The sequence below is a fragment of the Chitinophaga ginsengisoli genome, assembly GCF_003014595.1.
GTDB classification, from domain to species: domain Bacteria; phylum Bacteroidota; class Bacteroidia; order Chitinophagales; family Chitinophagaceae; genus Chitinophaga; species Chitinophaga ginsengisoli.
On sequence record NZ_PYGK01000011.1, the window covers coordinates 1 to 57,671 of the forward strand.

A 57,671-nucleotide genomic window follows, 5' to 3' on the forward strand; every position below is an offset into this window, starting at 1 on the left:
AGCGTTGCACTTGGCGCACTGACATTACCTACAGCATCGGTAGCAGTAGCGGTGAATGCATGCGTACCATCAGTCAGGGCTGTTGGCACGGTGAAAGTATAGTTACCACCAGCGTCAGCTGTGGTTGTACCTACTGCTGATCCATCTACATATATAGTAACGGTGCTGTTAGCTTCAGCTGTACCAGTTACAGTTGGTGTATTATCACTGGTCAGTGTCTGAGCAGTGGTGATAGTTGGTACTGTTGGTTTCTGGGTATCGATAGTGATATTCAGCGTAGCACTTGGCGCGCTAACATTACCTACAGCATCGGTAGCAGTAGCAGTGAATGCATGTGTACCATCAGCCAGGGCCGTTGGCACAGTGAAGGTATAGTTACCGCTAGCGTCAGCTGTGGTTGTACCCACTGCTGAACCATCTACATATATAGTAACGGTGCTGTTAGCTTCTGCAGTACCGGTTACAGTTGGTGTATTATCACTTGTCAGTGTCTGAGCAGTAGTGATAGTTGGTACTGTTGGTTTCTGTGTATCGATAGTGATATTCAGCGTAGCACTTGGTGCACTGACATTACCTACAGCATCGGTAGCAGTAGCGGTGAATGCATGCGTACCATCAGTCAGGGCTGTTGGCACAGTGAAGGTATAATTACCACCAGCATTAGCGGTCGTTGTACCTACTGCTGATCCATCTACATATATAGTAACAGTGCTGTTAGCTTCAGCTGTACCAGTTACAGTTGGTGTATTATCACTAGTCAGTGTCTGAGCAGTAGTGATAGTTGGTACTGTTGGTGCCTGGGTATCGATGGTGATATTCAGCGTTGCACTTGGTGCGCTAACATTACCTACAGCATCGGTAGCAGTAGCAGTGAATGCATGCGTACCATCAGTCAAGGCTGTTGGCACGGTGAAGGTGTAGTTACCTCCGGCATTAGCGGTAGTTGTACCCACTGCTGATCCATCCACATATATAGTTACAGTGCTGTTAGCTTCAGCTGTACCAGTTACGGTTGGTGTATTATCACTGGTCAGTGTCTGAGCAGTAGTGATAGTTGGTACTGTTGGTTTCTGGGTATCGATAGTGATATTCAGCGTTGCACTTGGTGCACTAACATTTCCTACAGCATCGGTAGCTGTAGCAGTGAATGCGTGCGTACCATCAGTTAATGCGGTTGGCACTGTGAAGGTATAGTTACCGCTAGCGTCAGCTGTGGTTGTACCCACTGCTGATCCATCCACATATATAGTTACAGTACTATTAGCTTCTGCGGTACCGGTTACAGTTGGAGTGTTATCACTAGTCAGCGTTTGAGCAGTGGTGATAGTTGGTACAGCCGGTTTCTGGGTATCGATCGTGATATTCAGTGTTGCACTTGGTGCACTGACATTACCTACAGCATCGGTAGCTGTAGCAGTGAATGCATGGGTACCATCAGCCAGGGCAGTTGGAACAGTGAAGGTATAGTTACCGCTAGCATTAGCGGTAGTTGTACCTACTGCTGATCCATCCACATAGATAGTAACAGTGCTGTTAGCTTCCGCAGTACCTGTTACAGTTGGTGTATTATCGCTTGTCAGTGTCTGAGCAGTAGTGATAGTTGGTACTGTTGGCTTCTGGGTATCGATAGTGATATTCAGCGTTGCACTTGGCGCGCTGATATTACCTACAGCGTCTGTAGCAGTTGCGGTGAATGCATGCGTACCATCACCCAGGGCAGTTGGCACAGTGAAAGTATAGTTACCACTCGCATCAGCTGTGGTTGTACCCACTGCTGATCCATCTACATATATAGTAACGGTGCTGTTAGCTTCAGCAGTACCAGTTACAGTTGGTGTATTATCACTTGTCAGTGTCTGAGCAGTAGTGATAGTTGGTACTGTTGGTTTCTGGGTATCGATAGTGATATTCAGCGTAGCACTTGGTGCGCTCACATTACCTACTGCATCTGTGGCAGTAGCGGTGAATGCATGCGTACCATCAGCCAGGGCTGTTGGCACGGTGAAGGTGTAATTACCACCAGCGTCAGCTGTGGTTGTACCTACTGCTGATCCATCTACATATATAGTTACGGTGCTATTAGCTTCAGCTGTACCAGTTACAGTTGGTGTATTATCACTAGTCAGTGTTTGAGCAGTAGTGATAGTCGGTACTGTTGGTGCCTGGGTATCGATCGTGATATTCAGCGTTGCACTTGGTGCACTAACATTTCCTACAGCGTCTGTAGCAGTTGCTGTGAATGCATGTGTACCATCCGGCAGGGCAGTTGGCACAGTGAAAGTATAATTACCACCAGCATTAGCGGTAGTTGTACCTACTGCTGAACCATCTACATATATAGTAACAGTGCTGTTAACTTCCGCAGTACCTGTTACAGTTGGTGTATTATCACTAGTCAGTGTTTGAGCAGTAGTGATAGTTGGTACTGTTGGTGCCTGTGTATCGATCGTGATATTCAGCGTAGCACTTGGCGCACTGACATTACCTACAGCATCGGTAGCAGTAGCAGTGAATGCGTGCGTACCATCAGTCAGGGCTGTTGGCACGGTGAAGGTGTAGTTACCGCTAGCATTAGCGGTAGTTGTACCTACTGCTGATCCATCCACATATATAGTAACGGTGCTGTTAGCTTCCGCAGTACCTGTTACAGTTGGTGTATTATCACTTGTCAGTGTCTGAGCAGTAGTGATAGTTGGTACTGTTGGTTTCTGCGTATCGATAGTGATATTCAGCGTTGCACTTGGTGCACTAACATTACCTACAGCATCGGTAGCTGTAGCAGTGAATGCGTGCGTGCCATCAGTTAATGCGGTTGGTACTGTGAAGGTATAGTTACCGCTAGCGTCAGCTGTGGTTGTACCCACTGCTGATCCATCTACATATATAGTTACAGTGCTGTTAGCTTCTGCAGTACCGGTTACAGTCGGTGTATTATCACTGGTCAGTGTCTGAGCAGTAGTGATAGTTGGTACTGTTGGTTTCTGTGTATCGATCGTGATATTCAGCGTTGCACTTGGCGCACTGACATTACCTACAGCATCGGTAGCAGTAGCAGTGAATGCGTGCGTACCATCAGTTAATGCGGTTGGCACAGTGAAGGTATAATTACCACCAGCATTAGCGGTAGTTGTACCTACTGCTGAACCATCCACATATATAGTAACGGTGCTGTTAGCTTCCGCAGTACCTGTTACAGTTGGTGTATTATCACTGGTCAGTGTCTGAGCAGTAGTGATAGTTGGTACTATTGGTTTCTGGGTATCGATAGTGATATTCAACGTTGCACTTGGTGCACTGACATTACCTACAGCATCGGTAGCCGTTGCGGTGAATGCATGCGTACCATCACCCAGGGCTGTTGGCACAGTGAAAGTATAGTTACCACTCGCGTCAGCTGTGGTTGTACCCACTGCTGATCCATCTACATATATAGTTACAGTGCTGTTAGCTTCCGCAGTACCAGTTACAGTTGGTGTATTATCACTTGTCAGTGTCTGAGCAGTAGTGATAGTTGGTACTGTTGGTTTCTGGGTATCGATAGTGATATTCAGCGTTGCACTTGGTGCACTAACATTTCCTACTGCATCTGTAGCAGTAGCAGTGAATGCATGTGTACCATCAGCCAGGGCCGTTGGCACAGTGAATGTATAGTTACCGCTAGCGTCAGCTGTGGTTGTACCCACTGCTGATCCATCTACATATATAGTAACGGTGCTGTTAGCTTCTGCAGTACCGGTTACAGTTGGTGTATTATCACTGGTCAGTGTCTGAGCAGTAGTGATAGTCGGTACTGTTGGTGCCTGGGTATCGATAGTGATATTCAGTGTTGCACTTGGTGCGCTCACATTTCCTACTGCATCGGTAGCAGTAGCAGTGAATGCGTGCGTACCATCAGTCAGGGCTGTTGGCACGGTGAAGGTGTAGTTACCACCAGCATTAGCGGTAGTTGTACCTACTGCTGATCCATCTACATATATAGTAACGGTGCTGTTAGCTTCCGCAGTACCTGTTACAGTTGGTGTATTATCACTGGTCAGTGTCTGAGCAGTAGTGATAGTTGGTACTGTTGGTTTCTGCGTATCGATAGTGATATTCAGCGTTGCACTTGGTGCGCTAACATTTCCTACAGCATCGGTAGCAGTTGCGGTGAATGCATGCGTACCGTCAGCTAAAACAGTTGGCACGGTGAAGGTGTAGTTACCACCAGCATTAGCGGTAGTTATACCTACTGCTGATCCATCTACATATATAGTTACGGTGCTGTTAGCTTCCGCAGTACCAGTTACAGTTGGTGTATTATCACTTGTCAGTGTCTGAGCAGTAGTGATAGTTGGTACTGTTGGCTTCTGGGTATCGATAGTGATATTCAGCGTAGCACTTGGTGCACTAACATTACCTACTGCATCTGTAGCAGTAGCGGTGAATGCATGCGTACCATCAGTCAGGGCTGTTGGCACAGTGAAGGTATAATTACCACCAGCATTAACGGTCGTTGTACCTACTGCTGATCCATCTACATATATAGTAACGGTGCTGTTAGCTTCCGCAGTACCAGTTACAGTTGGTGTATTATCACTGGTCAGTGTCTGAGCAGTAGTGATAGTTGGTACTGTTGGTTTCTGCGTATCGATAGTGATATTCAGTGTTGCACTTGGTGCACTAACATTACCTACAGCATCTGTGGCAGTGGCAGTCAGTGCGTAAGGACCGTCAGCAAGTGACGTAGTAAATGTGTAAGTATAATTACCACTGCCATCCGCAGATACAGTAGCTACAATGGCGCCGTCCTTATATACAGTGACCGTACTGTTGGCTTCTGCTGTACCAGTTACAGTTGGTGTATTATCACTTGTCAGTGTCTGAGCAGTAGTGATAGTCGGTGCCGGTGGCGCCTGCGTATCGATAGTGATATTCAGTGTTGCACTTGGCGCGCTAACATTACCTACTGCATCTGTAGCAGTTGCTGTGAATGCATGTGTACCATCAGCTAAAGCAGTTGGCACCGTGAAGGTGTAGTTACCACTCGCATTAGCAGTGGTTGTACCTACTGCTGATCCATCCACATATATAGTTACAGTACTATTAACTTCTGCTATACCAGTTACAGTTGGTGTATTGTCATTAGTCGGTGTCTGAGCGGTGGTAATAGTAGGTACCGGAGGTGCCTGCGTATCGATAGTGATATTCAGCGTAGCACTTGGCGCACTGGTATTACCTACTGCATCTGTAGCCGTCGATGTAAATGCATGTGTACCATCAGGCAATGCTGTTGGTACTGTGAAGGTGTAGTTACCACCCGCATTAGCAGTAGTTGTACCCGCCGCTGCGCCATCTACATATATAGTAACTGTGCTATTAGCTTCCGCGGTACCGGTTACGGTCGGTGTATTATCGCTGGTTAATGTCTGGGCAGTAGTGATAGTTGGTGCCGGTGGGGCTTGCGTATCGATAGTGATATTCAGCGTTGCACTTGGTGCACTGGTATTGCCTAATGCATCTGTGGCAGTTGCTGTGAACGCATGCGTACCGTCAGTCAGCGCTGTTGGCACCGTGAAGGTATAGTTACCGCTGGCATTAGCGATTGTTGTACCTACTGCTGCTCCATCTACATAGATCGTTACAGTGCTGTTGGCATCTGTTGTACCGGTTACAGTTGGCTTATTATTGGCCGTCAGCGTTTGTGTAGTAGTGATAGTCGGTACTGCAGGCGCCTGCGTATCGATGGTGATATTCAGGGTAGCACTTGATGCACTGGTATTACCTACAGCATCCGTAGCAGTAGCGGTGAATGCATGCGAACCATCAGACAATGGTGTTGGAACGGTGAACGTATAATTGCCGCTGCCATTAGCAGTAGTTGTACCTACTGCACTACCATCTACATATATTGTAACCGTGCTATTAGCTTCTGCTGTACCGGTTACAGTTGGCGTATTGTCATTAGTTGGCGTTTGAGCAGTAGTAATAGTCGGTACACCCGGCGCCTGGGTATCGATCAGGATATTCAGCGGCACGCTCTGCGGACCTGTATTACCTGCTGCATCTGTAGCAGTCGCTGTTATGCCACGCAGACCGTCAGCCAACGACGAAGTAAAGGTATAAGTATAGTTACCACTGGCATTAGCGGTTGTGGTACCAGCCAGCGCGCCATCATGATAAATGGTGACTGTGCTGTTAGGCTCTGCGGTGCCGGTGACAGTTGGGGTGTTGTCATTTGCTGGTGTAGCTACAGCTGACACTACCGGAGCCGGAGGCGCCTGTGTATCAATCGTGATATTCAATACATTACTCTGTGAACTGACATTGCCTGCTGCATCTTTGGCAGTGGCGGTTACAGCATATACGTTATCCGCTAATGCAGGACTGAACGTATAAGAGAAACTACCACTGGCATTGGCTGTAGTCGTTGCGACAGCCACCCCTCCCTTGTAAATGGTTACCGTGCTATTCGCTTCTGCAGTACCAGTTATGGTAGGTGTATTATTATTAGTGATTAATTTATTGGTGGTTATAACCGGTGCATTAGGAGCAGTAGCATCTATGGTAATGCTCAGCGGACTGCTTTGTGCACTGGTATTACCTATAGCGTCACTGGCAGTTGCGGTAATGCTATAAGTAGCGTCAGGCAATGCAGGACTAAAGGTGTAAGTATAATTACCGGAAGCATTCGCGGTAACGGTACCTACAGATACGCCATCTTTATAGATGGTCACGATGCTGTTAGGATCTGTTGCACCAGTTACAGTAGGTGTTTTATTATTCGTCGGCGTTTGGGCAGTAGTAACTGTTGGTACTGCAGGCGCCTGGGTATCTACCGTAAAGTTCAGCGCGGCACTTTGTCCGCTGGTATTACCTGCTGCATCGGTAGCCGTTACTTTTATGGTATACGGTCCGTCGGCAAGTACAGGGAAGGTAAAGATATAATCTCCGTTACCATCAGCCTTGGCAGTACCTGCACTTACACCTCCATTATAGATCGTTACCGTACTATTGGCTTCGGCCTTACCGATGATAGTGGGCGTGTTATCGTTGGTTACACCCGCAACACCTCCTACCAGCGTTGGTGCGGAAGGCGTAGCCGGTGCAGTAACATCTATGGTCAGCGGGAACGGATCACTGCTGACACTGACATTGCCCGCAACATCTGTTGCCGTCACCGTAATATTATGTAAGGTGGTACTCAGGGTAGGCGCAGTCAGTGTCCATTGGCCTGATGCGTTGGTAGTAGCGGTGCCTATCTGCGTAGCGCCATCGTATACTGTAACGAGAGAACCTGGTTCTGCAGAACCAGTCAGGTCAGGTGTAACATCATTTGATGCACTTCCACCCGATACCAGCGCTGGCTGTCCTGGTTTGAAAGGAGCCGTTCTGTCTACCGTGATGGTATAGGTCTGACTGGCAGCACTTGTCTGCGCACCGGTAGTAGCGGTTGCGGTAAATGCATAAGTACCATCTGCTAAAGAAGTAGCGGTGTAGTCAAATGTCCACTTGCCGTTAGCCTTGATGGTAGCCGTACCTATTGATCCTATATCTGCCCTATATACGGTAACAGTAGCAGAAGCCTGTCCTGTTCCGCTGAGGATCAGCGTATTATCATTCGTAATGTTATCTGTCGCACTAAGCCCGTTATCGGTAGAGAAAGCAGTAATAGCGGGAGCTGGTGGTGCATTTACCATCACCCTGCTATAGTCAATATTCAATACCGGGTCAGAAGCATATCCTCCATATTCTACCACATATCCCAGATTCGAAGTATTCGGAAGGTCATTCCATTTACCCTGATTCGTGGAATATAACTGCATATACTCCTCATCGGTACTCTGATAGTTATTCGGCTCACCCCCATTCCAGTTCATGTACGCGGTTCCCACTGCTGTAGGCGTGTTCAATCCTGTGGAAATAGCCGTTCCCTTCTCAGGACCCGATACCCAGTAATATTTACCATACGCCTGGCTCTGGTTAGTAAATACAGTACTACCTACGGCAGTATTCACCAGCGAATAGTTACAGGTACCACCTACCCAGCCATCACTGGAGAGTTTAGAAGTGATAAAGTCATTTTCTATCTGTGCGGTAATAGTAGCCAGGTACCCCTGAAGTCCATACAACGTACGGGCTTCCGCAGCCGCTTTGGCCGCGGTCCAACTCATAGGAGTGGTAATATATTCGTAGTAGTGAGGCTTGGTACCAACAGTATAAGTCACCGCATTACTCAATACAAAACGAATAGTTCTGTTGGCAGTAGTGCCGCTGGTGGTGTTAAACATGAGGGTGCGGTAAAATGTCTGCCAGTCGGTTGCTGAAGCAGTGCCCGTAAAAGTGGCCACCCCGGTAGTGGTATTATATGCGCCTGTTACTCCTGTAGGTAGAGTGCCCCAGGAGAGTACATCTCCCGAAACAAATCCTGATTCTATATACACCTTTCCATCTGTGATGCTGGCACTTCCCTTTACAAGTATCTGATCATCAACGACAGTCGCGGCGGTAAATAATGACTTCTGTTGAACACCTTCATTCGTTGAAGTGATCTCAGAAGCCGTGCTGGTTGCTGCCCTGGTGGCCAGTGTGAAGTAATCGCCCTTCGTGAGGCTCACCCCGGAAATACATACCCTGTTCACCAGGGTCGTAATACCGGTGTTAACAACGGTAGCGTTACTGAAATCGCCATCTTTATCGATCAGCAATGCGAAGTTGCCGGAGTTGGAAACGTCAATACCCAAACCAGTCAGTTCGAAGCAGACATCCACTGTACCAATATTCCCGTTCAGGTCCGCGCGCCATACCTGCTGTAACCTGGAGGTATAAGCGGAAGGCGTCTGTGAAGAGCTGCCATATCCTCCGCGGTCATCGCCAAAACTCAATACTACACCGGTGTTTGACGCGGAAGGGTTGGTAACTGACAGGATACTACTGAAAGAAGCACTGATATTATAGGTACCTCCACATGCCGAAGTACGTACGCCAACACCGTTGATATCATTATTATATGGAATACCAAGGGTGTAGTTAGACGCCATATCGGTAAAATCCGTTGCATATTTGGCGGCGAGGTATATATTGATCTTTTCTATTTCGCAGGCAGTCAGTTTCCTGTTGTATACAATCAGTTCACTGATATCACCATTGTAGTAATTATTGTCGCCATCTAAACCGATCTTAAAAGTAGAAAGACCAGAAGCACTGGCTGTCTGGTCCGTAAATGCAGAAATCAGCTTCCCGTTAAGGTAAGCTGCAGATGCATTAGTGCCATTACTATAGACGGCTGTGACAAGCCGGGTCTCCCCGGCTTTCGCTCCTCCGGGTATGACGACGGCAGTTCCCCCTGTAGCCAGGCTGGCATCTGTAGTACCGGTTGCTGCTTTATTATTGAAATAGCGTTGCTGACTTCCATTATCATTTCCCCATATTGCCTGCGCATTGCCATCGTTTGTACCCGGCCGGTACACTGCGAAGATCGTGACACTGGGGGAGGTTACCGCCCGTATGTCCAATCCCGATACCGTCATGCCGGAACCTACAGTTGCCGAGGTACGCGTAAAATTGACAACAGGGCGGTCATTTGCACCACCACTATTGTATATCACTGCGTTAGTACCTGCGCTGACTGCATTATGCCCACCACCTGACTTATCATACCAGGTAGACAATGTTGTACCATAAGCCGGTGCAGTTCCCCCTGCCAGCACATCCGAGGCGTCCAGCCATAACACAGCTCCGCTATTTACACCGGCTGGTCCTGTCTGGGCATATGAAGAACTACTGAGCAGGAAGCATAAAAATATGCAGCCCAGGCACTTAAGAAGAAATGATCTCATTCTGAAAATAATTGTGTATTGGTATTGGGACAGAAGACTGCGAAGCGCTTCCGAATCATTCATAGGTACGTTTTAGTTTAATCCCAGTTCACGGTTTTCATATGCAACAAATTTATATACTTGTTTGATTTAATTATTTAGAATAACTTGTATTAATATGTAGTAGTTTTACTACAAAAGTGCCAGGCACTATCTTCCATTCATTGTTTATTTAATCGTCGTAACGTACTTTTACACAATAAGTTGTGCTATGCCTAATATCTTAGTTGTCGATGATCAGGAGGTGGTCCGGTATGGAACTACACTCATTTTGCAGAAGTCCATCGAGGATGCGCATGTTAGTGAAGCAGCCAGTTTCGAGGATACCCTAAAAACATTGTCCACTAAAACGTTCGATCTGGTTATACTGGATATTGACATGCCCGGAGGGAATAATCATCAGATGCTGGATGTGATCCGCCTGAGGCATCCAGACATTAAGATCCTTATCTTCTCCAGTTACGATGAACAGATCTTCGGATGGCGTTACCTGGAGGCGGGCGCTGATGGCTTCCTGTCCAAAAAAACAGGTATTGAAGAGATCAAAAATGCCGTAAAGACCTTGCTACGGGATGAAAAATACCTCAGCCCCACCCTGAAACAAACATTACTGAACAATTTTACCAATAAAAAGGCTGCCACTAATCCCATTCAGCGTTTATCCAGCCGCGAGAACAATATCATGCAGCTGCTGATCAAAGGTTCCAGTGTAGCCGAAATAGCCGAAAGACTCAGCTTACAGATTTCGACTGTCAGCACCTATAAAAAGCGCATTTTTGAGAAACTGCAGGTATCTAACGTCATAGAAATGATAGAGAAAGTGCAGCTTTACTCATAATCCCAATTCTCCATTTATTAAATAATTATTATATTGATACCCCGAATCAACTAGAATCTTTAACGTAACATTATTCCAACAACCCTATGAAAAAATTAACGACTGTCGTTATGGGCATTCTTGTAACCTCTTTTTCCATCGCCCAGGAAAAACGCGGCCCCTTCCAGTTAGACGGCACTATCACGGGCAAAGACAACGGATACGTATATCTCCGCTATGGCAACGGCTTCTACATTGAAGATAGCAGCGCTATCAGGAACGGTACCTTTTCCTTTAAAGGGATACTCAGCGAACCGGTGTTAGCTACTATTAGTAGTACTAGTGGCGAAAGCGGGATCAACTTCTATCTCGATCCGGCGATCATAACTATCAATATTAAATCACCCACCTTCCAGGACGCTACGATAAAGGGCTCTGTTACACAAGACGAGTACCAGGAACTGGTAAATGACAGGACCAGTGTGCAGCAGGAAATGGCCCCCCTTTCCCAGGCTTTTGAAGACGCCAACAAGCAATATCTGAAGGCTATACAGGCCAGGAAAAGCGAAGCAGAATTGAGCACATTAAAGGCCAAAGCAGATGCCGCCAGGGAAAAGCTACAGCCCCTGCAGGAGAAAGCCAGAGAGGTTAGCTACAGCTTTTTCCGCTCTCATCCGGACTCCTATGTGACGGCTGCAGAACTGCGGTATTTTACCAGCTACATGAAAGCGGAAACGCTGAAATCTTATATCGCCAAACTATCGCCCTGGTTGCAGACCAGCATCTATGGTAAAGAACTATCTGAGGCCCTGGAAACGGTCCAGAACGGCTCACCGGGTAGTCGTGCACAGTTGTTCAGTCAGCGGGATATGAACGGCAACCCTGTCAGCCTGATGGACTTTAAAGGTAAATACCTCTTACTCGACTTCTGGGCCAGCTGGTGTCTCCCCTGCAGGAAAAATAGCAGCCATCTGAAAGAGTTATATGCCTTATATAAAGACAAAGGACTAACTATATTAGGTGTGGCCGATAACGATGATAAGCCCGAAGAATGGAAGAAAGCGATCACAAAAGATGGTGTGAGTATCTGGAATCATGTGCTCCGGGGACTGGACACCAACAAATTTAAAGAGGACGGTAAACCGCAACCCGGAGACATTTATAATATGTATGGGGTCCATGCCGTACCTACCGAGATATTAATCAATCCTGATGGCGTTATCATAGCCCGCTTTGGAAGCGGAGGTGATGGTTACGAACAGCTGGATACAAAGCTGGCGGAGATCTTCTAAGGAACAGGCTGCCTGGTAATTCCTATGGGAGACAGTTTACCAGGCAGCCTCACCAGATGACAGAATTTTCACATTTCTATATAGCGGCATCCGGGCTGAAAGTGGTAACTTTATCCCTAAGTTTTGTTAATAGCCTAAAAAGAAGTTGTGTGTTATGGAAATTAACTTTCACATATTGTTGCACCTCAAGACAATGGACGGACATGAAAGTTTCGGCAAATTCTGCATGGGGCATGACAGAGAAGCGGCAGATAACATGTTTCATCAACTGAAAGGAAATTCCAATGTAACGGATCAATGTGGCCTGTGTCTTGAATTCATCGAGATGCACGATAACCTCCCCTATAATATCAGATTGCTGAGCTGTACATTGGATCAACTGGCTGAAAACGTTAAGATCATTACCAAAGAGACCTTCAAACGATTTGCTGTATAACGGGAAACTATCAACCTCCATTCACTTGTTCCCGGAAATATGATGTGTGAAAAATTTCCTGCATACATCGGCATAATTCCGGGTTTCATCTATATTATCTTTTCACTCAGACATATTGTATTAGTTTAGCACCATATCACTGCGAGCACACATTTAACCCGCCATTTTCCTATAAGCTGCACCATTTACCCTACATCACCTGCTGTCGGCTGTTCAACCTGTAAATCAATATGCGATGATTATACAACTATGCGGTTTATCCGGTGCGGGCAAATCCACCATTGCAAAAAATGTACAACGAAAAGCAGCAGCTTATGGTACGCCAATCGAAATTATTGACGGTGACATCTACCGGGAATCCCTTTGCCGGGACCTGGGTTTCTCAAAAGAAGATCGTTGCGAAAACATTCGTCGCCTGGGCTTTGTGGCCAGTCGTCTGTCAAATTATGGTATCATTTGTATCATCAGTGCTATCAACCCTTATGAGGCAATACGGCAAGAATTGTCGGCTAACTATGCAGATGTAAAAACAGTATTTATTGACTGTGCAGTGGACAAACTGATTGCAAGAGATACTAAGGGGCTTTACAAACGGGCACTGTTACCAGACGGGCATCCGGACAAGTTAAATAATTTTACAGGTATTAATGATCCATTCGAAATTCCCTCCCAGCCTGATCTTCATCTGCGTACTGATGAACAGAGCCTCACAGTCTGCACTAACTTATTCCTTCAATTCATTAACCAGTCGCTTGCACTACAGCAGGCGCAATATGCCAGCGCGGCTTCCAACTAAGAGATAATAAAATGAGCAATAATGTATTAATTATAACGGGCATGCACCGTTCGGGCACTTCATTGCTTACCCAGTGGCTATACAGGTGCGGATTGCATATGGGCAATCAGTTCCTGGAAGCTGGCATTGGCAATACACAAGGACATTATGAGGATGTAGATTTTTATAACTATCATCAGCGGGTATTAAGCGAACATGATCTTAATAAAGATGGTCTTGTCACCACTCCGCTGCAATCTTTGTCGGAGGCGCAGCAACAATCCTTGCGCCGGCTGATCCGGGAAAAGGCGGCAAGCCAGGTGCAATGGGGATGGAAAGATCCACGCACCTGCCTTTTCCTTCCCTTCTACAGGGAGGTTTTACCTGACGCCCGCTACCTCGTGATATTACGTGACTACAAGAGCGTTGTCAGTTCGCTCATCCAGCGGCGCTACGCTGAAAGCGTACATAAATATGAGCGGAAAGGAGGACTCCCACGATTGATCTGGAAGCATTGCAAAGCGCCTTACCGGAAAGAGAAGCTGCTGAGAAAACATAGTGAACACAATCTGAAAGTATGGATCTCCTACAATGAGGCAATCCTGCAACACCTGCTACAGTTACCTCCTTCCGCTTACCTGGTGGTTGATCACGCTTTTCTTGCTAACTGTAACAGGAAGGTATTTGATCACCTGTCTGCAACATGGAACTTCCGCTTAGACTATTACAATTTCAATACCCTGTATAAAAAGAGCCTCATCAGTGAGCGACTGGACATTACGTCTTATATAAAAGATCCTTCCCTGCTGCAAAAAGCAGCAGATATACAATGCAGATTACAGGCGCTGGCACTCTGATCGATAAAGCGTATATAGCCCTGCGTGTATCGGCATGATTTTTCGTAAATTGAAGAAAAACGACGTATGACCTCCAAGCAAATCGTCTGGAAAGGCACTTACTATAATACGCTCGAATATCTTCATATTCAGTCTGATAGCACTCATCACATACGGGGATATATTACCGGGTTGGTGAAAGATCTGCCGCTGCATGTCGATTATCACATCACGGCCAATGCTGATTGGGAAACAACCGGTGTCCTGATCAGGGCACATGATCATATTCAGAAGGAGTTACAGTTTACACGAGAGAATGGTAAATGGTCTGACAAACAGGGAACTATTCATGAGATCTTTGGTCCTTGTATAGATATTGATATTTCCATCACCCCGTTTACAAATACACTGGCTATAAACAGGCTATCACTCGCTGAAGGAGAATCGAAGGAGATCACTGTTTTATATTTTGACCTGCCGGCCATGGACGTGAAACCAGTGAAACAACGGTACACGAAACTGGCCGACAGGTTGTATAGATATGAGAGTTTATGGTCAGGCTTTACAGCTGAGCTGGAAGTAGATGATGATGGATTGGTACGCGATTATCCCGGAATATGGGTAAGGCAGTTCCCGGCTTCCAGTTAATCTTCCCATATCATCCTCCTACTGCAGATCCGGAGAACCAACAAATACCTTGTACTCACTATACGCAGCTGTGGGCTTAAATTCATCCCCCTCTTTATAAAAGAACTGCGTATTATCAAACCGTTTCTGCTGCTCAGAAAGCTGTTTGTAATTATCATAATAGCTCTGTACGATCGCATACTCTCCATACTCTTCAGGCACCTCTCCATTTGCACCACCGGTCGTCTCCATCAGTAAGCTCGTTTTAAGCACATATCTCATGGAGATCAGATAGCCGGATGACTTGTCGAACATCATCTGCAGCTCCTTATAAGGACCTCCTTCTTTAAATCCGACCTGGATAGACTTTACCGTTCCCTTTTCCGTAACGGAACAACGGGTTACACCGGCTGTTTTCATGGACACCCGCATTTGCTCCAGTGGATCAGCAGCATTTAAGGATACCGGTTTTGATAAATACATGATCTTGTCTTCCTTGAAAAGCGTCACTATATATTTATCATTAGCTGTCATTTCAGTATTCGCCAGCTGATAATAATAGCTGCTGCCGGCAATATCTGCATGACCGCTCAAAGAGTCCAGTAAGGCCTCAGGATGCAGTTCACTGGCATAAGTATACCTGATATCAAAAGACAAAGCCTTCTGCTGGTATACGCTCTGCAATGTTTTCATTTCGGCAAATAGTTTTGCCGTATCATTCACTTCCTGTGCGCTTGTGGTACGGAATATCGCAAGGCCACACAGGAGTATTAGACCAGTTCTCAACACTTTCATATTTCAAGTTAACTATTTCGTATAAACAAACTTCATCTGCCAGTACTCATTCCTGGAATTCTTCACACGCAGCAGATAGCTTTTACCATCCTGCAGATTGTATTTTCTTTTCACTTCGAATGCCATCATGTTGTCGCCTGGCTTGACATTCAGGTCTCCGGAGGCGATCACCGTGTTACCTGTTTCCAGCCCTACCAACTCGTATTTAACTACATTATCATTCACCTCGTTGGTGTAAGTAAAATGTACATTTCCGGTTACTGCCGCTACCGCCCCATCCAGTTCCTTTCTCAGCTGGATATGTGTATTTTCTGCTGCCTCCTTCTTTACCAATGTAGACTTCAATCTGAAGGTCCATACGTCTGTTTGTGCAGCAAAAGCGGGACCGTTTTTAGCAATGATAGTCCAGGCATATTGTTTACCGGTATCCAGCGATAATGCGGATGACGGATAGTTGGCAAACAGGTTGTTGGTGGATGGCAATCTGTATACAGGCAGGTTTTGCTGTATGGCCTCTACGGCGGACTGTCCGCTCCTTACTTCTGTCAGCAGTAACTCATAGTTCAGATTACTGAAGATATTAGCAGGGGATGGCGGCAACCAGGTGAACTGCGGATTGAAGGTTTCCAGTACGCTCTGGTCTGCTGGTGTGTTCAGTAATGGCGGTCCTACCGGCGCTACTGCAAAAGGAATACAATCTTCGGAGATCAGGTCTCCATGGGAAACGCCCTGTATGAACAGGCTGTAACATGCCTGATAGTTACCTACCGGCAATAAGCCATTCGGACTTCGGTCAGCTACATTCGATAGATACTCATACTGAACAGGCGACACATCACTCACCTGCAGCTGCTTTGCACCTTTGGTCAATGTAATGTTACGGGAAATGCCCGTCAGTACCGGCTGATTGGTTTTGATATCTGTCAGCCGCATGACTATTTTAACTGTAGTCGGCGCCTCAGATACGGATACCAGTACAATGTTCCACAACTGCGCTTTCACTAATACGCCCTCAGGAGGTACTTGAGCAGTCATACTAACCTGCGCTTTGGTCTTCATACCAAAGATTATAACAAGCAGTAACAGCAGGTAATTTTTCATTTTGGTCATGTTTAAAATGTCTTTGTATAGGTTAATCTTCCATTATTACTGGAAACCAGGCGCTTTTCCATGCCTGGTATAAATGCCTTTTCTGCCATAACAGCAATTTCACCCAACAACGGGATAATGACTCTCGCATTACCGGAGTAGCCTATCTGTGTAAGGTCATAAACCGTCTGGAAATTATATTTCATACCACCACCGATCTCCAGCCATGTTCTCATTTTATACTGCACGTTCCCATCTGCGCCATACAGGTTGTACTCCGGATTGGTAGCGAATGAACCTCCCCCATTGATGGTGAACTTCCCTACAAACAGGGTCTGGTTCAACATCATATTCTTACTGTTGAAGTAGAGGAAATTACTATCGGTCTGTTTATTATAAAACTGTGTGTACGAGAATACAGTACTCATCATAATACCCCTGTAGGTATAGAAATGGCTGGCCGTTCCCACTAGGTTATAAAACAGGTTTTCTGAATAACTGTTATCACTCAGCTTTGTAATCTGGGAGCTCGGATAATAGCCTACAGTGATCACCGGCCATTTCTTCCTCCGGAAGGTAGCCTGTATGCTTTTGAAAACAGTATTGCTCTGATAGTTTGTCTGCTGATAATTCGTTGTAAAATCATTCTTCTTGATACTTCCGCTGATGGTCAGCTGCTGCTTAAAGAACGGCTGATCCACCCGGATAGACCAGGCTGTTTGTGAAGAACCGGTCGTAAAGAGACTGAACGACTGAAAATTAGCGCCCATCATCTTATACATACCATTGATCTTCGTGCCTGTTTGGGGCCAGAAAGAGCTGGCTTTCACAGAGTATGCCTCATTGGAATGATCATCCAATTTAAATACGCTGCCAAGTGCACTGCTATGATCTTCACCAGACCTGGCATAGGTAGGCAGTGATGATTTAGCCGCCTCTCCGATGATATAATTGTTCTCATTCAGTTGCCAGCGCCCTTCCAGTGAGAATCCCATGATCCGCTGTTCCAGGTTACCGGCGTTAGTACTGCCTCCCGGCGCCGTATTGAAATTATATACCTGCTTTTTACCGGTGTAATAAGTCACAATGAGATTATTGCCGTCACGCATACCCAAACCTGCACGCATCAACGTCAGGTATTGCCGGGACCTGTTCTCATTGAACAAAAAGTCCCTGAAACGATAATCGACCCTGCCCGTTGCAAAAGCGACGTAATAAGAAGGATTGTATTCTGCCTGCACGCCCAGTATGCTGATATCCTTCGCGGTCAGTTCTGAATAATTGACCAGGGTACGGCCTATACCGACAGAACGAATCGCCAACAGGTGTTTATAACCTTTGGGCAGCATCGTATCCGGCAGGTTCGCCGCCTTGAGGTTCTCAGCCAGTTCCTTATTATTCTTGCTGCGTATCAGTATATCTGCCAGGGCGCCTTTCCTCGTATTATAGATATCCTCCTGCTTCTTATATAGTGCCTGTAATTTTGCCATTTCTCCCTGCAGAGAATCCAGCTTCCTTTCTGCCCCTTCATAGCTGTTAGTCAGCTTCTTGACGGCTGAATCAGCCTTTTCTTTTTCCGAACCGCCCTTGTCTTTCATGTCATCAGGCAATTCCATCTTACCCAGACCTCGTTTCCCGATATTCAGGTCAGGCACTTCCATATCGGGTTTGTTGAGGGCTGCCAATGAATCTTTAATCCGTCCGTAATAAGCTCTCTCCCGGGCCTCTACCATACGCTGTAACAAAGCAGGGTCGGCTTTCCATCCCTTCAGCCTATTGATCTCCTGTTGCTTGGCCTCCATCTGTGCCCGGAGTTTCTCCAGCTCTTCCAGCTGTGCATATTTTCCTGCGTCCCATCCTTTGGCACGCTGTAACATGGCGTTTTTGAAATCCCTGCTGGTGAACTGAAGATTAAAATCCGTCAGGTTCCTGAAAAGAGAAGAATTCCCCATCCTGGTGGTAAAGTTTATCCGCAAAGGATAGCGGTCTTTGTAGGTGAGTACCAGGCTGGTTTGCACCGTATGCTGATACACATCTTTCTGCACATAGGGGGTATCAACATTGGACTGATAGAACAGATCATACATCACGTTCCCGTGTACAGTTAATAGCGGAGTACGCGGAGTAGCGATGACCGGTCCGGGAGTGCTTTTCTTACGCTCGTAATATCCTATTGCCGTATCACTACCCGTTGGCCGGAAAGGAACAATGAGGATAACGGGCGCTTTATTATCTCCATTCACAAAATAGTACAGGCTATCGCCAAACTGCGGATATTGCTGGCGTTGCGGAAGTTTTACCTTCCACTTCCGGTAATAGTCGGATAGCTGCATATTTACCGCAGATTGACTATATACCTGGCATATAGTGGATAATAATATGATTAAAAGGGATAAGTAATATTTCACGGTATAACAAATCGAAACACTTTTGGGCTAATAACATCCTCCTACACAAGAAATCAGCGTCATTTGCCTTATAGCAGATTATTAATCAGGAAAGCAAACAATTTTCTAATGAGTTTTTGAACAAAGCACCCGATGCATAAGTATGAATAATCAATTCAGGAACAAATACGGGAGGAAAAAAGGATGCTAGTCACAGAGATCTGGCGTCAAACAATCCAAAATGTTGTCCCAATAGTTGTATGGCAAACATAGGCAATTTTTAAAACATTTAATATTATACGGATGTTTTTTTATTTAAATAATCGCCTGAAGCTCCTGTTATTAGCATCCTGATCTGGTATATCAGACGTGTAAAATACCTACCTTTGCGCCCAGAATTTTAAAACTATGGACGGTCAGTACAGAAAAGATATATACCCGGGATTGGCAGTGGCGATCATTCTCAAAAAAGACCAGCGCAGCGGTAAGCTGACATATGGCATTGTGAAAAACATCCTCACTTCCTCCGCCTACCATTCCCGGGGTATAAAAGTCAGACTGGAAGACGGCCAGATAGGCCGTGTAGCAGCCTTCGCCGAAGACGAAGACTTACTTTAGAACCGTAACTGCTGCAGTATGGTCGGATCCTGGATATCTTTATCCCGCGCCAGCAACAGTACTTTGGATATCAGCTCTGACGATTTCGGATCATCATCCACAAATGGCAGGAACAATCTTCCCCGCTGCTGTGAATGTACCGGCAAAATAGACAGATATCTGCCAGGCATCTGATGCACGACTGCACTACCCAGGTGCACGCTGTATTCGCCATATTGGCCCACGATCTTCGCATGCGTTCCGCTCACAGTCACATTATTCAGTTTAAACAACCTGGCTGTTTCGCGCAGTAGTGCGGTACGCATTTCAATGCTGGAATGACTGGCTTCCGGATCCACCCCGCCAACATGTGCTACACTCACTACCAGGTCAATATCCCGCATCACCTCACTGAATATACGGGGAGCGATATCTTCAAATGCGACATTCTTATATGATTTCAGGTCATGGAAAACCACCTGTTCCAATACAGGGCTTTCCACCTGTCCCGGCGTGAACCAGTCGGCCTGAGCATACATCTTGGCCACAAATCCTTCCCGGTGAAATACCTTCTGCAGCCCCTCTTCGTAATCCACTCTCCATCCTCTTGTCTTCAATAAGGCGACTGTCTGAGTGGGTTGTATCTGATGTCCTGCATAACGTCTTGACACCGATTGCTCCTGCAGCTCTTCTGCCAGCGGCAGATATAACTCCCTGAATACCTGTCTGAAAGGTTGCTGCAACTCTTTTTCAAAACAATACCGCTGATAGTCGCTCCATTCCCCACTGGCATGCAGGTCTGTACAATGGGCAATCCAGATCAGTGCATCCTTATCCGGTTGCGTCACCACTCCTTTAGCAGACACCAGTTCTCCCTTCCTGTAAAACCCATGTCCTTTCTTACACGTAAAGACCAGCTTCTCCAGATGTTTTGAAATAACCGGATGTTCAAACAGGCGAACGATCTCGTCCAACAAGAAACCATCTCCTCTTACCATGGCATCTTCCAATGCCTTCCTGGAACGGCGCAGCTGTTCTCTCAGTGTCTTTTTGAACTCGTTCAGTTCCAGTATCTTTTTATCCTTTTTGTACTTCGCGGGTATACTGGCCAGTTTTTTATCGTTACGGAACGCCACAATGTCTGCTTCTCCGCTTTCTTCTATGACAAGACCAATCAGTACATCATCGTATTGTACCTGGGTTTCCTTTGCCAGAATATGCTGCACCTGTTTCGTTTCCATTGCCCAGGTCAGTCGCTGCGGATCAGCGTAACCTGCATTCCTGGCCAGGTTCTCCATAGCAATACGGATGGCTACCGCCTCGCTGCTCTGCTTCTGAGCGCCAAACTGTTTGCTTTCCTTTTTGAACTGCTGAAGATATTCATAGCGGGACAATTCATCCTTCTCCGGGTTCGTCCTGCTCAATGGGATCAATCCATATAAACGCAGGTAATCCTGATCACGTTTTTCTTTTACTTTCTGCGTTACCTCCTTTATTTTCAGATCGCCGGTGATCACATCCGCATACAGGCGCGCCCGCCGGTGTCCATTACCATCACTGATATATTTCGCGGCATCATATACTTTCTGCCAGCGCTCCTGTCCCAGTTCTTTATAAGCTTTCAGGAACCACTCCTTGTCAACGGCACCTTCTTTAAAGTCGTCAATATCAACGGCGGAATACCGTGCTATTTCACTTTCTGCTTCCACGCTGACATCACTATAAACTGATGTCTTGGTATGTGCATGCATCCACCAGATGGCGGAGTCCAGTCCTTTCCAACCCAGGTACCCGCTCACAAACTTCTGCCACTGTGGTGCATAAACGGCCGCTTCCAGGAGCCGTTCTTCTGATACCTTTACCCTGCGCATGCCTTCCTCAAAAGCTTCCTGTGTATCTGTTTCCAGCGGATGACACCTTTTCAGTAAAGCACTGAACATCTGTTGCTTACTGGACTCAGAAGACGAATAAAGATATCCTTTATACAGTGCCGTCTTTCCCAATCCCATCAGAATGCCCGCAAAACGTTGAATACCTCCCAGCCATTGTACTTCCTGCACAAACTTAGAAACCGCAGTCGGTGAATCACCCCGTTTCAGTTCTATGTCCAGTATATGCTCTCGCAGGTGAGTGTACATAGATCTCAGGAAAGGATATGATTCGAAATAATCACGATCTGCCCTGTATTTCCTCGTAGTCGACAGCATCCGTATATAATCAGGAAAAAGTAGTCCCCTGTACATTCCACTTTCAGAGATGATACCCTGCTGAAATGCCCGGCAAAAGATGGCTAGCGGAGGATGATTGAATGGAATATTCCTCGGCAATCCCGTAAACTGCCGCCAGTGATACAGGTTCCAGCATTGTTCCACCAGGTGCTCCGGCATTGTATAGGGGTCAATCCTCCTTACAAAATCCCCGAGCAGGTCATTTGCCTGCCAGCCACCGCTCCAGCCATACCGGTAAGTTTCTTCATAGTCCTCATTCTCTTTATATAGTAACTCATCCGGTATAGCAGCAAACATCCGCGTAATAATACCCAGCAGGATTTCTCCATCCTCTTCACAAGGATGAATCAGGGCTAATGCCAGGGTGATCCGGGTAAACGGATTGGCCCATCTGTAGGTAGAAAATCGCTGCAAATCTTCAGATATCAGCTGCCCCAGATCTGGTATATAAGGAAGCATCAATGCAGTCAGTTCGTCATTCGTCTTAATATCATCATGCCATCTGGCGATGCTGTTCAAAAGGAAAAGGTCTCTCGGTTGCCATCCCACAGACTGATACCACTGTTCCCATACCTCCGCTAAAGGATAGTCCTCATATCTTTCTTTGTCGGATGCGTATTGATAACCAGGTGCCTGTTTTTGCCGGAAGTCATTCCCTAACAGTATGGTGGCTTTTGTATTGTCGTAATTGACCACTTCATATTCATACGCTTTATGTTGCTGCAACAACCTGAATAACTGCTGAAAGGCATCCTTAATAGCTTCCAGCGGAACAGAAAAACCATACTCCCCATCTTTCAGGCATTTGCCATACAGATCAGCTGCATCTACTACAGGTGTAATAACAGGCGACAATTGCTTTGGATCGAACAATCCATATCCGTTTTCTGCAGTACAACTGGTCGTTTCATCGCTACCGGATAATTGTGAGAGTAATATTTCCTCCTTCTGGGAAATACTCTTCCTCGACCTGAATGTTTCCAGCAACGCTGGTAATACCGCCAGCTGCTTCTGCTGCTGTTGCAATTGCAGGGCAATATCCAGTCCGGCTAAACGTTGCTCTGCATCCCCCTGCAACAACTCCTGCAATGTGTCGCTCAATAATTCATCAGACTGTTTCAGCAATATGGCAATCACTTTGCCCCTTGTTGTACCGCTCTTGCGTTTCAGCAATTCTTTGAAAATACCTGATTCCTCAACAGTCAGGTTCACTGTTGCCAGGGCCTTAAATGCAATGCCCGACAACATTTCTCCTCTCTCTTTCAATATACGGAAACAGAAATTGCGCTGGAAGTCAGTGAGGGGCTTTACCACCTTCTTTTCTTCCCAGTAATAGCCTGAATAATCCGGCAGAATGACATTCACCAGCCTTAGTTTCACATCGGCGTCCATCTCTTCAAAATAAGACAGCAACACATCCAGTCTTTCCTGTTTGTCCAGCACCAGGAGCAACATCACCCTGAATATCTCCGCCCTGGTATAGTTGATCTTCATCCAGGAAAAAACAGTGCGCATAAACTCCTTTTCTTTCACAGGAGATCGTAATAATACTGCATGTAGTTTGTCAAACAGCTCCGGATAATACTTGTCATAATGCGCAGGGTTTTGTTCTATCCGCTGCTCAAGAATAGTAGCTGCAATCCCGATAACTACCAGTTCTTTACTGTCTAAAGCAGGATAGGCTATCGGCATATCCAGTTCAAAATGCCTGGCCTCCAGCACAAACTTCAGCGCTATACAATACTTCTCGGGCGAAGGATCTTCCGCCAGCTGCCGCAGGTAAGGCAAGGTCTTCGCAACGTCAAACACGCCCTGCGCCCAGAGCGCCATATAAATATCCGTATTGTTTTTACTCCGGATCCCTTCCGGTATCCGTGAAGGGTCCGACAGGTATTCGTATGCCTTTTGCAAAAAGGCATTTACTGCGGATTCTTTTTCAGATTCCCAGTGTGTACCCGCCCATGTGTCGAGGGCTCTTACAACAGAAGAGAATCTGGCCATTTTGTTGTCCACCAGTACCTTGACCATATAGATCAAGGCCCCCCTGCTCGTCTCATCCAATGCCTCCAGGATCGTTTGTCGCAATCCTTCCTGCCGTTGCGCCGCCAGCAGCAGTTTCTCTACCAGTTGCCAGGCCGTTTCTTTCTCACTTAGCAGCAAGGCTTTTATAACGCCACGACTTACTTTGCCAATGGCTTCTTTATTAAAAATGATATCCTCGAAGAGGGAGAATATTCCTTCCTTATTAAGATCTATTGCGGCCGCCCACAAATGATACAGGGAGCCCACAGCAATCTGATGATCCCATATGATCTGTTCCCTGATATCGAGATCATAACAAACTAACTTAATGTCAACGCCTGAATATTCTGTCCGCTGCACCTGTAACATAGCCGTGGCCAGAAAACTCAGCTGGTTAGGCAGATACAATTCCCGATTGCCGGGCGCTCGGAATGAACGCCGGTCCCACCTTGCCTGATACATCAGGTCAGGAAATTTCTTCCAGGCATGTTTGACATAAACAGCCTTTTCGGCTCCGAAAAGATAAATCAACAGGTCGGACGCTTCTTTGTTGTCCCATTCATTCTCCGGCAGCAATTCAAGCAACCGGTCATAACGTATGTCGCCGTATTCTATAATTGGAGGACCGTAATAATGCGCCGTCTCTGCTTCCGCTTTGTCCATTTTGTCCAGCAGCAGCAGGGCCATTTCGGCAGTTCTCTTTGTTAGTAATGTGTGGCTGGAGCTGCCATTATAAACGGCTTTCAGGGTTGTCTCCAGTTGGCTCAGGTGGTCGGGTATAATCCTCGTACTAAGGAATTCCAATGCGTTCATGGTGTAAAGAATCTAAATTATATAGGGGGTTTTCAATGATTACCAGTAGCTACCGGCAAGAAAAGTTAATCGAATAAATGTAATAACGGTTTCGTGGGAAAGATCCAGCTGGCGAGATAAGGATGTCAGCTCTTCATCGTTTGCAAAAACAGCATATATCCCATCTTCAAAGGCTTGTAAAGCCGTTCCCTGCGCTTTGACAACATCTGCTTTCTGTTCATTGTAGATACTGCCAAAACCAATCTTACCACCTGAAGCTTGTGCAGCCATCTGTTTATCCGTCAGGAAAGGAATAAGGTTCTTCTCAGAGGGTTTACTATTGTAAGTAATCACCTGTTGTTTCACAACGGCGTTGATCAGTTCCTTTAAAGTGGGTTGCTTGCCTATGTCATCTATTTCGATGACCTGTTTTTCAAACAATGCATGCTTACGTCCTGCCTGTTTAACATTGATTATCAGCTCCATCAGGGTTTTATTTAGAATGGCGCTACCAAGATAAAAAATTTCATTTAAATACGGCTACGCGGTTATCTTTGCCGCATGAAATATGCCGACAAAGAGATCCAGGAGATGGAAGAATTTTTCAAAACAGCAGATCTGCCAACAACGATTGAGTTAGGTCCGGGAAGTGTTATTACCAATGTCCCGGCTTTCGTGTACAGCCACCTTCAGATTATGAAACTGAGAAAAGGGGTAGGCATTTTTGAGGTTTTCTACGACCGCCTTGTCATAGTGAAAGAGAAATTAACCGGAGCTAATCAGGGAGTATCCTAGGTACCCCCTGGTTATACCAGTTTTGCCGAACGGGGTGTCATACCCGTTTGCTTTTTGAAGAAGTTGTTGAAATAAGCCGGATAGTCAAACCCTAAACTATAAGCGATATCCGCAATACTCCAGTCTGTATTTCTCAGTAATAATTTTGCTTCCGCAATAATGCGTTCCCTGATATGTACGGTGGTAGCCTTTCCTGTTACATCTCTCACTGCATGATTGAGATGGTTCACGTGAATGGCCAGATGTTTCGCATAATCACCTGCCGTTTTCAGGGCCAGTGTCTGTTCCTGGGAATTGATAGGAAACTGTTTTTCCAGCAGCTCCATAAATGACATGGTGATACGTACCGCAGCGCTGCTTTGCTTACTGGCAGACGTTGCTGGTTGCATCCGCAATGCTTCATGAATAATGAGGTTCACATAGCTGCCGATCACATCATACTTGTGTATATAATCTGTTGCCTCTTCTTCTATCATTTTTTTGAACAGCCCTTCCACGGTGGCATACTGCTCTTCACTCAGGAAACATACCGGGCTACCTCCTATTTTGAATAGTGGTGAATCCTGCAGAGAGAGACGTCCTCTGTCGCGGATATGGACAAAGTCTTCCGTAAACTGACAATAGTATCCCGTCCAACTTTCTGAAACGGGCTCCCAGCTATAAGGTACCAGGGGATTGGAAAAAGTCAACGCTGGTCTGTCTATCAAAATACCCTGATCAGCATAGTGTAACCTGCTGATACCTCTGAATAAGGTTATTTTATAAAAATCTCTGCGGATATAAGGTGTGGCTACTTTAAACTGATCGCTTACTGCATGCACTTTAAAATGCCCGTTCTCAATTGTCACTCCGTCACATCCATACATTAAACGTCGGCTGTTTTCGTTGGCTTCCATATTATCAAATTTGAGATAAGACTATTCTGACAATAAATCTACGTCAAAATAGTCTTACTCAAATGTTTATCTATAAAATCGCCAATATTTGGCATTCAAATACCAAAGCTATTTTATTGAATAGTCTTTACTCATCGGATGCCGTACGTTAATGTCAGGTAATACATTCCACCGATAGACGGTCCTCCCAGGAAGGAGTAATAATACTTATTCAACAGGTTGCTCGCACCCAGCTTTGCTTTGCAGTTCAGTTTATCAAACGTATAGGTTACCTGCGCATCAAGTGTAGCATAAGCGTCCACATCACCATTTACAAGGAAGGACTGCCAGTAGTAACTGCTCTGCCATTTCCAGGAAATACCCGCGCCTGCATGTCTGATGATACGCTCTTTAGCCACGGATACATTCACCGTCCAGGAGGGAGTATTGAAGCCATCTTCCAGTCCGTCTTCCTTGTCAGACATCTTCAACTTTGCGTAAGTCACATTTCCATTGGCGACATAGCCATGTTCCGTATAGGTCAGTCCTACACTTCCGCCATAGTTGTTGACCACCGTCTGGGAATTCGTCCACATGCGGTAAGGGCTCTGTTTGCTTTTGTTGTAGAGTGCAAAAGGAATAGAGTCTGCCACCTGGGTATTCGGCACGTTCATATTTGCCTGGGCGATGAAGTTGGCATACTTATTCAAGTAAGCCTCTGCATCTATAAAGAACCGGCCTTCTCCAAAGATACCCTTGTACCCTACTTCCATTGATTTCACATGCTCTGCCTTGATATAGGTATAAGGATTCTTTTTCAGGATGCCTTTATTCTTCGTGATTGCTTCATTCTGAGTAAGACCGTTCTTATTGATATCATTCAGCACAGCCGATTGGAAAGTGGTAATAGACGATGCCAGCCATGCATTCTCAAAAATCCCGTGCGACATGGCGGGCAATCCGCCCACACGTTTTACGCCACCGCTGTTCACGTTGGAATACGCTTCAAAGATGCTCGGATAGCGGTAGCCACTCTGATAAGATACACGGAAATGCTGTGTATTGACGGGAGAATACACAGCGGTAAAACGGGGAGTGAACATCAAGTCGAAATAGTCGTTTTTGTCACCCCGTATAATAGCACCCAGTTTCAGATTGCCGTCGAACAGCGTCTTGGTAACAGAGATGAAACCTCCCGTCTTGGCATAGTGAATGTTGGTGTATTCCTTCCCTGCTTTAGGATTGATAAAGTAGTTCCCATCCGGCTCTATGATGTAGGTACGATGGTCGCCACCCACGAGGATCTGCATGCCCAGTTTCCCCTTTACATCACGGAGTAAATTAGCCGTCAGGTCTACCTGACCTTCTGCATGTACAAAACTTGCCTTTACTTTCAATGCAGCACCGATATCCCAATTATTGATCTGCGCAAGCTTCTTGAGGGTATTATCGAAAGCCGCTGTTCCCGGCTGATACCTGCCTGCATCCGCAGCTGTTCTTGCCTGCCGGTGTGCATCTGCGATGGATGCTCCGCCACCTGTTGCGTTATTGAAAGCAGTGGTATAGTCTGCGTACCATTGATTGTCCGACTTGTAATTGCGGTCCATGTTCTCTGCCATAGAGCGCAGATTGTATGAGTTACCCGTATTCTCCCGGTTCAGGTATAATTTCAGTTCCACACTATTTGACTGGAACTGCAAACCATGTTGCTGCACCAGGTAATCCGCCAGGCGGAAACGGTTAGCACGCTGGTATACGTTATCCAGCAGCGCCATATGATACAGGTAAGTCAATGTCATTCCCGGCTTCAGCTGATAATAGATGCCTGCATCCGCCTTGATATTCTGCAGACCATAATCCACTACATTCTTTTCATCATAACCGGTACGCGCCACGACGTAGTTACGCCCACCCAAAGCGATTGTTTTCCTGTCGGAGGATTCATTTCCGTAGCTGCTCAAAGGATCCTGTGCCGGATTATCCTTTCCCAGGAGTCCTGTGCTGGCATTGGCTTGACCGTTCAGTTCCCGGTGATCATTGGCAATCCAGTCATATCCCTTGTTAAAAGTACCGTTGATCTTGAACGCCAGTCTGGGACTGATCACCTTTGCCCAACGGAGACTCGTTTCTGTATATGCTTTTACACCGCTATTAGGGTCGCCCAGGTGTGTCAGCGCTGTCTTCTGCTGTATGCTTACTCCTTCGGATGTAAAGGGATTTTTCGTAGAAATATTCGCCAGTCCGTTCACGGTATTCATGCCATACAAGGCGGAGGCCACACCCGGCAGGATCTCCACATTACTGACATCAAGATCAGAAGGTCCCAGCGCATTGGCAATCGGGCCGCCGATATGTGGCGACTGTACATCCATACCATCCACCAGTTGCGCGAAACGGACATTTGTCGTATTGGCAAAACCGCGTGCATTCAATACCTTAAAGCCAAGACTGGGTGTGATCAACTGTACACCCTGTAAATGTTCCAGGGCATCATAAAAAGAGGGTGCAGCAGACATCCGGAAGTATTGCTCTCCCGCTTTCTGAATGCTTACTGGCGACTGCAATAAGCTTTCCCTGGTACGTGATGCCGATACTGTCACTTCGGACAATATTTTCACAGCAGTGTCTCTCTGTACATAAGAAGTATCCTGCCCATACACACCTGCACTACACAAAACAAAAGCAATGAATAGAGATTTGGTCATAAGTCTCATTTAATTCGTTATATCTTATTGAATATAACGATCAGGTAAAAAAAGCACATACGGAAGATGTGCAATGTGTGTGTCTTTTATTTTAAACGTTGTGTCTCTTCTTCTAAGAATTTACTGAACCGTACTCTCAGTTCCCGGTGGTAAGCGATCAACTGACGGGCCTCTTCAGAAATGGCGGAACCGCCTCCGTTATCACCGCCCGTGCTGGTAATCACCAGGGGGCTACCCGACATGTTGTTCAGATTATTAATGAGTTCCCAGGCTTTCTTATAGGACATCTTCATCTTCTTTGCCGCCTGGTTGATAGAACCGGTTTCCTGGATCAGCTCTAACAATTCTACTGGTCCGGGTCCGAAGAATCGCTTGCCATTTCCTTCTACCCACAGGCTGCCATTTACTTTTAGTGCGCCGTTTGCCAGTATGTCTTTGATTGCTTTATCCATTTCGTTAGATTTCATTCCTCATTTATCCGCCAATAGTGATCATACTCCTGTTTTTAATAGCAGCCGCTTCCACCTCTTCCAGTTTCCCGGAGAACTGACCTCCCAGGGCTTTGGCCTTACTAAGAATGCTCTGTTGGATCAGTGGTAATACATCTTCACCGTTCCTCAGGGCTGTCAGGAGGTCTGTTTCACCATTCGAGAAAAGGCAATTCTTCATTTTACCATCTGCTGTGAGACGCATCCTGTTACAGGTATCACAGAAGGGAGCCGTCATGGTGCTGATCACAGAGAATGTACCGGCATGTCCGGGTACAATGAATCCCTTTGCTGTATCATGTGCACCACCTTTTAAAGGCAGGTAATCATATGCTGTATTGATGCTTTGCAGGATCTCCTGTAAAGACAATACTTTATTGCTCGTCCATCGGTTACCGCTGAAAGGCATGAATTCAATAAAGCGTACATGCACTGGCGTATGTTTCGTCCAGGCTACAAAGTCGTTGATCTCAGTATCATTCAGGCCTTTCATCACGACTACATTGACCTTGACGTGAATGCCTTTCCTGATCAGCAGATCGATATTACTTTTTACCTGGTTGAAAAGGTCGCGCCTTGTAATGAGCATAAACCTTTCGGCCTGTAATGTATCCAGGCTGATATTGAGGGATCGTACGCCTGCTTCTTCCAGCACATCTGCAAATTCATGGAGGCGAACGCCATTGGTAGTCATGGTAAGTTCTACAGGCAGGCGGGAAAGGGAAAGAATGATCTTTGCTGCATCTTTTCTTACCAGTGGTTCTCCGCCGGTGAGTCTGATCTTGCGTACGCCGTTGGCTGCAAAGATGCCTGCTAAAGTGGCTATTTCATCGGCCTGCATTAAGCGGGAAGCCGGTGTAAAATCATAGTCTTCCTCCGGCATGCAGTAAAAACACCGCATGTTGCAATTATCTGTCAGGGATATCCTCAGGTAATCATGCACACGGTTAAAAGAATCAATTATCATCTGCTAAAACTTGCCCTGTTAGTAATCGCTGATAATCCTCAGCTGTATCGATATCTAAAGCTCCAAGCGGAAAAGGCACCAGGGCCAGGTCGTCTGTCGATTGCTGTAGTATCTTTTTAGCACCTTCCTGCCCGTCTAAGGCAGTCAGTGCATCGAAATAAGTGTTTGCAAAGAGCACGGGCGTACCCGCGGTATTATCGTACGTGCAGGCAATGATCCCTTTTCCGGCAATCACCTGCTGATCCATCAGCTGCTGTAACAACGCTGCGTTCACGAAAGGCTGGTCGCACACCATAATGATCACTCCCGCTAAACCTTCATGTTTTACCAACGTCTTCATCCCGGTACTGATGGATGAACCCATGCCCTCTATCCAGTGATCATTTTCCACTATCTCTATTGCAAATCCGCAAAGCTTTTCCAGTATCTGGGGCGCATTTGCCCCCGTTACCAATACCACAGGACTACCTACCGCTGCAATTGCTTCCTCCGCCATCTGACAGATCAGGGTTTTGCCCCTGTACATCAGCAGTTGTTTCGGCTGTCCCAGGCGGGAGGAATTACCTGCCCCCAAAATGATTACACCGTATTTTTCCATATCCATACGATTTACAAAGTATGTATCGGCCCGTTTTTCTCTCTCAAAGGAATGCCAGTCCTTTCTGAAAGTACGCTTTTTATTTCAGCCGTCACAGACAATGCAATTTCTTCTGCTGTCTCTGCACCGATATCCAGCCCCACTGGTCCATGGATCCTGGACCTTTCTTCGTCCCCAATTGTGATGCCCTTTGCCGCCAGTTCGTCCAGCATGCGTTCCAGCTTCTTTTTAGGCCCCAGCGTACCGATGTAAGTTACTTCTTTTTGCAGGAGTAATTCCAGCAGTGCCAGGTCATAATTGTAATTGTGGGTCATCAGGACAAAGACAGTCCTTTCATCGATCGTTACTTTCTGCAGCACTTCTGCCGCTTTGCTGACGATCACCCTACGGGCGCCGGGGAATCTGGCGGGTGTGGCGTAGATAGCCCTTCCATCCACTACTGTTGTATGCCAGCCCTGGATGCGGGCTATTTCAACCAAAGGCATTGCGTCATTTCCTGCGCCTGCGATGATCAGGGAAACAGGTGGTTTCAGCAGTTCAACAAAACCATGTAGTGCTGGCTTTTCGTCTCCATACTGTTTTACCAAGCCCTGTTTAGTGCTGAACACTTCCAGCACATCCCTCACGATCTCCGCTTTCAGGTCTCCGTCTTCCAGGCTGCCTGCAAAGCTATTCCCGGAATAACGAAGACAGGTACCAGGCTGCTGAGCAGCCTGGTTTAACCTGAAAAGAGTTACTAATACGGCATCTTCCCTTTTTTCCAGCACCTGCTCCAGCAGCCTGATAGCATTGTGCGGAGAGGCCGGGTCTATCGGTTCGAACAGAATGTGAACAATCCCGTTACAACCAAGCTGTACACCTATTTTCGCGTCATCCTCATCTGTTGTATCGTAGGTGACCAGCTTATTCTGCTGTTGGATGATGGCCAGAAGTGCTCTTCTTAAAGCATCCCCCTCCAGGCATCCGCCGCTGATGGCACCGGTCATCTCACCATCTTCCGTTACCAGCATCCTGGCTCCGGGCCGGCGATAGGATGATCCTTCCACATGCACAACAGTAGCGAGTGCCACCTTTTTCCCGTCCTCCCGGGACTGTGCATATGCCCGTAAAATATCCTCGATTTCTTTCATCTTATTTCTCCGGCAAGTAAGCGCCCTTATCCAGCCATGTTTTAAAATGTTTCACAAATTCTGCGCGGCTCATAGGTAAGTGGGCCAATCCTTCTGCGGGATCCCATCCGGCACCCACCAGGGAGTCCTTGCTTACGTGCTCGATCAGGGCCTGATGGTCTTTGTGACCATTCAGGTTCTGATTCAGCAGGGTCATTGCCAGCTCTCTCGGCTTTTTACCCTGAAATACCATCTTCATATCAGCCGGTGGCAGGTGCCAGTTCGGATTACCCGGAGGCATGTGCAGTCCGGGGGTATTCTGTGGCTGGTGACAGTTGGAGCATTTCATTGCGTAAAGCCCCTTACCGTCTGTACCACGCTGTACATTCATGGTGTGTATGTGGCTGTCGTCACCCTGTAATGGCCTGTCGCCTTTCGGATGACAGTTCATACACCTGGGATGCATCAGCACCTTATAAGCCTGCAAAAAGGCCTTTTTCGAGATCACACTATCCGGCTCTGCTACGTCTGTCTCTGCAACGGCTGTTTTACGCTCCGAAGGTACCCCATTAAAAGCATCTGTACGGAAAGATACTACAACCGAAGAAATTGCCGTTGCTGCGAGCAGCAGGTATACGGCTTTCTTTGTATTAAAAAACTGGTTTCTAGTTGATTGTGCCATAACATCTCATTACGTGTAAATAATCAGGATACCGCTCTTTATGCTGACAGATGGGCCTTATTGAAAGGCATCTGTCTCAGGCGTTTACCTGTAGCGGCGAAGTAAGCATTCGCAATAGCCGGTGCTACCGGAGGTAAGCCTGGTTCACCCACGCCACCCATTTTCCCGGTGCTCTCCACTATATGCACTTCTATATCCGCCGGGGTGTCAAACATCCTGGCTACCACGTAATCATTAAAGTTGCCTTGTTTTACACGCCCCTGCTCCAGGGTGATTTCTCCAAGTAGTGCTGCGGATACTCCATAGTTGATCCCGCTTTCGATCTGCGCTTTCACACCATCAGGGTTCACCGCCAGACCACAGTCAATAGCGCTGACTACCCGGTGTACCTTGATCGTTCCATCTTCATTCAGGGAGATTTCCACTACATGCGCTACATAACTAAGGAAGGACTCATGTACTGCAATACCTCTGAATCGTCCTGCTGGCAGCGGTTTACCCCAACCAGCTTTCTCTGCTGCCAGGTTCAGTGCGGCGAGGTGTCTCGGGCTGTGTTTCAGCAATTCCTGACGGTAAGCCAGCGGGTCTTTACCGGCGGTATGCGCCAGTTCATCAATCATTGCCTCCATCGCCATAGCGGTATGCGTATGGCCTACAGAACGCCACCATAATACCGGTACCTGATTCTTCGGAGAATGTAATGTTACCAGGCGGTCCGGGATTGCTTCCATATAAGGAGAATCCGTCACACCTTCCACGGAAGATCCATCTATACCATCTTTGATCATTCCGGCAAAGAGTGTTCCCTCCATGATAGACTGGCCCACAATGGTATGTTTCCAGGCAATTGGCTGCCCTTGCGCATTCAGACCAGCTGTTATCTTGTGCAGGAACGCCGGACGGTAATAACCGCCCCGTACATCGTCCTCACGTGACCATACCATTTTCACCAACGGCTTACCACTGGCCTTAACGATTTCAGCTGCTTCCGATACGAAGTCGGATGATGGCGTAGCCCTTCTGCCGAAGCCTCCGCCCAGGAACACCGTATTCACCCTGATCTGTTCAGGCTTCAATCCCAATATCTTCGCGGCAGCTCCCTGATCCAGGCCAGGCATCTGTGTACCTGTCCAGATCTCACACTTACCGTCTTTCAGCTGGATGGTTACGTTCAGCGGTTCCATAGGCGAGTGTGCCAGATAAGGGAAGGTATACTCCGCCTCTACTGTTTTCACTGCTTTTGACATGGCGCTGTCCACGTCTCCTGCTTTATTGGCTGTGGCGCCAGGTTGCTGTGCCAGTTGCTTGTACTCAGCCAGCATCGCTGCTGAATCCACTTTCACACCTGCTCCCAGGTCCCAGTCCACGTTCAGTGCTGCCCTACCTTTCTTCGCTGCCCAGTAGTTGTCGGCCAGTACTGCTACCCCACTCGGGATCTGTACTACCTGACGTACGCCTGGTATTGCTTTTGCCTTTGCGGCATCCACTGTTTTCACCTTGCCGCCGAATACAGGTGCGTGCAACACGACTGCTGTCAGCATACCCGGGAACTGCATATCCATGCCGAATTTTGCAGTACCGTTTATTTTAGCCGGCGTATCCAGGCGTTTCGTGCCCTTGCCGATATACCTCCAGCTCTTCGGATCTTTCAACGGTACATCACCCGGTGCGGGCAATGCTGCTGCGGCTGTGGCCAGTTCGCCATAAGTAGCGCTCTTGTCGCCCGCTGTCACCACGCCGTTTTCTGTCTTACAGTCGGCAGGGTTCACACCAAATTTCTGTGCGGCTGCCTGTACCAGCAATGCCCTTGCAGTAGCTCCCGCCTTGCGGTACCTGTCAAATTCAGACCAGGTAGTACTCGAACCTCCGGTGATCTGTATCCCGAACATGGTGTGGTTATATGGCGTCCACGCATCTCCATGCTGTACTACCATCTTATTGACATCCACATCCAGTTCTTCTGCTATCATCATCGACAATGTCGTCCAGATGCCCTGTCCCATTTCTGCGTGCGCCAGGTATACCAGTACTTCATTATCTGCTGTTATATTCAGATATGCGTTAGGTGCAAATGCTGCACCGCTCTGTGGTCCCAGTACAGAGGCCCCTGCTCCGCCGAGTTTCTTCGCGCCGGGTACTGTGAATGAGATCAGCAATCCGCTGCCCAGTACAGCTCCGGTTTTCAGGAAATTACGCCTGCTGGTGTTCAGTGTACTCATTTGCCATTACCTCCTTCCCGCTGCATTTTGGCGGCCAGGTGAATGGCCTTTCTGATACGGGGATATGTGCCGCAGCGGCAGATATTCCCGGACATTGCACTGTCAATGTCTTCATCTGTTGGATTAGGGTTTTCTCTTAACAACACTGCTGCAGACATGATCTGGCCGGACTGGCAATAACCACATTGTGGTACGTCCAGCTCCATCCATGCTTTCTGCAGGTAGTTATCCGGATCAGCAGATAATCCTTCAATAGTTACTATCTCCTTCCCAACGGCCCGCGACACTAATGTAACACATGAACGTACCGCTTCTCCATCCAAATGAACGGTACATGCGCCACACTGCGCCATACCGCAACCGAACTTGGTACCAGTTAATCCAACTACATCCCTTATTGCCCATAACAGCGGCATGTCAGGACTGGCGTCTACTGAGTACTCTTTCTGGTTGATCTTTAGCTTAACCATAAAGAATTGCTTTTCTGTAAATAATAGATCTAAATAGGTTGACTTGCGGCAGGGGACTATTGATAGATGGGAGAACCCGGGTTGCAGCGCACTGTTTCGCCGCAACTATGCAAACTGGGTTATCCAATATCAAATTTGACCTTTGCTTCCTGAATCGTTAACGTCTGAAAGCAAATTTAGTTCGAAGAGGGGAAATGCAAATTGCAATATTCAAACAGATAACTATAAATTTCAAAGCTAATTTCGCGGGGGTGTTGATAAGCGTTGTTTCTTTGCGGATATAACGATTGTATTGGGTTGTAAGAATCAAATCGGGTGTGTGGGTTTTGTGGCGTTGTGACGTTTGGGTTATAGCGGGGTTACATTTTTCAAAGTATTGCTTGAGGTTATGAAGGGGACCTTCGCGAATGATGACATAGCTCGCGGTCTGAGGTGGGACTACGGGCTGTACCCCCTTTTCGTTCGCGCGATTGAGCTTTACCCCGGAGGTGTTTCGGTTCCTTTTGGTTAGTACGTTGTTTTGAGACCTTCGCGAATGATGACATAGCTCGCGGTCTGAGGTGGGACTACGGGCTGTACCCCCTTTTCGTTCGCGCGATTGAGCTTTGTCAAGCGTAGGGGCTGGAGGATGCACATTTAACCCCTGTCAATCGTGTCGACACTCAAATGGGCTAAGGCCCGCAGTCTCCACCTCAAACCGCCCGCTACTAAAAGGTCCCGGCTGATTTTCAGTGTTCAAATCCTTTAGAAAGAGAAATAAACGCCCGTACCGCGTTCCAAGGCTTCCTCGAAAAGGCGTTTCAGCCGGTCAAGGATGTCATTGGAAACAGGCAGGTTAAACACATCGCTGTTTAGTATCTCCTCTAAGTGTTCTCTTTTTATAATCTCAGCGCTTTCAAAATCATCAATCATAGCGAGTGTCACGTCGTTTAAAGCATCGAAAAAACCGACATCCCATAACTCCCTAAATTCGCTAACAGTGAACTCCACTTCGATTAGGTGTTCTGGCATTGCATCATCATAGTCTAATGCGTCTTCCGCATACTTATCCTTAGGCACAGTTACCATTTTTCGACTCATCATTATTAATCAGTATTTTTAAAGTGAGCAATCTTTTTCATGTTCTGGTTTACTTCATCCCATTTGCTACACAGCCCGCAGTCTCCACTTCAAGCTCCGTTACTTGTTAGTAGCTACTGAATTTCTTGTCTCAGAATTCTTTAGAAAAAGAAATAGACACCAGTACCTCGCTCTAAGGCTTCCTGGAAAAGGACTTTCAGCCGATCTAGGATATCGTTAGAAACAGGCATGTTAAAAACATCGCTGTCTAATATATTTTCTAGGTCTTCTTTTTCCACTATCTTGGCATCCTCAAAATCGTCAATCATTGCACCTGTCATTTCGTTCAATTCATTAAAAAAGCCAATATTCCATAATTCAATAAATTCAGGACTGGTTAAATAAATTCGGATTAACTGATCTTCTGTAGCCTCATTATAGTCTAGTGCGTATTCCGCTTCTTTATCTTTTGGAACTTCTATTAATCTTGTTTTCATCTTTGATCTATATTTTTGAAGTGAGTAATTTGATGATATTCGCCTGTAGTTCGCCCCTTCTGTTTTCCATTTACGATTTTATTATTTGGTACTTTATTTGTAAAATCAACATATCTTCTTTCGCCTGTTAAAGCTGTGTTTTCTATTCTGAAATAATCTCCAAGATTATCATAAACAACCTGAATCTTTGTTTCATCATTACGATAAATAGTTTTTTGTCCTGTTTCTCCTAAAACCCCCTCAGCCCCAGGAGCAAATTGCTCTATCGCCTCCTTCAAACTAGCTTTAGGCCATCCATCCGAATACTCTGCTGCACGCCCTGCGCCATCCAGCTTTGCCTTCGTCTGCGCTGTTACTTTAAACCCTTCCGCAGCTTTAGCGCCAGTTTCTGCAGCTTTTGAACTGAGGACGAACTCTTTAGCGGCGACGGTAGTTAGTTTTACTTCCAGCCCGCCAATACCGGTGGCCGCAGCTAAGGGATTTTTGCGGAAGTCTTCCAGAAGTAATTGGGGCGTTGTTGTTCCAGTCGCGATACGGTCCTTGAAGTTATTGATTCCTTGCTGTACTTTTTCGCGGATGAAATTCTTTTGATTGGTGATGTTGCGTCGGAAATTGTCTTTTGCGCTGGCAGCAAAGTTCAGGAGCCGCAAAAATAGACCGTCGCCAGGACCGGGCCAGTCGCCTGAGGGGTCGCTATAGCGGATGGGGTTGTCAAAGTTGGAGACGTAGGGGGACCACGATTCCATGTGGTCAATCTTTGGGTCGATCTGCTTCCACCTGCCAATCTGAGGGTCTAAGGTGCGGTGAAGTGCGTCGTATTGATGGAGGTGAAGATCTTCACTGAAGTCGATACCGTTATATCTTTTCCGGTTTTCGGGATACAGCCTTCCTTTTAAGGCATTGCTGCTGATGCCCGCCATCGTCAGGCCGAATGGATAGTAGTGCGTTTCTTCAAGCAACGCACCGCCATTGTGGGTGACTACCAGGTTATCGAAGAATACATCCTGCCCGCTTTCATTGCTGGTGTAGATGTAAATGAAGCCCGTCTTTTTTATACGCATCTTCTGTACGCCGATAGTCTGTAAGGCATCTATGCCGCTGCCTACCTGCCGCATACCGGAGTTCTCGTCTACGAGGTTGAACTGATCGTCAAATAGTACATAGCTGAGATAGGCTTTCGGCTTGTCTGGCTGATTCTGGGAGGCGTCCAGGTTCTTTAGCTGGTTGTAGGTGCTACTGCTAAAGGTGTATACTGGTGAAGTGCTGCCCGTGGACTCATGGATGCCGTCTACGGCGCCTGTTCCGCTGAATGCATCTAAAATAGCGGATACCATGGCCGTTATGGTGGTGCTGGAGGTCACTGCACCTGCATGCTTGTATAGGGCCCTCACGCCTATCTGAATGCTGTCGCCCGCCATTACCCTTAATACCAGCGATGGTCCGATTTTCTGCCCGTTTATGGCGTTGAGCCGCGATACGTAGGCGTTGGGATTAGTGGTGTTGTCTGTTGGATAATTGGCTGGTTTTGGTGTACGGGTATTGTCAATGTTGCTGAATAAGGCATTTTCAACGCCTCCCATGGCCGTTTCCATGGTGGCGGCGTAAATAGCGGTATCTTTCTGACTGCCGAGTACCATGCGGACGTTGCCCAGTTGGTCTTTTATGAAATAGTCGAAGGTATAACTGACTGCTTGTCCCGTTTTGTATATTGGCCGGATCCTCCCCTCTTCGTGGGATATCAATTGTAAGCTATCCTGTTCGTATTGGAAATCATTGATGTAATGAGTTGTACGGAATAACTGCGGCTGCACACTGACGTCAGATACTATTTTTGCCAACCGTTCACCTGTACCTCCTGCGTAGAGGTAGTATATGGAGGCCTGTTTGTTCTTAGCAAAAAGAATGGCAGGTAATTGCTGGTGGTTGTAGTAGATGGAGTCAATGGCTTTATTCTTGTCCTTCGCGATGTTGCCGTTGGGGTCATACCAGTAGTCCTGTACTTCCCGGCTGTCGGTTTCTGTGAAGTCGCCTAATGTGCTGGCAGGATTGTTCTTTTTGTCTGTTACGTAACTGAGCCGGTTACTGTTGGTGAAATACCCGTATTTCAGGCTGTCGATTGTCTGCATGACAGGCCCGTTCAACCCCATCTGCTTCATTGAAAAAAGATTGCCGCCCGCGTCATAGGTTAAACCACTTACGGAGAAGTCGGCTTTTGTATTCGTCCAGGCAGGACTGCCGCTTTGCTGCTCTGTGAAGTCAGCGCGGGTCAGGCGGTCTGCTTTGTCGTAGTCATAGCCATAAGCGCGGGGGACACCGTCTGATATGCTTTTCCATTTGATACCGGCGATGTTTCCGGTGTAGTCAACACTATCAAAGCCGTAGTCGTAACAGTATTCCTGTCCGAACCAGTTGGAGGTATTATTGGGTGTCGCGACAAACGGCCTGTTTATCGCGCTCAGCCAGCCCCGGATGTTATATTCATACTGTAGTGACGCTAACTGCGTGGCGGGTCCTGTTACGTCCAGCCGTTTTGTTTTCAGTCGTCCGAGTTCGTCGTAGGTATTAACGGCTATGGTGCGTTGCAGCGCGGGATTGTCGTTGATGCGTTTTTTGATGCTGTCAATCCTGCCCATAGCGTCATAGTCGAATTGCGTGAGTATGGTCGTCTGCGGCGTCAGCGCGCTACGCGGATTGCTGTGTTTCAGATAGGTGCTCAATACCTTACCACTGAAATCATAGAGGGTGTTCGTTACATCCCTCCCACCCGGCATATTGTCTGCGATGGTCTGGACCACCCGGCCTTTGTCGTTGTAGTAGATGGTGGTGGTATTGAACTGTTCCATGGCTTCAATACGCGAACACCTGCCGGTTATCAGGCCCCTTGTCATCGTGCTGGCTGTCGCTGGTAGTGCTTCTGCATAAGGATTGGCGCCCGCCTGTACTTTTGTAAGGTCGGTGGTGATATATGTTTGCCTGCCGGGAAAATTGTAGTTGTCGTAATAAGTGTTTGTCAATACCCGTAAGGCGGAAGAGTCAATGAATGGGAAGGCATTCGACGGGTTAAACCCCGCCTGGTTAATAGCTGTCTGCATGGCTTCCCGGCTTCTGCCGTCATAGAACAAGGCTGTTTGCTGCTCCCGATCCAGCTGGTCATAATAAGTACCGTGCCACATGCCCAGGGCTTTCAGAATACCATCCCGTTTGCCTATCAGCCTGTCTCTTTCATCGTATACCATTTCTGTACTGTCGGCACCCGGAATCTTTTGTACGATCAGCCGGCTACGTTTGTCATAGCGATAGCAGAAACATAACTCATTGGCTATTTCAGCGGATATCGTCCAGTTGCTACGAACGGCTTCTGTTGCTTTAGGCGGTATGATGAATCGCAGGTCTCCCATGCCGTCGAAGACATAGTAAGTACAAAGCCAGCCCATATGAGCAGTGCCGGGAGCTGCTGCCAGCTGCGTCTTCTTCAGCACAATATGTTCTTCCTTGTCTTTGTATGTGACGGTTTGTGTGCCCGCTTCATTGATGGTGATTTCCTTCAGTAGTTCTCCGCTGCCGTATATCCGGCTGCTGACCGGTATGAGCGAGGTAGCCGGCAAGTCCCAAAGTCGCACGGAATCGGCTATGCCGTTTACCTGGTATTGCTGCCTTACGGGGTGATTGCCACCTTCTTTCGCCCAGCTGTTCCCAGGCGCCCAGGTCTGTAATACACGGTTTAAAGGCGAGGCTTCATAAGCTGTTTGTGTGTAGTAAATGCTATCGCTACCTGTTCCGGGTGCCAGGGCACTATCCCTGTAAAAGGCCCGCTGACTGACAAACGGCGCCATCTCAAAAAGCCCATCATTCACACTTCCCGTCTTCGATACGTAAGGCAGGTATTGGTATTGTTCCCTCCCGAAATCGTCATATCCCATCGGGGTGACCAGGTCCTTGCCCGACGGACTAGCACCCTTTTCAACTGTCTGCAATAAGCGCCCCAATCCGTCGAAATATTGGGTTTCCTGCTTCACTTCTGTTACCGTTCTGGCAGCAGACATCACCACTGCAGTATCAGATACTGGCATTGAAGGCGTCCATGTGCGGATGGAATTGATCATCGCCGTGGTATAAAGAGCTGGCGCCGCTACCGGAATAGCCGTAGGTCTGCTGGTATTGGCGGGCCGGTTCTGTGCCCGTAACATTCCAGCGATGCATAAAGAAATCAATAAAAGAATACTGGTTATTTTCATGGTATGGTTGTAAATAATGATAAACATTACGCGGACTAATGAACGCGCATGTATAACTCAACATAGTAACAGTAATAACGGAAACAGAACATAAGCAAAGACAATCAACAATCAATGGAGGCAACACAGCCATACTACACATATCCGGGACCAACAAGCATCTATTTGAATCGGAAATTGATGGTTACAATGATAGGTATCGTAGACAACAGCTTTTCATAAAAGGAAACAATGAATGGTTATACAAGAAACTAATGGTTAATTAAAGATGCGAAATACGGGTATCTTTTTGACAAAAGAGTTAATGCGAAGTTAACAAAACAAAAAAGTGACGGGAAGGAAGCAAGAATGTTGATCCTTCCCGGTAAGGTGCAAACATTACCCCTTCTTTCCCAGGGCAATAATGTCTTTCCCTTCAATTATCTTCTTCGGGTAGCCGTTCAATGTTACATTGATCATCGCCTGGCCTATCTCTTCTATTTTTGCAAATCCCCCGGGAAATAGTGCACGACCTATCGGGAACATCCAGCCAATGTATTTGTACAGCGGATGCGTAAACTTCGCCCCTTCCATGCGCCTGATAAAACCCGGACGGAAGGCAAATACTGCCCGGAAAGGTAATTTTATCAGGTCGTTTTCCGTCTTCCCCTTCACCCTCGCCCAGTTTGACCGGCCTTTTTCTGTACTGTCAGTACCCGCACCGGATACATAACAGAAGGTCATATCCCTGTTCAGCTGACTTAGTGTTTCCGCCACGTGCATGGTCAGCGTATAGGTCATCCTGTAATAGGTCTCCTTGTCCATTCCTACCGATGAAACGCCCAGGCAGAAGTAACAGGCATTATAACCGCTTAACTGGTCCCTGATGGGGCTAAAATCAAAGAAATCGGCATGAATGATCTCTTTCAGCTTCGGATGCGTCACTCCGCAGGTGCGCCTGTTGACGACCAGCACCGCTTCTACCTCTTCGCTTAGCAGGCATTCGTGCAGAACGCCCTCTCCTACCATACCTGTCGCTCCCGTAATGATGGCTCTTATTTTCATAACTCTTACTGGTTTTCTGGATTGCCGCTCACAGATCAGACAACTGACCCATCGCCCCGTAAAGATAAAAGAAGCGCTCCAACTGCCAAAAGCCGCTTCCCTTCCCTTCTGATAAACGTGAAATAAGGGAGAATTCGGTCTTGCCATTCATATATCAACCATCCTCTAGCCATATATGACCCATATATAACCCATATCTTTTTAGATATGGATTATATATGGGTCATATATGGCTTATATATGGGTTATATATGGGTTATCTCAGGGAATAGGCCAGGATAGCGCCCTCACAAAGCATATATCTCAGTCTAATTTGTCAGTATATTGAAAAATGAGTTGTTAGAAATGACATTCAATGTATATATGACTCATATTATGTTAAATAGAATGTTCGTACACCCTATACCTGAGGAAGCGAAACCTCCATATAACGAATGCGGAAACAATTCAATGTTTCCTATATTTGGATGTATGAAACCTATGAGGGCGAAGAATATCCTGCTATACTTTGTACTGTTCCTGCTTACCATACCCCTGGGATTGGCCACCCGGCTTTACCCGGATTATTTTCCGGATCTTATCAGGATCTATGGAGGCGATGTGCTGTATGCTACCTGCCTGTTCTTCTTCCTGCGGTTTTTATTCCCTGTTACAGAGTTGGGGAAACTGGGTATTCTCAGTTTCCTCGCATGTATTGTTATCGAGCTACAGCAATTGTATAAGGCCGGCTGGATCGTGCATTTAAGGCATACCTTCCCCTTTGGGCTGATACTGGGTTATGATTTTGCATTGAGCGACTGCATCTGCTATGCGATAGGCTGTCTGCTGGGCATCAGTATTGCGATGTTGCTGGAGCGGTCCTGGGTTGTTCGCTAAACAAATCCAGGGGTTATACTCCGGGCGCATAACACTGAGGCTCTGTCAGGAGTCTATTGTCACGAATGATCCGTTAACCAGCCACGTTAACCCGCTTATCAATTGCGCCCCTTTTTCTATTTATAAATTCCTATTTTACCTTCTTCTCAATTTTTTCGTCTAATTCATTGTTATGAAACTAAAACACGTCACGTTGTTGCTATTGATCTCCCTCTCCTTTAAACCCTTCAACAGCTGGAGTCAGGGCTTCCTCAAAGCCAAAGGAACACAGATCGTCAACCAGAAAGGAGAAAATGTGCTGTTACGCGGCATCGGCCTCGGTGGCTGGATGTTGCAGGAAGGATATATGTTACGGGTAAACGGCCAGGGCCAGCAACATAAGATCCGTGCGGGTATTGAAAGCCTGATCGGTGCGCAGAAAACACAGGAGTTTTATGATGCCTGGCTGGAGAACCATACCACCAAAGCGGATATCGATTCCCTGAAAGCATGGGGCTTCAATTCCGTTCGTTTGCCCATGCACTTCAACCTGTATACGCTGCCGGTCGATAAGGAACCTGTAGCCGGACAAAACACCTGGCTGGAAAAAGGATTTGCTATGACAGACAGTCTGCTGGCCTGGTGTAAGGCCAACAAGATGTACCTGATCCTGGACCTGCATGCGGCTCCCGGCGGACAAGGCAATGACCTGAACATCTCTGACCGCGATGGCTCCAAACCTTCTCTCTGGGAAAGCGAGCCAGACCGCCTGAAGACAGTGGCTTTATGGAAGAAGCTGGCAGAACGCTATCAGGATGAACCTTTCATTGGCGCTTATGATATTTTGAATGAGCCTAACTATGGTTTCGAAGATCCTGAAAATGATAAGAACGGCCTGAAGGAGCAGAACAATGTGCCTCTGAAACAACTGTTGCAGGATATCACCAAAGCGATCCGCGAGGTGGATAGCCGTCATATCATCATCATTGAGGGTAATGGCTGGGGGAATAACTACAACGGTATGCTGCCGCCCTGGGATAAGAACATGGTACTGAGTTTTCATAAATACTGGAACTTAAACGACACCAAATCCATCCAGCATATCCTGGATTTCCGTCAGAAATATAACGTGCCGGTATGGTTAGGTGAAACGGGCGAAAACTCGAATGTCTGGTTCATGGAAGCGATCCGCCTGTTCGAAAAGAACAATATCGGCTGGTCCTGGTGGCCGTTGAAGAAACTTGGCTCGAACAATCCACTGGAAATCAGATCCAACGAAAAATACATGCGCGTGATCAACTACATCAGCGGCAAAGGCAGCGCACCTGCCAGCGATATGGCTTATGAAGGTTTGATGGAAGTTGCGAGAGGAGCGAATATCCACAACAACATCATCCACCGCGATGTGATCGATGCGATGATCCGTCAGCCTTTCTCTGATAAAACGCTGCCCTTCAAAAACAACACGATCAACAACACAGGTACGCTGGAAGCGGTGGATTATGACCTGGGGGCCAATCGTGCGGCTTACTTTGATACTGATACGGCAAACTACCGGATCAACAATCCTAAATGGGTAGGCGGTAATCGTGGCAGGGTATACCGGAATGATGGTATGGACATTGTTGCTGATTCGGCTAAGGCAGACAGTTATTATGTCACCGATTTTGCAACGGGTGAATGGCTGAAGTACACAATAAACATGACCCTGAAAGGAAAATATACACTTTCCTTCATAGCAGCGCCGGGAAAAGCGCCTGGTAAACTGGCCGTTACAATTGACGGAAAACCAGTTGGCAAGGTAACCGTAGTTCCTGCGAAGGGAAACATGAGTGGTGAATGGCAGACCTACAACCTGCAGAACATCGCGCTCAGGAATGGCCGCCAAACCCTCCGGTTATTTGCTGAAGCCGGAGGATTTGACTTGAAAGCCATCCGTTTTGAAAAGTCCCCTGTACCATAAAATCTTTCATGCCATACGGGCACGGGGCGTTATACACTGATCATCATAAGTTATCAAAATTGATTGAAAAGTCCTGTCAGTTGAAACTGCAGGACTTTTCATTTAGGGATAGTGTTTAAGTCAGCGGTTGTGTCGTTTCCAGTTCTGCTATTTCTTCATCAGAGAATACGCGGGACCGGATATGAAATCTGACTCCCAGGGGGATTTCCAGTGAAAAACTACTGCCGCGCCCCTTGATGACGTCCAGCATCAATTGCGTGTGTTTCCAGTACTCAAACTGATCCCCGCTCATATAAAACTTACATCCATCCACCTCGCCCAGACATACATCTGCAGCGCCTGTTTTAAACTCTCCTTCCGGAAAGCACATCGGCTGTGAGCCGTCACAACAGCCCCCACTCTGGTGAAACATGAGGGGGCCATGTCTGTGACGGAGCTCGTTGATCAAGGATATGGCTTCCTCTGTTGCTATGATTCTCTTAGTCATGAAAAAAGTTAAGACACTGTATAAAAAGTCAGATTAAGCATTTCCTCATAATTAAATCATTCGCAGCGATCGGCTCCTAGGGAGCCGCGTTGTTTGTAGCCCGGGGTGGCTAACCCCGGGTAACCAGATCATTTTTTTTAGAAGAATCCCAGTTTCTGTTTGCCATAAGATATCAGCATATTCTTCGTCTGACGATAGTGATTCAGCATCATCTTATGTGTTTCTCTTCCGAAACCGGATTTCTTATACCCTCCGAATGGCGCATGCGCCGGATAAGCATGATAACAGTTCACCCATACCCTGCCCGCCTGCAGTGCTCTCGGTACCTGGTACAGCTCATGTGCATCCCTGGTCCAGACACCAGCACCCAATCCGTAGAGCGTATCATTAGCGATTTCAATAGCTTCTTCTGTCGTTTTAAAAGTGGTCACACAAGCTACCGGTCCGAATATCTCTTCCTGGAACACCCTCATTTTATTGTTGCCTTTCAGCAGTGTAGGCTGCACATAATATCCATTCTGTAAACCGTCATTCTGATGGTAAGCCTCGCCACCGCATAATACTTCTGCTCCTTCCTGTTTACCGATATCCAGGTAACTCAGGATCTTCTGGTACTGGTCTTCGCTGGCCTGGGCGCCCATCATGACAGTAGGATCAAGCGGGTTACCCATCTTGATCGCTTTGGTGCGCTGGATCACGCGGTCCATAAAGCGGTCATAGATGTGTTCGTGTACAAGTATACGGCTCGGGCAGGTACATACTTCACCCTGGTTCAGGGCAAACAGTACAGCGCCTTCTATGGCCTTATCAAAGAATTCATCATCTGCGTCAGCTACGCTTTCAAAGAAGATGTTAGGACTCTTACCACCCAGTTCCATGGTAACAGGGATCAGGTTTTCAGAGGCGTACTGCATGATCAGTCTGCCGGTAGTGGTTTCTCCTGTAAAGGCCACTTTCTGCACTTTCGGAGAAGAAGCCAGCGGTTTACCCGCTTCCACACCAAAGCCGGTTACAATATTCAGCACACCTTTAGGTAATACGTGACCGATCAGTTCCATCAGCACCATAATGCTGGTGGGTGTCTGCTCCGCAGGCTTTACCACTACGCAGCAACCGGCAGCCAGGGCGGGTGCAATCTTCCAGGTGGCCATAAGCAATGGGAAGTTCCATGGAATGATCTGTCCTACAACGCCGATCGGCTCATGCAGGTTAATACTTACTGTATTTTCGTCATGTTCACTGATGGTGCCTTCCTCACTGCGGATCACTCCGGCGAAATACCTGAAATGATCTATTACCAGTGGCAGGTCGGCTGCTTTTGTTTCCCGGATAGGTTTTCCGTTGTCTATCGTCTCAACAACGGCCAGGTAATCCAGGTTATCTTCCACTATCTGTGCGATTTTCAACAACAGGTTACTCCGGTAAGATGCAGCTGTTTTGCTCCATGTTTTAAATGCTTCATGGGCCGCATCTATTGCTCTGTCAATATCCGTAGCATTGCCTCTTGCAGCTTGTGTGAAAACCTTACCATCGATGGGAGAAACGTTATCAAAATATTCACCGCTGGATGGTGGCACCCATTCCCCGTTAATAAAATGCTCATACCTGGTCTTAAATTCAGGACGTGCTGCCAGGGTAGACGAAGGGGCAGCAGATGTTGCAACGCTCATAATTTGTGGAATTTTTTAAACGTGAAATAATACGTGAAATAATACCTGCAATTTCCTGAACTGCTAAGAAGACACGGATATTTTCGTATTTATTTATAGCACAATCGTACCTTAATTTTGAGATGGTAAGAAAATTGGTTAACTTGTTAGTAGTAAACAGATTACTCTATGCAGATAAAAAATTATTTGCAGACGATAGACCTTACTATTCCGCGGCAGCTGCAAACTTTAGTAGAGAGCAGGCGTGTATTTAACCTCCGTAATTGTGAGCTGAGTATTTTTGAAAGTTATGAGCAGGCCTACGATGTGCCACTCACCTTCAATGACCTCGTTATTACCAGCATGACAAGGGGGAAAAAGATCATGCACCTCACCAATAAACCTTCTTTTGATTACCTGCCGGGAGAATCGCTCATCGTACCGCCACAGGAAACCATGATCATCGACTTTCCGGAAGCAACACTGGATAATCCTACGCAATGTATTGCGCTGGCGATAGACGACAGCTATATCCGGGAAACGATCAATTATCTGAATCATTATTACAACAGTGACCATGAACAGCAAAACTGGCAGCTTTCCTTCCACCAATACCATTTTGAGAACAATCATGAGATCACGGAATTGATCAATAAACTAATCCGCATCTGCAGTAGTAATGATAAGTCGAAAAATATCTATGCCGATCTGCAGCTGAAAGAACTGCTGATCCGCCTGCTGCAAAGTCAGCAACTGGGACAGGCGGAAGAAGGCAGTAATAATGGTGCAGATGGTAACCGGCAGAATTTTGTATTGAATTATATACAGGAGCATCTGACGGAGAAGATTGCCGTAGATGCGTTGAGCCGGAAGGCATATCTTAGCAGGAACCTGTTCTTTAAATGGTTCCGCGAGCAGTTTGGTATTACTCCGCTGGAGTATGTGAACAAAGAAAGAATTAAACTCGCCAAACAACTATTAGCAAAGCCACAAAGCAATATTTACGATGTAAGTAAGCTTTGCGGCTTCACAGATGTCAACTATTTTATCAGGGTATTCAGGAAGGTGGAAGGCACCACTCCTAAAGTGTATCAATCTTCCTGCAATTGTAACTAATTTGCTCTCCACTCATTATCATCCGGTGTGTAGTCTGTATACAACACACCATCCAGCGTCACGGCAACTACCTTTCTGGTAACTGGCACCGTTACAGTTACCTGTTTATTGCCACTTTTCCAGAGAGCCGGCGTCTGGTGCACGGTTTTAGTAGTGGCGTCATCATAAGTGATCACTATATCAAAAGGAATAGCAAAGCCGCCGGCATTGATAACAGATAGTTCCGCATTGTTGCCTTTTGTCTTTACACCCGCCAGTTGCAGGTCGATATAATTGTTGCTGAAGAACCAGTTATTCCAGAACCAGTTCAGGTTCTGTCCGGAGTAATTATTAAAAGCATTGAAGAAATCCCAGGGAATCGGATGTTTGCCATTCCAGTCATGCATATAACCATGCAGGCTTTTGCGGAACAGCACATCGCCCAGCAGGTCTTTCAGCGCCAGATAGGCTAAGGAAGGCTTTCCATAGGAATTGTTGCCATATCCCCTGCCACTTACCTGGTGAGATTGAGAAATGATCGGCTGATCTTCTTCTCCGGATGGATCTTTGATATAGGAATCAACCCGGAATATCTTATAGAACTTATCGGCTGCTGCCTTACCTTTCTCAGCTACACCAATCAGGTATTCAAAAGTAGTGGCCCATCCTTCATCCATAAAGGCATAGCGACTTTCATTGATGCCCATATAAAAAGGGAAATAGGTGTGTGCGATCTCATGGTCCTGCACCAGTTGTGCAAAGCCAAGCTGATCGCCTACGGTTGCGTCATTGACCATCATCGGGTATTCCATATCCGCAAATCCCTGGAAGGCGGTCATAGTCGGAAAAGGATATGCCACGCCCGGCCAGTTACGGGAGAACCAGTCCAATGCATAGCGGGAAAAATCCACAGAATGGTGAAAGTCCGCAGCAGCGTCATCATAAGCGGCCTGCACACTGGTACGACGACCAGCGGCACTGTCTACTACCACACTGGCGGCATCCCATACATAATGATTACTCATCCCAAAGGTCACATCTGCTATATGGGAAGCGCTGAATTTCCAGGTATTCCAGTCCTTCTGCGCGGTTACTTTACCGGCAGCCATTTCTTCCTTGCTGGCAATATTGATCAGACGGTCTGAAGTATAGGATTCCTTCAGGCGCTGCGCGATGGCAGGTTGCAATACTTCTGCTCCGTTCTGCAATACACCGGTGCCCCATACCACATAATTCTTTGGTGCGGTGACCGCCACATTATAGTCATTGAAATCACTGTAGAACTCCACCCTGTCCATGTGTTCGATCTGATCCCAGCCGTTGTAGTCGTCGTACACGGAAATGCGGGGATAAGCATATGCCAGGAAGAAAGTCGTACTATCGATCTTTCCTTCTCTGCCGCTCTGTTTGGATAAGGTATAGTGCCAGCTGATGTTCAGGTCGAGACTGTCTTTAGATAGCAGTGGCTGGGCCAATTTAACCGTACCTACTGTTGCTACGTCATTGTCAAAGGGAACATTGACACCGTCAATGATCAGCGTGTCTATCGTTACACCGTCTTCTGTCAGGAAGTCCTTACTGACATATCCGGAACGCGGTGCATTCACCTTATGCAGGTTACAGATCAGGCGGATAACGAGTTCCGGCAGGCTATCAGGGCTATTGTTAATATAACGGATCTGTTCCCGGCCATATACCAGTCCTGACGGTGCATTTACCTTCAGCTGGATATCATAATGGCCTTTATTTTGCCAGTAACGGGCGCCGGGAAGGCCATTCTTTGCCCTTGTCTGATTGGCATATGCCTTTTTAATGTTCCGGGGCATGTAGAGCTCCTGGGCAGACGCAATGCCCGCGTACCCGAGCATGAGCGTCAGTACGATTACAATCCTGATCATACAGTAGTGTTTAGAGATATCGGCAAATATACAGCCGCCAGATAGTAATATGAAAGTAGGCATAATGATTGTGCCTGTTTCTATAAAGAAATTATATATGATTACATTCACCATTGACCACAATAACGAACAGATCACGATCATACAATCGAGCCAATGTCACTTCAGAGTGGAAAGACCGGGAGGAAAAATACTATTACTCCTGAAACAGGATAATGAAGGTGCAGATCATTGGTTTGAGGATGGTACAGACAACGAAACACCTGAAGCTAAAGCTATCGGCCTGGCTATCGACAACTACATGGCAAAGTATGATTCGCTGCCAATGCCTGATCCCTATCATTGATGCAGGCGTCATATAAAATGGGATCACATGGACTGTTTAACAACTGTCTTCCAGCCGTTGGCGATGAACGGTAAGGGGCTGTTTACAACTATTTAAAATAATAATTCCGGCCTGTCCAATTATTTCCGGCTACATAACGTTTAATATCGTTAGGCGATGCACTTTGTTATAAGGCGCATCGTTTTTTTATTTATGGAAGGGATATGTTGCCAGTGCCTTCCATGGGCCGTGCAGGTAGCGCCATGTTTGCAGACCAATAGCCATGATCTCAAAAGGTACAAAATCGTGTAACAATGCCTGGTGTACATATTGTGCCTTAAATGCAGTGACTTTGTTCTGTACTGTTATATGCGGGCGTAGTGGTTGCCTGTCTTGTTTTATCAGCCAGGGATCGAAAGCCTTTTGCAATTGCTGATGCAGTATCTGCAATTCATCTGATACAAGTCTATACGCAACACCCTTTCCGAAATTGATAATACCTTCCACCGTTAACCTGATCGGGCCTCTTTGTACGACCTCCTGTAAAGTGGCCGCGATAGCGGGTTCCAACAGTGGCAGATGATAGAACAAGGTAATATGTGCATCCAGGTAATTGGCATGCGCAGGAAAATAAAGTTCCCGCAAAGCATTGAAATGTGTCTGATACGCTTCCTCCATCTGCAATGTAACGATCTGGATACTACTCATGGTTTGTATAAAAAACTACTCAATATTAAACAGTTCTGTGTAACAGAAAAACCTTGAAATTCGTTCAGGATAACAGTTACAGCAATACGATGTTATAACACGGATAAAAAATTAACGTTATTTTTCTAAAAAATGAATAAATCCTTACAATTTAATATTATTAAACGTGTAAATTTGGTTTTCAACAAAATCAGCAGAGGAAGAAACCTATCATGAGAAAAACTTACCTTTTATTGGTAACGATAATCATGTTAACCCAAACCATTATAGCACAACAACAGACACCTTATTTCAATACATTAAGGACTGAGAACGGGCTTTCCCACAACAAGGTCAACTGTATTTTACAGGACACGCGTGGATTTTTATGGTTTGGGACAGAGGATGGTCTCAATCGTTATGACGGTAAGTATTTTACCGTCTTCAGAAGAATACCTGGTGATGCTACCTGCATATCCGGCAATATTATCAGCGATCTTCTGGAAGATGAAAATGGTATTATCTGGATTGCTACTGAAGATGGAGGATTAAGCGCTTATGATTATCGTTTGCCGCCCTCAAAACAGTTCAGGCAATACCGGTACACAGCAGGCAATGAAACCGGTATTCCGGAAAACCATATCAATGTCATAGTGGATGATCACAACGGCTATCTCTGGGTAGGAACTGGTAATTATCGCACCAGGAGATTCAACAAGAAGACGGGCGCCTTTTCACATCCGGTGAAAACAGGTACCACTTCTATTCTGGCGCTAAGTATGGACACCCAGGACTCGTTATGGGTGGGCAGAAGCGGTGGTGGTATACTGAAAGTAAACACCCGCACCCTGGGCTTTACCGGCGACAAGAGATATGATGATCTCTACGCAAGACTTCCGCATGTTTCCGTCACCTCCCTGTTCCTTGATGCCAACAAGGACATGTGGTATGGTGCGTGGGACAAAACGCTCTATCATTACAACCATATTACAAAAACAGAGGAAGCATTCCGGCATATACCGGGAAAGAACTCGTTTCCGGATGATGAGATCAAAGACTTCGCAGAAGACAATGATCATCGTTTATGGATGGCAGGGAAAGATTCGGGCCTGATCATGTATGACCCCAATCGTCATCATTTCTGTCATTATAAACATCAGCCTTATTTAGATGGCGCGATAGTGGATAACCATGTTAATGCCGTCTATATTGATAAAACAGGTATCATATGGGTAGGTACCAACAACGGTATCAGTTATCACAACCCATTGTATTACCCTTTTAAACAGACTTTCCTGCCACAAACGGGAAAGGATATATACATTTTTGATTTCTATAAGGACCCGGCCGGCCGCTTATGGATGGGTACCAACGATGGTATTTATATCCAGACGCCCGGGAAAGCGTCCTTCGATCACCGCAGGCTCACCTATAAAGGACAGCAGCTGGCGGTCACCAAGTTCTTTGCAGACAGTGACGGTACCCTTTATATCGGTACCGACTATACCCTCTTTATATATGATACACTGAAGGGAACGCTCACCACCCTTCCCAATACAGAAAACGATCCGGTAATGAAGAAACTCATTGCATCCAGGATCGTATCTATTGTGAAGGATACCATGGCCATGGGTACACGCCCGGTACTGATCGTATCACCATATGGACACTACCTCAGTTATTATGACTTTAAAGAGAAGATCTGGGTGACCCGCAGCGATTCCGCGAGGGCGATACTAAAGCGCTACAACCTGAAGGATAATCTTGTAAGAAAGATATCCAAGAGCGCAAGCGGTAACATCTGGCTGGCCACTGCCAGGCATGGCCTGGGTGACTGGCCCCAGAAAGAAGGCTTACAGGTGAAATACCTGAAAGATATCAGCAGTGATGATGTCTTTGATATCCTCGAAGGAAAGCAGGGCAACGTATGGATCAGTACCTATGGCGGCGGACTGAATTACCTGAATCCACGTACAAAGAAAGTACAGCACATTGCCGAGTCCAGCAACCTGACGGAGGGTATGCAGACAGACGAGCATGGCAATGTGTGGATGATATGTAATGGTCACATACACAAGTATGATCCTGCTGGCAGGATCTACAGCTGTTATGACCTGCCTCCGCTGCAAAAAGACGGTGGCGTGAGTGGCTATATGTATAAGGACAGAGACGGTATTATGTATGTGGGCGGCACTAACTACTACCTGTCATTCCATCCGCATGACATCGCCAGGATCAACAACGAACCACCGGTATACCTGACAGACTTTAAGATCTTCAATGACTCACACAGCGATCTGCTGCAAGAGCAGGCCATTCAGCTGGACTACACCAAGAACTATTTCTCGATTGAGTTCTCTGCACCTGAATTCAGCGGAGACAATCTACAGTACTCCTACATGCTCAGCGGCGTGGACAAGGTATGGAACAATGTAGGCAAACGTAACTTTGTCTCCTATTCCAATCTGAAGGGCGGAGACTATACGTTCATGGTAAAGGCCAGTAACTGGAGAGGTGCATTTGGTAAAAAGGTGACCGTCCTGCACATTACCATTATTCCGCCTTTCTGGACAAAATGGTGGTTCTACCTGTTGTGTACGTTGGCACTTGCCGCTACCATTTACCTGATCTACCGTTACCGTATCAATGAGTTGCTGAAACGGCAGGAGATCAGGAACCGTATTGCGCAGGACCTCCATGACAGTGTAGGGTCAACATTGAGTGGTATTTCCGTTTACAGTGAAGTTGCGAGAATTTACAGTGAACAGCAAAAAAGTGAACAATTGAAAGAATTGTTAACCACCATTGGTACAACCGCCAATGAAATGATCTCCGAGATGTCTGATATTGTATGGGCGATCAATCCGAAAAATGATCACGTAAGTAGTATTGTGAAGCGGATGGAGTCTTATGCGAAACCCTTGTGTACCGCTAAAAAGATCCATTTTATATTCGACTGCGACCAGAAGATTGAGACATTAAACCTTGCCATGCATCAGCGGAAGAACTTCTATCTCATTTTCAAGGAAGCAGTGAACAATGCGTTAAAACATGCAGCATGCAGTATTATCAGAGTGAACATCAGCTACCGCCGGAATATCCTGGAACTGAACATCCAGGACGACGGTATAGGATTTGATCATCAGGCAGTACAGGATCCTTCCGTCAGGACCCTGTCTGGCAATGGACTCAGCAACATCAGGCACAGGGCCAGCGAAATGAAGGCCGACCTGGGGATAGAGAGTAAACCACATCAAGGGACATATTTAAAACTAAGCTTTCCCGTTGCCTAACCAGCAACAAAAAAACGACAAACCATGAGTATACGCGTTGCCATCTTTGACGACAACAAAAACATCCGTAACAGCATCACGTTATTGCTAAACACGGCCCCCTCAATTGAAGTAGTGGGCGTATTCAGTGACGCCCGTAACTGTGTGAACGATGTATTGAATTGTAACCCGGACATTGTGTTAATGGACATTGAAATGCCCGAAATGAGCGGTATTGAAGCGATCAAACTGCTCTCCAAGGAAGTACCACATGTACAGATCCTCATTCAGACGGTGTTTGAGGACGATGACAGGGTCTTTGATTCCATTTGTGCCGGCGCATCCGGTTACATTCTGAAGAATCATCTGAACACACGACTGCTGGACGCTATCCAGGAACTGCAGACAGGCGGCTCGCCTATGAGTCCGTCGATAGCGCGCAGAGTATTGAACCTGCTGCAGAAAAGCGTCGTACAGAAGCCGGAGCCGAACAATGACAGCTACAATCTGACAGCCAGGGAAAAAGAGGTATTGACCTGTATCGTCAACGGACTGAGTTACAAAATGATTGCCAGTGAACTTAACATCAGCTACGAAACAGTACGTAGTCATGTGAAAAAAATTTATGAAAAGCTGCATGTAGCTTCGCTTACAGAGGCCGTTGCGCTTGCAATCAATCAACGTATTGTATGATACCGCTTTACCAGCTCCCCACTCTGAGTTATCGGTCTCCCCGATTTAGGTGATTTTCTAACATGTGAAGATGGTCTACATTTGCTATAGAAAAGGCGATGAGGCCTGTTCAAAGAAAAAAAGAACTTAACACTTAAAATTACATCCTGCTAGAGATAAACTAAATTCAAATGATCTGTTTACGTTAATTTATCTGGTGTAGCCCTGTTCTCAGGGCTCTTTTTTTTTGTGTATGGTTTCGGCGTTGAAACCGTTTCGTTTACCCGGGGTTGAAACCCATTCCGTTTTCCCGGGATTGAAAACCCCGCGTTCAATTCCGTTTCCCGGGGTTGAAAACCCCGCATTCAATTTCGTTTCCCGGGGTTGAAAACCCGCATTCAATTTCGTTTCCCCGGGGTTGAAAACCCCGCATTCAATTTCGTTTCCCCGGGGTTGAAAACCCCGCATTCAATTTCGTTTCCCCGGGGTTGAAAACCCCGCGCTACAAACAAAGGGACTCCTAAAGGAGTCCTATCGTTGCGAATGATTACGTTTGTTTATTCCCATCTTTATAAGGATTACCCTTTCCCTCTTCCAGGTACTGCTTCAGGCTAAGCAGGAACATCGCCCAGTGGTAATTGCAGCTACGATAGTAATCGGTTACCTCCTGCCAGTTGTAATGCTTCAGGATAAGCGTGGTAACGCCTTCTTTTTCAGCCAGGATCTTAAAACAGATGAAAGTCCCCATCCATTCGGGATCGGACTCTGTGCATTCCCAGAGTACCTTTTCTTCAGAGCGCAGTTCCAGGATCTGCATTTTTGTAATATAGTCTTCGCCCCAATTAAATTCATTGATAAATCCGGTTGCTGGTTCTACCCGCAACTTTGTTGTCCATGTAGCTCCTAATCCTTCCTGTGTGGTAAGGGCCTCGTAGACTTTCGCCCGGCTGGCCCTGATCTGGAGCAAATGCTCGATTGCCACCATATATTCCGTTTTAACTTATATCAAAAGTAATGATGTTGTGGTAGCACCGGGCTGGCTAAACTGGACATATCAGGGAGGGGATCTGACTATTATTCTCTGGCCAGTTCAATATCTGCCGTCCGGTACAAATGTTCAGGGATCTGCGCCAATGTGGAGGGGTGTACTTTACTCCCCAATCCGTAAAATTCCTGGAAACTCATGATCAGTGGGCGCCACTTGTCTGGGTCTACCTTATTTTCTTGTCCCTGCATTAGTATCGAATCATGCAGGTGAATCCGGGTGATCCGCATTTCAAATGTAACGATCTTTCCCCGTTGTGCAGCATTGTCCGCTGCTAAATCATGTGAGGCCGCCAGTACAGCCTCCAAATGCACGGGACATTCCTGTACGCGGGGCGCTGTAACCGTTTCTGCAGGAAGTGGTGTCAGACCGGCAATTCCAAACTTATCTTCTTCATAACGATAGCCTTTCTGCTGCTTACCCGCTGGTACGGGGTCGCTTCCTGTCGTACGGGCCAGCCGGTTTACGGCTTCCACCTGGTGTACGGAAGGCAGGTTCAGTACACATTGCCCGGTACGGAGAATATTCTCTGTTGTTTTTGACAAAGCTGAAAGTCCCAGCATACAGCGCCAACCCAGCCAGAAGATAGATGACATAGGCGCCAGGTTGTAAGTGCCATTTTCATTCACGGTCCCGATGAGCACTACGGGAGTACCAAAATAAAGGATAGATGGTTCGCTCTGGAGATGCATAATTATCTGGTTTAGACATCCCAAAAGTAGATTGACTAAAATGGTGTTTCAACCCGGTTCTTGCTGAAGTCGGCACGCCTCTCCCACAAATGAAAAGGCGCCCCGTGATCAACCCGGGACGCCTTTTTGCCTATTGTACTTTACACTTCTTATCTGATTACTGTTATCTGGCCAGTGACCTGTGTTACCGGACCTCCCACTTTCTTCTTGTAGTTAATCACCCAGATATAAGAACCGCTTTCCACCATGTTACCGAGGTATCGGCCATCCCATCCAATTCTGTAATCCTTGATGAAGCACACCTGCTGACCCCAACGGTTGAAGACGTGCAGTTCATAGTCATACATCGGACCTTCCGCTGTTGGCTTGAACACATCGTTCTTACCGTCGCCGTTAGGCGTGAAGGCGGTCGGGAACTGTGGATTAGCCTCACAAGGCTTATAGGTCACCGCAATATGGTCAGATACAGAGCCACAATCGTTATATACCAATACAGTATAGTAACCTGTGCTGGTCACCGTGTAGGTGCTGGTAGTAGCACCATCCTGCCAGCGGATACTATTGCCTTCACCGGCATTCACCTTCAATACCAGGGCTTTTTCGAGACACAATGTAGTATCACGGCCCAGGTCAAAGGCAGGGATACCTGCTACTGTTACATTCACGCTATCCATGGTGATCTGAGAACAGAACCTATCCATCACAGAGACAATATATTTACCTGGTTTGGATACTTCCTTC

Annotated in this window: 40 protein-coding genes (1 of these 40 running past the window's edge); 14 read left to right on the forward strand and 26 right to left on the reverse strand. The window is 46.7% G+C overall.

Going from position 1 to position 57,671, the window contains the following annotated elements; translation table 11 throughout:
- Nucleotides 1-9,815 (reverse strand): Ig-like domain-containing protein (locus tag CLV42_RS22895; RefSeq protein WP_106604257.1); only part of this gene is annotated, 9,815 nt, incomplete at its 3' end.
- Nucleotides 9,816-10,065: 250 nt separating this feature from the next.
- Here CLV42_RS22895 and CLV42_RS22900 point away from each other — a divergent pair.
- The 6 genes from CLV42_RS22900 to CLV42_RS22925 all read left to right on the forward strand — a co-directional run bounded on the left by CLV42_RS22900 (nucleotide 10,066) and on the right by CLV42_RS22925 (nucleotide 14,658).
- A complete protein-coding gene (locus CLV42_RS22900) occupies nucleotides 10,066-10,692 on the forward strand; it encodes a response regulator (RefSeq protein WP_106604258.1) in 627 nt (208 codons plus the stop codon).
- A gap of 86 nt (nucleotides 10,693-10,778) precedes the next feature.
- Complete coding sequence (locus CLV42_RS22905; protein WP_106604259.1) at nucleotides 10,779-11,963, forward strand: TlpA disulfide reductase family protein; 1,185 nt, start codon at nucleotides 10,779-10,781, stop codon at nucleotides 11,961-11,963.
- 154 nt (nucleotides 11,964-12,117) lie between these two features.
- A complete protein-coding gene (locus CLV42_RS22910) occupies nucleotides 12,118-12,399 on the forward strand; it encodes a hypothetical protein (protein ID WP_146154455.1) in 282 nt (93 codons plus the stop codon).
- A gap of 235 nt (nucleotides 12,400-12,634) precedes the next feature.
- Nucleotides 12,635-13,195, forward strand: coding sequence for an adenylyl-sulfate kinase (gene cysC / locus CLV42_RS22915; RefSeq protein WP_106604261.1), 561 nt, complete (start codon nucleotides 12,635-12,637; stop codon nucleotides 13,193-13,195).
- Nucleotides 13,196-13,206: 11 nt separating this feature from the next.
- Complete coding sequence (locus CLV42_RS22920; RefSeq protein ID WP_106604262.1) at nucleotides 13,207-14,031, forward strand: sulfotransferase; 825 nt, start codon at nucleotides 13,207-13,209, stop codon at nucleotides 14,029-14,031.
- A gap of 66 nt (nucleotides 14,032-14,097) precedes the next feature.
- The gene (locus CLV42_RS22925) at nucleotides 14,098-14,658 is read left to right on the forward strand and encodes a putative glycolipid-binding domain-containing protein (protein ID WP_106604263.1); all 561 of its coding nucleotides are present in this window, start codon (nucleotides 14,098-14,100) and stop codon (nucleotides 14,656-14,658) included.
- Between the two features lie 18 nt (nucleotides 14,659-14,676).
- On the opposite strand, the gene CLV42_RS22930 is transcribed toward CLV42_RS22925, so the two are convergent.
- From CLV42_RS22930 to CLV42_RS22940, 3 genes are read right to left on the reverse strand one after another with little or no spacing between them, the layout of a single operon-like run.
- Entirely contained in the window at nucleotides 14,677-15,432 is a 756-nt protein-coding gene (locus tag CLV42_RS22930) for a hypothetical protein (RefSeq protein WP_106604264.1), read from the reverse strand.
- Between the two features lie 12 nt (nucleotides 15,433-15,444).
- Nucleotides 15,445-16,533 carry a hypothetical protein gene (locus CLV42_RS22935; RefSeq protein ID WP_146154456.1) on the reverse strand — a complete coding sequence of 363 codons (1,089 nt, stop codon included), beginning with the start codon at nucleotides 16,531-16,533 and terminating at the stop codon, nucleotides 15,445-15,447.
- A gap of 11 nt (nucleotides 16,534-16,544) precedes the next feature.
- Nucleotides 16,545-18,854: a coiled-coil domain-containing protein gene (locus tag CLV42_RS22940; protein WP_106604266.1), complete on the reverse strand. Its 2,310-nt coding sequence runs from the start codon at nucleotides 18,852-18,854 to the stop codon at nucleotides 16,545-16,547.
- A gap of 462 nt (nucleotides 18,855-19,316) precedes the next feature.
- Between CLV42_RS22940 and CLV42_RS22945 the strand changes: the two genes are divergently transcribed.
- Nucleotides 19,317-19,526, forward strand: coding sequence for a YwbE family protein (locus CLV42_RS22945; protein ID WP_106604267.1), 210 nt, complete (start codon nucleotides 19,317-19,319; stop codon nucleotides 19,524-19,526).
- Here CLV42_RS22945 and CLV42_RS22950 read toward each other — a convergent pair.
- Together CLV42_RS22950 and CLV42_RS22955 are read right to left on the reverse strand one after the other, a co-directional pair.
- Complete coding sequence (locus CLV42_RS22950; RefSeq protein ID WP_106604268.1) at nucleotides 19,523-24,568, reverse strand: DUF4132 domain-containing protein; 5,046 nt, start codon at nucleotides 24,566-24,568, stop codon at nucleotides 19,523-19,525. The two genes, CLV42_RS22945 and CLV42_RS22950, sit on opposite strands and share 4 nt — an antisense overlap.
- Nucleotides 24,569-24,607: 39 nt before the next feature.
- The gene (locus CLV42_RS22955) at nucleotides 24,608-25,033 is read right to left on the reverse strand and encodes a hypothetical protein (protein ID WP_106604269.1); all 426 of its coding nucleotides are present in this window, start codon (nucleotides 25,031-25,033) and stop codon (nucleotides 24,608-24,610) included.
- 75 nt (nucleotides 25,034-25,108) lie between these two features.
- Between CLV42_RS22955 and CLV42_RS22960 the strand changes: the two genes are divergently transcribed.
- On the forward strand, nucleotides 25,109-25,342 hold the full coding sequence (locus CLV42_RS22960) for a DUF6965 family protein (protein WP_106604270.1): 234 nt from the start codon (nucleotides 25,109-25,111) through the stop codon (nucleotides 25,340-25,342).
- Between the two features lie 11 nt (nucleotides 25,343-25,353).
- Here the strand turns inward: CLV42_RS22960 and CLV42_RS22965 are convergent, their stop codons facing one another.
- From CLV42_RS22965 to CLV42_RS23025, 13 genes are all read right to left on the reverse strand, one after another.
- Nucleotides 25,354-26,238: a helix-turn-helix domain-containing protein gene (locus CLV42_RS22965; protein ID WP_106604271.1), complete on the reverse strand. Its 885-nt coding sequence runs from the start codon at nucleotides 26,236-26,238 to the stop codon at nucleotides 25,354-25,356.
- A 131-nt stretch (nucleotides 26,239-26,369) separates the two neighbouring features.
- Nucleotides 26,370-28,922: a TonB-dependent receptor domain-containing protein gene (locus tag CLV42_RS22970; RefSeq protein WP_106604272.1), complete on the reverse strand. Its 2,553-nt coding sequence runs from the start codon at nucleotides 28,920-28,922 to the stop codon at nucleotides 26,370-26,372.
- Between the two features lie 86 nt (nucleotides 28,923-29,008).
- Nucleotides 29,009-29,374, reverse strand: a complete 366-nt coding sequence (locus CLV42_RS22975; RefSeq protein ID WP_106604273.1) for a winged helix-turn-helix domain-containing protein — start codon at nucleotides 29,372-29,374, stop codon at nucleotides 29,009-29,011.
- Between the two features lie 22 nt (nucleotides 29,375-29,396).
- Complete coding sequence (gene moaA, locus CLV42_RS22980; protein WP_106604274.1) at nucleotides 29,397-30,377, reverse strand: GTP 3',8-cyclase MoaA; 981 nt, start codon at nucleotides 30,375-30,377, stop codon at nucleotides 29,397-29,399.
- Nucleotides 30,367-30,975 carry a nucleotidyltransferase family protein gene (locus tag CLV42_RS22985; RefSeq protein WP_106604419.1) on the reverse strand — a complete coding sequence of 203 codons (609 nt, stop codon included), beginning with the start codon at nucleotides 30,973-30,975 and terminating at the stop codon, nucleotides 30,367-30,369. Before CLV42_RS22985 ends, moaA begins: the two co-directional genes overlap by 11 nt.
- 11 nt (nucleotides 30,976-30,986) lie before the next feature.
- Nucleotides 30,987-32,105 carry an XdhC family protein gene (locus CLV42_RS22990; protein WP_106604275.1) on the reverse strand — a complete coding sequence of 373 codons (1,119 nt, stop codon included), beginning with the start codon at nucleotides 32,103-32,105 and terminating at the stop codon, nucleotides 30,987-30,989.
- Nucleotide 32,106: 1 nt separating this feature from the next.
- Nucleotides 32,107-32,766, reverse strand: coding sequence for a hypothetical protein (locus CLV42_RS22995; protein ID WP_106604276.1), 660 nt, complete (start codon nucleotides 32,764-32,766; stop codon nucleotides 32,107-32,109).
- A 38-nt stretch (nucleotides 32,767-32,804) separates the two neighbouring features.
- Entirely contained in the window at nucleotides 32,805-34,985 is a 2,181-nt protein-coding gene (locus tag CLV42_RS23000; RefSeq protein ID WP_106604277.1) for a xanthine dehydrogenase family protein molybdopterin-binding subunit, read from the reverse strand.
- Nucleotides 34,982-35,455 (reverse strand): (2Fe-2S)-binding protein, encoded by a 474-nt coding sequence (locus CLV42_RS23005; RefSeq protein WP_106604278.1) that lies wholly within the window; start codon nucleotides 35,453-35,455, stop codon nucleotides 34,982-34,984. The genes CLV42_RS23000 and CLV42_RS23005 overlap by 4 nt, the downstream gene beginning before the upstream one ends.
- A gap of 744 nt (nucleotides 35,456-36,199) precedes the next feature.
- Nucleotides 36,200-36,538 carry a hypothetical protein gene (locus tag CLV42_RS23010; protein ID WP_106604279.1) on the reverse strand — a complete coding sequence of 113 codons (339 nt, stop codon included), beginning with the start codon at nucleotides 36,536-36,538 and terminating at the stop codon, nucleotides 36,200-36,202.
- A gap of 137 nt (nucleotides 36,539-36,675) precedes the next feature.
- Nucleotides 36,676-37,011, reverse strand: a complete 336-nt coding sequence (locus CLV42_RS23015) for a hypothetical protein (protein WP_106604280.1) — start codon at nucleotides 37,009-37,011, stop codon at nucleotides 36,676-36,678.
- On the reverse strand, nucleotides 37,008-41,246 hold the full coding sequence (locus tag CLV42_RS23020) for a DUF6443 domain-containing protein (protein WP_170117615.1): 4,239 nt from the start codon (nucleotides 41,244-41,246) through the stop codon (nucleotides 37,008-37,010). Before CLV42_RS23020 ends, CLV42_RS23015 begins: the two co-directional genes overlap by 4 nt.
- Nucleotides 41,247-41,624: 378 nt before the next feature.
- On the reverse strand, nucleotides 41,625-42,290 hold the full coding sequence (locus CLV42_RS23025) for an NAD-dependent epimerase/dehydratase family protein (RefSeq protein ID WP_106604282.1): 666 nt from the start codon (nucleotides 42,288-42,290) through the stop codon (nucleotides 41,625-41,627).
- Between the two features lie 471 nt (nucleotides 42,291-42,761).
- Between CLV42_RS23025 and CLV42_RS23030 the strand changes: the two genes are divergently transcribed.
- Nucleotides 42,762-43,166 carry a ribosomal maturation YjgA family protein gene (locus tag CLV42_RS23030; protein WP_170117616.1) on the forward strand — a complete coding sequence of 135 codons (405 nt, stop codon included), beginning with the start codon at nucleotides 42,762-42,764 and terminating at the stop codon, nucleotides 43,164-43,166.
- A 172-nt stretch (nucleotides 43,167-43,338) separates the two neighbouring features.
- Nucleotides 43,339-45,108, forward strand: a complete 1,770-nt coding sequence (locus CLV42_RS23035) for a cellulase family glycosylhydrolase (RefSeq protein ID WP_106604284.1) — start codon at nucleotides 43,339-43,341, stop codon at nucleotides 45,106-45,108.
- A 115-nt stretch (nucleotides 45,109-45,223) separates the two neighbouring features.
- On the opposite strand, the gene CLV42_RS23040 is transcribed toward CLV42_RS23035, so the two are convergent.
- Both CLV42_RS23040 and CLV42_RS23045 read right to left on the reverse strand, forming a co-directional pair.
- Nucleotides 45,224-45,595 carry a DUF779 domain-containing protein gene (locus CLV42_RS23040; protein WP_106604285.1) on the reverse strand — a complete coding sequence of 124 codons (372 nt, stop codon included), beginning with the start codon at nucleotides 45,593-45,595 and terminating at the stop codon, nucleotides 45,224-45,226.
- 137 nt (nucleotides 45,596-45,732) lie between these two features.
- The gene (locus CLV42_RS23045) at nucleotides 45,733-47,265 is read right to left on the reverse strand and encodes an aldehyde dehydrogenase family protein (RefSeq protein WP_106604286.1); all 1,533 of its coding nucleotides are present in this window, start codon (nucleotides 47,263-47,265) and stop codon (nucleotides 45,733-45,735) included.
- 168 nt (nucleotides 47,266-47,433) lie between these two features.
- Here CLV42_RS23045 and CLV42_RS23050 point away from each other — a divergent pair, with 168 nt between their 5' ends.
- Nucleotides 47,434-48,360, forward strand: a complete 927-nt coding sequence (locus CLV42_RS23050; protein WP_106604287.1) for an AraC family transcriptional regulator — start codon at nucleotides 47,434-47,436, stop codon at nucleotides 48,358-48,360.
- On the opposite strand, the gene CLV42_RS23055 is transcribed toward CLV42_RS23050, so the two are convergent.
- Entirely contained in the window at nucleotides 48,357-50,237 is a 1,881-nt protein-coding gene (locus CLV42_RS23055; RefSeq protein WP_106604420.1) for a M1 family metallopeptidase, read from the reverse strand. The genes CLV42_RS23050 and CLV42_RS23055 overlap by 4 nt on opposite strands.
- A gap of 97 nt (nucleotides 50,238-50,334) precedes the next feature.
- Here CLV42_RS23055 and CLV42_RS23060 point away from each other — a divergent pair, with 97 nt between their 5' ends.
- Nucleotides 50,335-50,583 carry a hypothetical protein gene (locus tag CLV42_RS23060; protein ID WP_146154457.1) on the forward strand — a complete coding sequence of 83 codons (249 nt, stop codon included), beginning with the start codon at nucleotides 50,335-50,337 and terminating at the stop codon, nucleotides 50,581-50,583.
- A 186-nt stretch (nucleotides 50,584-50,769) separates the two neighbouring features.
- Here CLV42_RS23060 and CLV42_RS23065 read toward each other — a convergent pair whose 3' ends face one another.
- Nucleotides 50,770-51,270, reverse strand: coding sequence for a 2'-5' RNA ligase family protein (locus tag CLV42_RS23065; RefSeq protein ID WP_106604289.1), 501 nt, complete (start codon nucleotides 51,268-51,270; stop codon nucleotides 50,770-50,772).
- 248 nt (nucleotides 51,271-51,518) lie between these two features.
- Here CLV42_RS23065 and CLV42_RS23070 point away from each other — a divergent pair, with 248 nt between their 5' ends.
- Nucleotides 51,519-54,542, forward strand: coding sequence for a ligand-binding sensor domain-containing protein (locus CLV42_RS23070; protein ID WP_245901721.1), 3,024 nt, complete (start codon nucleotides 51,519-51,521; stop codon nucleotides 54,540-54,542).
- A 24-nt stretch (nucleotides 54,543-54,566) separates the two neighbouring features.
- Nucleotides 54,567-55,214 carry a response regulator gene (locus CLV42_RS23075; protein WP_089830063.1) on the forward strand — a complete coding sequence of 216 codons (648 nt, stop codon included), beginning with the start codon at nucleotides 54,567-54,569 and terminating at the stop codon, nucleotides 55,212-55,214.
- A gap of 526 nt (nucleotides 55,215-55,740) precedes the next feature.
- On the opposite strand, the gene CLV42_RS23085 is transcribed toward CLV42_RS23075, so the two are convergent.
- The 3 genes from CLV42_RS23085 to CLV42_RS23095 form a co-directional block, all read right to left on the reverse strand.
- The gene (locus CLV42_RS23085; RefSeq protein WP_106604292.1) at nucleotides 55,741-56,178 is read right to left on the reverse strand and encodes an SRPBCC family protein; all 438 of its coding nucleotides are present in this window, start codon (nucleotides 56,176-56,178) and stop codon (nucleotides 55,741-55,743) included.
- 89 nt (nucleotides 56,179-56,267) lie between these two features.
- The gene (locus tag CLV42_RS23090) at nucleotides 56,268-56,930 is read right to left on the reverse strand and encodes a flavin reductase family protein (protein WP_106604293.1); all 663 of its coding nucleotides are present in this window, start codon (nucleotides 56,928-56,930) and stop codon (nucleotides 56,268-56,270) included.
- A gap of 149 nt (nucleotides 56,931-57,079) precedes the next feature.
- A protein-coding gene (locus CLV42_RS23095; RefSeq protein WP_146154458.1) for a gliding motility-associated C-terminal domain-containing protein crosses the window boundary here: on the reverse strand, nucleotides 57,080-57,671 show its 3' portion. 7,928 nt of this gene lie beyond the right edge of the window; only the last 592 of its 8,520 coding nucleotides appear in the window; the start codon falls outside the window, past its right edge; the stop codon is at nucleotides 57,080-57,082.

Coding starts and splice junctions, on each gene's coding strand:
- CLV42_RS22900 (WP_106604258.1), top strand. CDS start 10,066: ATGCCTAATATCTTAGTTGTCGATGATCAGGAGGTGGTCCGGTATGGA.
- CLV42_RS22905 (WP_106604259.1), top strand. CDS start 10,779: ATGAAAAAATTAACGACTGTCGTTATGGGCATTCTTGTAACCTCTTTT.
- CLV42_RS22910 (WP_146154455.1), top strand. CDS start 12,118: ATGGAAATTAACTTTCACATATTGTTGCACCTCAAGACAATGGACGGA.
- cysC (WP_106604261.1), top strand. CDS start 12,635: ATGATTATACAACTATGCGGTTTATCCGGTGCGGGCAAATCCACCATT.
- CLV42_RS22920 (WP_106604262.1), top strand. CDS start 13,207: ATGAGCAATAATGTATTAATTATAACGGGCATGCACCGTTCGGGCACT.
- CLV42_RS22925 (WP_106604263.1), top strand. CDS start 14,098: ATGACCTCCAAGCAAATCGTCTGGAAAGGCACTTACTATAATACGCTC.
- CLV42_RS22930 (WP_106604264.1), bottom strand. CDS start 15,432: ATGAAAGTGTTGAGAACTGGTCTAATACTCCTGTGTGGCCTTGCGATA.
- CLV42_RS22935 (WP_146154456.1), bottom strand. CDS start 16,533: ATGAAAAATTACCTGCTGTTACTGCTTGTTATAATCTTTGGTATGAAG.
- CLV42_RS22940 (WP_106604266.1), bottom strand. CDS start 18,854: ATGCAGCTATCCGACTATTACCGGAAGTGGAAGGTAAAACTTCCGCAA.
- CLV42_RS22945 (WP_106604267.1), top strand. CDS start 19,317: ATGGACGGTCAGTACAGAAAAGATATATACCCGGGATTGGCAGTGGCG.
- CLV42_RS22950 (WP_106604268.1), bottom strand. CDS start 24,568: ATGAACGCATTGGAATTCCTTAGTACGAGGATTATACCCGACCACCTG.
- CLV42_RS22955 (WP_106604269.1), bottom strand. CDS start 25,033: ATGGAGCTGATAATCAATGTTAAACAGGCAGGACGTAAGCATGCATTG.
- CLV42_RS22960 (WP_106604270.1), top strand. CDS start 25,109: ATGAAATATGCCGACAAAGAGATCCAGGAGATGGAAGAATTTTTCAAA.
- CLV42_RS22965 (WP_106604271.1), bottom strand. CDS start 26,238: ATGGAAGCCAACGAAAACAGCCGACGTTTAATGTATGGATGTGACGGA.
- CLV42_RS22970 (WP_106604272.1), bottom strand. CDS start 28,922: ATGACCAAATCTCTATTCATTGCTTTTGTTTTGTGTAGTGCAGGTGTG.
- CLV42_RS22975 (WP_106604273.1), bottom strand. CDS start 29,374: ATGGATAAAGCAATCAAAGACATACTGGCAAACGGCGCACTAAAAGTA.
- moaA (WP_106604274.1), bottom strand. CDS start 30,377: ATGATAATTGATTCTTTTAACCGTGTGCATGATTACCTGAGGATATCC.
- CLV42_RS22985 (WP_106604419.1), bottom strand. CDS start 30,975: ATGGAAAAATACGGTGTAATCATTTTGGGGGCAGGTAATTCCTCCCGC.
- CLV42_RS22990 (WP_106604275.1), bottom strand. CDS start 32,105: ATGAAAGAAATCGAGGATATTTTACGGGCATATGCACAGTCCCGGGAG.
- CLV42_RS22995 (WP_106604276.1), bottom strand. CDS start 32,766: ATGGCACAATCAACTAGAAACCAGTTTTTTAATACAAAGAAAGCCGTA.
- CLV42_RS23000 (WP_106604277.1), bottom strand. CDS start 34,985: ATGAGTACACTGAACACCAGCAGGCGTAATTTCCTGAAAACCGGAGCT.
- CLV42_RS23005 (WP_106604278.1), bottom strand. CDS start 35,455: ATGGTTAAGCTAAAGATCAACCAGAAAGAGTACTCAGTAGACGCCAGT.
- CLV42_RS23010 (WP_106604279.1), bottom strand. CDS start 36,538: ATGATGAGTCGAAAAATGGTAACTGTGCCTAAGGATAAGTATGCGGAA.
- CLV42_RS23015 (WP_106604280.1), bottom strand. CDS start 37,011: ATGAAAACAAGATTAATAGAAGTTCCAAAAGATAAAGAAGCGGAATAC.
- CLV42_RS23020 (WP_170117615.1), bottom strand. CDS start 41,246: ATGAAAATAACCAGTATTCTTTTATTGATTTCTTTATGCATCGCTGGA.
- CLV42_RS23025 (WP_106604282.1), bottom strand. CDS start 42,290: ATGAAAATAAGAGCCATCATTACGGGAGCGACAGGTATGGTAGGAGAG.
- CLV42_RS23030 (WP_170117616.1), top strand. CDS start 42,762: ATGAAACCTATGAGGGCGAAGAATATCCTGCTATACTTTGTACTGTTC.
- CLV42_RS23035 (WP_106604284.1), top strand. CDS start 43,339: ATGAAACTAAAACACGTCACGTTGTTGCTATTGATCTCCCTCTCCTTT.
- CLV42_RS23040 (WP_106604285.1), bottom strand. CDS start 45,595: ATGACTAAGAGAATCATAGCAACAGAGGAAGCCATATCCTTGATCAAC.
- CLV42_RS23045 (WP_106604286.1), bottom strand. CDS start 47,265: ATGAGCGTTGCAACATCTGCTGCCCCTTCGTCTACCCTGGCAGCACGT.
- CLV42_RS23050 (WP_106604287.1), top strand. CDS start 47,434: ATGCAGATAAAAAATTATTTGCAGACGATAGACCTTACTATTCCGCGG.
- CLV42_RS23055 (WP_106604420.1), bottom strand. CDS start 50,237: ATGATCAGGATTGTAATCGTACTGACGCTCATGCTCGGGTACGCGGGC.
- CLV42_RS23060 (WP_146154457.1), top strand. CDS start 50,335: ATGATTACATTCACCATTGACCACAATAACGAACAGATCACGATCATA.
- CLV42_RS23065 (WP_106604289.1), bottom strand. CDS start 51,270: ATGAGTAGTATCCAGATCGTTACATTGCAGATGGAGGAAGCGTATCAG.
- CLV42_RS23070 (WP_245901721.1), top strand. CDS start 51,519: ATGTTAACCCAAACCATTATAGCACAACAACAGACACCTTATTTCAAT.
- CLV42_RS23075 (WP_089830063.1), top strand. CDS start 54,567: ATGAGTATACGCGTTGCCATCTTTGACGACAACAAAAACATCCGTAAC.
- CLV42_RS23085 (WP_106604292.1), bottom strand. CDS start 56,178: ATGGTGGCAATCGAGCATTTGCTCCAGATCAGGGCCAGCCGGGCGAAA.
- CLV42_RS23090 (WP_106604293.1), bottom strand. CDS start 56,930: ATGCATCTCCAGAGCGAACCATCTATCCTTTATTTTGGTACTCCCGTA.